Genomic DNA, 57060 nt, shown 5'->3' with positions numbered 1-57060 from the left:
GGCCATGCGCTCGAGCTCGTTCGCGCCACGCGGCTGGGCAATCGTCGCTTCCCAACGTTGCAGCCCGCCCGCCAGACTCAACGCCACCAGCTTGCCCCCCGAGAAACCAGCCAGCACGACATCCCCGCTACGCACAAAACCGTTATGGCTGCGCAAGGCCAAGGGTGACTGCGTACGCTGATACACCCAACGGCGCTTGCCATCGGTCAAGCCATATGCGGCGATTTGATAGTCACCGACACGCACCAGTGCAAGATCGTCCGCAATCAATGGCAAGGAAAGAATTTCGCCACCAACAGCAGTCCGCCAACGCAGCTTGCCGGAATCGGCATCCAGTGCGACCAGCTCGCCTTCACTGCCACCGACCAATACCACGCCACCATCGCTGGCAACGCCACCACTCAGGCGGATATCCGTATCGGCACGCCACACGCGTCGCCCGGCGGCATCGATGCGGATCACCTCCCCCTGTTCGCCTGCGGCATAGACACTGCCACCCGCCAACCCGGGCCGCAGCAGGGCATCGCGCAATTTCCCCGGTCCATGAGACCACTGCTCGCGCAATTCGGCGGCAGAGGAAAACACCGGCAGCGGTGAAGGCTGTGGCCGCGTGGAGGAAGAAGAACAAGCGGCAAGAACAAGCGCCGACAACAGGCACAGCAACAGCGGTGAGCGCAGTTTCATCATGCCCCTCCAAGGGCGTCAAGTTTGGTCTGAACCACGAAACGGATGCCTTGCGATTGCGCCGAGGCAGGCGTCTTGTTGATCGCTGCAAGCGCACGCTGATAGGCCGCACGCGCCTCATCCGCCGATCCTTTGGCGAAAAGAATGTCGCCCCGCAAATCCTCGAAACGCGCATTCAGGGCGGGTACAGGCGTGGCCTGCAAGGTACGGGCGGCCGCATCCAGATCGCCGGCGTCGGATTGCAGGCTGGCCAGACGCAGTCGTGCCAGATCACGCAACAGGGCATCACTGCCCTTGTCGACCAGCCGCTCGAGGTAGGCACGTGCCGCATCCGGCTTGCCGGCTTCAACCTCGAGTTGTGCCATCTGCAGTGCTGCCAGCTCCGCGGACAGCGTACTGCCATGCTTGTCGATCAGTTCGTCGGTCAGGGCGCGGGTCTTGTCAGCATCCTTGGCCAAGGCTGCCTGGGATACCGCAGCGTACAGTGCACCAGCCTTGCCGGCCTGGCCGGCGGAATACCAGCGCCAGCCCTGCACACCACTGACGGCCAGCGCCACCACCAGTGCGACGCCAGTCAGCAGGTTGCCGTACTTTTCCCACCATGCCTTGATGGCTGCCAGTTGTTCCTGTTCTTCCAGATCATATGCGGGCATGTCTCGTTTCCGTTTCTAGTTTCAATGGATCATCAATCTTGCGTCGCGCCCTCAGGCCTCATCGTCACCATAAAGCCGCTCTGCCAGCCATTCGGCTGCGGCTTCGGGCGCCAGGGAGACCTGCTCTCCTGCCTCGCGCAGTGGTTTGAGGGCAAGCATGCCAGCCGCCGCCTCATCATCGCCCACGATCACGGCAAACGCGGCACCGGAGGCATCAGCCTTCTTCATCTGCGACTTGAACCCGCCACCGCCACAGTGAAACACCACCGCGAAGCCCGCACTACGCAACAGTTCCGCCGCGCGGAAGGCGAAGGGTTGCGCCCTTTCGCCCTGGTGCACAACATACAGATCCGGACTCACCAGCGATCCCGCCTCCAGCCCGTCCTGCCACAGCAGCATCACGCGCTCCATGCCCATGGCGAAGCCGCAGGCCGGTGAGGCACGCCCGCCCAGTTGCTCGATCAGACTGTCGTAGCGCCCGCCTGCGCAGAAAGTTGCCTGCGCGCCCAGGCGCGTGGTCGTCCATTCGAACACGGTGCGGTTGTAGTAGTCCAGCCCGCGCACCAGACGCGGATTGATGCGATAGGGTACGGCGGCCTCGCGCAGCATGGCCTGCACGGCCTCGAAGTGTTTGAGTGATTCCGCGCCCAGATAATCGAGCAGCTTCGGCGCGGCATCCACAATGTCCTGCAACGCAGGGTTCTTGGTATCCAGCACACGCAGCGGATTGGCGTGCAGGCGACGCTTGCCGTCTTCATCCAGCTGATCCTGATGGCGCTCCAGATAGGCGATCAACTCGGCTCGGTGCGTAGCCCGCTCGGCCGCATCTCCCAAGGAGTTGAGCTGCAGCTCGACATCTTCAAGCCCGAGATCATCCCACAACCGACGGCACATCACGATGTGCTCTGCATCGATATCCGGCCCGGCAAACCCCAGCGCTTCGACCCCGACCTGATGAAACTGGCGGTACCGTCCCTTCTGGGGGCGTTCGTGGCGGAACATCGGTCCACTGTAGTAGAGACGCTGCGAGTTCTGGAACAGCAGGTTGTGTTCGATCACGGAGCGCACGCAGGAGGCCGTTCCCTCGGGACGCAGCGTAAGCTGCTCGCCATTGAGACGGTCCTCGAAGCTGTACATCTCCTTCTCGACGATGTCGGTATGCTCGCCCACGCCACGATGGAACAGGGCAGTCGGCTCGACGATGGGGGAGCGGATCGGGCGATAACCATAGCTCTTGAGCCAGTCGCGCACGATCTCCTCAAAGGCTTCCCAGCGCTCGGCCTCATCAGGAAGCAGGTCGTTCATGCCGCGCACGCCTTGCAGTTTGGTACTCATCGGTTCAGATCTTCTTGGTGTATTTCGTTGCAACGTAATTATCGAGAATGGTTCGGAACTCCGCTGCGATATTGTCTCCACGCAGGGTCACGGCTTTCTGCCCGTCGATGAAGACCGGCGCGGCCGGACTTTCCCCGGTTCCCGGCAGCGAGATGCCGATGTTGGCATGCTTGCTCTCGCCCGGGCCATTGACCACGCACCCCATCACGGCCAGGGTCAGGTTTTCGACGCCGTCATATTGCGTACGCCAGACGGGCATCTGCTCGCGCACATAACTTTGCACATTTTGCGCCAGCTCCTGGAAGAAGGTGCTGGTAGTCCGACCGCAGCCCGGACAAGCCGTAACCATCGGCGTGAAGGCCCGCAGCCCCATGGTCTGCAGGATCTCCTGCGCCACGATGACTTCCTGCGTACGCGACTCACCCGGCTCCGGCGTCAGCGAGACGCGGATGGTGTCGCCGATGCCTTCCTGCAGCAATACGGCCAGTGCTGCCGTCGATGCCACGATGCCCTTGCTGCCCATGCCTGCCTCGGTGAGACCAAGATGCAGCGGATAGTCACAGCGACGCGCCAGTTCGCGATAGGTGGCGATCAGATCCTGCACGCTGGAAACCTTGCATGACAGGATGATGCGGTCTGCCGCCAGGCCGACGCCTTCGGCCGCCTGCGCGGATTCCAGCGCGGAGACGATCAGCGCCTCGCGCATCACCGCACCGATATCCCAAGGGGTCGCCCGTTGGGCATTCGCATCCATCATGCGCGCCAGCACGGATTGATCGAAGCTGCCCCAGTTCACGCCGATACGCACGGGCTTGTCATGCCTGCAGGCGAGTTCGACGATCTGCGCGAACTGCGTGTCACGCTTTGTCCCCTGGCCGACGTTGCCCGGATTGATGCGGTATTTGGCTAGCAACTGCGCACAGTCTGGATTCTCGATCAGCAGCTTGTGCCCGTTGTAATGGAAGTCCCCAATGATGGGCACGTCGACATCCATCTTTGCCAGTTGCTCGAAGATACGCGGCACGGCACGCGCGGACTCATCGTTATTGACCGTGATGCGTACCAGCTCGGAACCGGCTCGCGCCAGCTGCGCGATCTGGATCGCGGTGGCTATGTGATCCGCAGTGTCGGTGTTGGTCATCGACTGGACCACGATGGGTGCGTCGGAGCCGACCAGCACCCGCCCGATGCGCACCTGGCGGGTGGCGTGGCGCGCGGCAGCGGCGGCTCCTGGGATATCTGCTGTCATGCTTTGACTCATTACTGAAGTTTCAGGCGGGCAACCTCGCCACGTGTGGCGGATACAAGATCCACGGGCTTGTCGCGCCAGACGAGCTTGACCCGCGGTGCATTGCCGATCACCAGATCGAAAGGCGGCGTGCCTTGCACCTCCTGCACGGACCCTGGCTGATTCAGGCGCGAATACAACAAACGCCCCTCCGCGTCGCGAACCTCTACCCAAGACTCACCGGAAAACGTAAACACCAGTCGCGGCGCGGCGGCGCTGAGGGTTGGGACAGAAGCGGAGACCAGCGCAGGCGCAGGCGCGGAAACCACGGGCGCGGCAGCCGGCGCCGGATGACTACTGGACACACTGGAAACAGCCACGGCAGAGGCTTCGGGCGCAGAGGCAGCCGGGGCCTGCAGCAAAGGCTCGGAGATGCTCCCAGGCGTGGGGTCTTCGGCCTTCGGCAGTACCAATGCAGCTTCGCTCATCACCACGGCACTCTCGCTACCCAGTGCTTCGAATGTGTCACGCGCTTCGAACCAGCGGAAATACCAGCCCGCGCCAAGTACGACCAGAATCGCCAGAACCACCAGCGCCGCCGGCAACGCGGAATAGCGTGAGTCTCCAGGCGTGGGCATACGCCCCAGACTGGGAGTGGTCATCTGCGAAGCGACCTCGGCCGGCGCAGGCTTTTCGGCACCATCCATGATCTTCAGACAGGCCGCGGCGTCAACACCGAGAAAACGGGCGTAATTGCGCACGAAGCCCCGCGCGAAGGCCAAGCCAGGCAGGCGTTCGTACTCTCCTCGCTCAATGGCTTCCAGCTGGCGCGGAGCCAGCTTCAGATGGGCACTCACATCCTGCAGGCTCAATCCGCGCGCCTCGCGCGCCTCACGCAGAGTCTGCCAGGGAGACGTCCTGGCTTCCGTTTCTTGCTCACTCACTCGAATTTCCCCTCACGGTACAACATCGCCTCGTTGGAGTTCGGATAATCCTGCTGCAACCGGCTCGCAAAGACCTGCATCAGGCTCTGATTGCCCAGCTTGCGCTCGATGCGGATCGCCAGCCAGAGCACGCCGGGCGGTTGGCGCGCAACACGCTTCATGGCCTGATCCAGCCAGTGCTTCGCACGCGGCAGCTTGTCCTGCATGTAGAGAGTTTCGGCCAGGGCAATCAACGCCTCGGTGTTTTTGGCATCCGACTGTGCCGCGCGCTGGAATCGGTCTTCCGCAGCCGGGTAGTCACGCATGCGCAGCAAACACATGCCGGCACTCATCCAGGCATTGCCCGGCGTCGTGAAATACGGGTTGCGCGCGGCAGCCTCGATCCTGCGCAGGCCATCGGCTTCCTTGCCCTGGGAGCACAGGAACCAGCCATAAGCAGTATTGATCTCCGGGTCTCCCGGCGCCAGACGCACGGCCTCTTCGAAGTAGGGGCGCCCCAGCTCCGGTTGTTCCTGCAAGGCGTACACCATGCCCATCAACAAATGAGCTGGTGCATACCCAGCATCCGCCTTGATGGCAATCCTGGCCTCGTCCATCGCCACGCCGTTGCGCGCACTACGCATATAGGCCATGCCCAGCTCGGTATGCGCCTTTGCCGATCGTGTCGTGGGATTCGACGGGATCTGCTCGGATATCGGACGCGAAACCGGGATCGCCGAACCGCTGACGGCAGGAGCTGCCACAGCCATGCTGTCGGAACGCACGGGCTCCGTAGTGCAGGCCGCCAGCAGGCATCCAGCCAGAATTGCGGACATGGTCGGGGCGACGGAACGGCTCATTGATTCACCTCGTGAACTGGGATGATCGGTTTGCGGGTGCGGCGCGTTTTGTCCATCACCTGTCCGGCCAGCTGGCCGCAGGCAGCGTCCACATCGTCACCGCGCGTTTTGCGTGTGGTGGTGACGATACCGGCCTCATTGAGCAGTTGCGAGAAACGGCGGACCACCGGAGCTGCGGAACGACGCAGCCCGGATTGTGGGAAAGGATTGAAAGGTATCAGGTTGAACTTGCACGGAACCTGGCGAGCGATCTCGATGAGCTGGCGCAGGTGTTCGTCCTGATCGTTGATGCCCGCGAGCATGATGTATTCGAAGGTGATGAAATCGCGGGGAGCACGGTCAAGATAACGCAGGCAGGCCGCCAGCAGTTCCTTGAGCGGATATTTGCGATTGATGGGCACCAGTCTGTCGCGCAACACATCATTGGGCGCATGCAACGAAACCGCCAGCGCTACCGGGCACTCCTCGCGCAAGCGGTCGATGCCGGGCACCACACCCGCGGTGGACACGGTCACCCGGCGCCGCGACAGGCCATAGGCGTGGTCGTCAAGCATCAGTTTGAGTGCCGAGACAACGCTGTCGAAGTTCGTCAGCGGCTCTCCCATGCCCATCATCACCACATTGCTGATGATGCGCTCACCGTTCGGTTCAGCGCCGAGCAAACGATTGGCCAACCACAACTGGCCAATGATCTCGGCCGCGCTCAAGTTGCGGTTGAAGCCTTGCTTGCCGGTGGAGCAGAAGGCGCAGTCGAGCGCACAACCTGCCTGCGAGGAAATGCACAGGGTACCGCGCGTGGCTTCCGGGATGAATACCGTTTCCACGGCATTGTCGTTGCCGACATCCATCAACCACTTGCGTGTGCCATCTGCCGAAAGCTTGTCACTGACCGGCACCGGCGGGCGCACGCAAGCCGTGTCCCTGAGCAGTGCACGCAGGCTTTTGGCCACGTCGGTCATGGCATCGAAATCGGTCTCCCCGAAGCGATGGATCCAGCGCAGCACCTGGCGCGCCCGGAACGGCTTCTCGCCTCGCTCGGCGAACCAAGCCACCAGCGCGTCGGCATCAAGATCGAGAAGATTGGTGGTACTCATCGGGAATACAACTCCGGTCGTCAGGCGTGTTTCTCAGCGCGAGTGGATGCTCAGGCCAGGAAAGAAGAAGGCGATTTCCTGCGCGGCAGTATCCTCTCCATCCGAGCCATGGACGGCATTGATCTGCACGGACTCGGCAAAATCAGCGCGAATGGTGCCTGGCGCCGCCTTCTTCGGATCCGTGGCCCCCATCAGCTCGCGGTGACGCAGGATGGCACTCTCGCCTTCGAGCACCTGCACCATGACCGGGCCGGAACTCATGAACTCGACCAACTCGCCATAGAACGGACGCTCACGGTGTACCGCATAGAACTGACCCGCCTCCTGCGACGAAAGTTGCAGCATGCGGGCGGCCACGATTTTCAGTCCGGCGTCCTCGAAACGCTGGTAGATACGGCCGATGCAGTTACGCGCAACCGCATCGGGCTTGATGATGGACAGGGTGCGTTGCAGGCTCATGGGGTCTCCTCGGGGCGGAAATGGGCGGCAAACTGCCTTCGTTTTTTACGTAACCGCTCATTTTAACAGCACATTCACCCCAGGTTGCCGATTCCAGCACAAGCTGGCCCTGTCGCGATAACATTGAGTGCATGTCGTCTCCCCCCGGGCAGCTGCCCATCCGCCCTCCCCGCACCGGCCCCTGGTTCTGGCGTCTGCCGTTGCTGACCATTCTCGCGCTGGTGAGCTTCGTCGGCCTCGTCACCTGGTTCGGTCTTGCCCAGGAGCGTGACGAACGCCGCGCCATGCTGATCAGCGACACGCTGTGGATGGAGCAGAACCTGCGCTTCCAGTTCGAAAGCACGGGGAACGAACTCCTGCGCGTCGGCAACCAGTTCGGCATCGGCGGCGAGATTCATTCGGACGCGGCACAGGAAAAAATCCGTGAACTGCTACAGGGAGACTCCGGCCTTATCGCCATTCTCTGGCTGGACTCCAACGGACTGCTGCTGAGCACGCTGCCAGCCAGTGCCGCACCGATCCGCCTGAGCGACGAACACGCCATCACCGTGATGCGCGCCCGCACGCTGAACCGGCCGGTGTATTCCCCTCCTTATGCCCAGCCGGATGGCATGGGCGTCATCGAGCTCGCGCTCCCCGTTTTTGGCACCAACGACTTTCACGGCTATGCGATCGGGATCTTCTCGCTACCCAAGGTGATCAGCCGACATGTGCCTTGGTGGTTTGCCGAGCGCTACCGGCTTTCTTTCATTGATGGTGACGGCAAGGCGCTGGCAGCAACCACCGACGCGGGATCAATCAGCCCCGAGGCAGGCTTCAGTGTGCGCTTTGATCACATGAACAGCCTGGGCATCCGTGTAGACAGCTATCGCGCCACCACGCGCGTAACGCCATTACTCGTCATCCTGGTGCTGGGCGGGCTTTCATTGGTGATCGCCTGGAGCCTGTGGATGCTGCGCAATCGCGTACTGCGTCTGCAGGAAACGGAATCGGCGCTACGCGCCGAACATGCATTCCGCATCGCCATGGAAAACTCCACGCAGGTCGGCCTGCGGGCTCGCAACCTGCAAGGCCGCATCACTTACGTCAATGCCGCCTTCTGCCGCATGGTCGGTTGGCCGGAGGATCAACTGCGCGGTCACCAACCGCCAATGCCGTACTGGCCGGAGCAGGATGCCGCGATGCAAACCATCGAACCCTTGCATCTGGCAGACGCACCAACCAAGACCGCAGAAACCCGCTATCGGCGCCAGGACGGCCAGCTGTTCGACGCCCTGGTCTTCGAAGCCCCCATGATCGATGCAGATGGCGTGCATACCGGCTGGGTCGGTTCGGTGCTGGACATCACCGAGCGCAAGCGCACCGAGGTGCTGGCGCGCGAGCAACAGCAACATCTGGAAGCCACTGCACGCCTGGTCACCATGGGCGAAATGGCCTCCACGCTGGCACACGAACTCAACCAGCCCCTCTCGGCCATCGCCAGTTACAGTGCGGGCTGCCTGAATGCGCTGAAGGCCGGTCGCTTCGATGAAAAACAATTCACCGACATCCTCGGCAAGATCAACTATCAGGCACAGCGCGCAGGACGCATCATCCATCGCATCTACGGCTTCGTACGCCGCAGCGAGTCACGCCGGGAACAGATGCAGGTCAATGCAGCGATCAGGGAAGCCGCAGGGCTGCTGGAGCCAGACCTGCAACGCCGCCACATCAAGCTGCAACTGGTGTTGAACGAAGACCTGCCCCTGATCCACGGCGACCGCGTGATGATCGAACAGCTGGTGCTCAACCTGATGCGCAACGGCATGGATGCCATGCACGACCAACCCGACACACGACGCATGCTGCGGGTAGGCAGCGAATCCTGCAGTGGCGGTGTGCGTCTGTGGGTCGCCGACCAGGGGGGCGGCGTACCGGCCGAGATTGCCGATCAGCTGTTCGACTCCTTTTTCACCACCAAACCCGAAGGCATGGGCATGGGGCTCAAGATCTGCCGCTCCATCGCAGAGCAGCACAACGGACGCCTGTGGTTCGAACCCGCAGAAGGCGGCGGCACGAGCTTCTTCCTGCAATTGCCGCTGGGCGAGGCGGACGACGCCTGAGGCGTTTCGGCATGTCCTGAAGTACAGGACATCACCGCATCAGTCCAACCAACGCCCATCCGGCGCCAACCAGGACGGCCGCCAACTCAACTCCTTCGCCAACGCTTCCGCCGAGAATCCCAGCCCGCCAACCCACAGCAGGGTCTCGCCGCAGTACAGCAAAGGCAATTGCGCCCGCCACCAGGCCGGCAAGCCGGCGTCCTGGCACAAGGATTTAAGCGGACGCCGCGGCCGGCCCGCGCCGAGGCTCATCACCTCCCCGCCCTGTCTGGGCCGGATCTGCAGATGATCCCCGGGGGCGCCCGACTCAAACCGCAAACGCCCCACGCCCCACGGCAATTCATGCTCGCCGGACCAAGCGCAAGCCATCGGTTCAGGCAGGATGGCCGGCTCCAGCCAAAGGCGCCGGTGATAAGCACAGACGGCGTATTCCCCGAAACACTGGCGGACCGGGCCATCCCCTGACAATGCATCGCACAACAGCGCCAAACGGCTGGCGGACGGGATTGGTGCGCCACATCCGGCCAGCCAGTGGCGCAGCACGTTGCGCATCCGTGGCCCCCCCAACGCCTGCAATACAGCGCGCGAATCGGGGCTCCCCGGATCGATGGTCGCCAGATCCTGGCGCGCCAGAACCTGCAGCAGATCCTCCGACTCCGCGAAATGGGCCGCGGCCCTTCCCAGCGCCTGGACCACGGCCGGCTGACGCTCCCGCAGCAGGGGCATCACGGCATGACGCAGATAGTTCCGGGTATACCGCCGATTCTCGTTGCTATCGTCTTCGATCCAGCCCAAGCCCTGCGCACGGGCCCAGGTTTCCAGCTCCGCACGCGACACCTCCAACAAGGGGCGCCACAAGCGACGCGACGCGTCGCGCACACGCATGGCACCAGCACCGGCCACGCCCGTGCCACGCATCAGACGGTGCAGCAAAGTCTCGGCCTGATCGTCGGCATGGTGTGCAAGCAGAATCCAGTCGACATCCTGCCCGACAAATGCAGCATGCCTGGCCTCACGCGCAGCTGCCTCGACCCCTTTGCCGGCAGGCTCGACGACGACACGTTCGATATGCAGCGGAATGCCCAGACCGGCACAAGCCCGGGCGCAATGCACCGCCCAGGCATCGGCCCGGGCATTCAAACCATGATGAACATGGATGGCAGACAGAACGTATCCGCCTTCAGGTGCAAGCCGCGCCAGGAGGTGCAACAGGACGGAGGAGTCCAGGCCGCCGCTATAGGCCACGCACAGGCGCAACCCTGCGCAATCGCGCAAGGTGGGCCGCAGCCGGTTTTCCAGATCAACGTCGGGCATGTGCGGATTGTAGGGCGATGCCCCAACGCCGATGCCCGGAAAGAAACGCGGCCGCATCGGACCGACTGATTGGCCGTGCGACGCTTACGTCGCCGTTCAGGCTGCCAGTTCCTTGAACTTGCCGTAGGACAACAGGCGAGCGAAGCGCCGTTCGGTCAGCTCCTGCGGAGACAGATCGGTCAGCTGACGCAGGGATTCCTGCAGCGCCCGCTTGAGCGTGACCGCCATGGCGCGATGATCGCGATGGGCGCCACCCACAGGCTCGTTCACCACCTTGTCGATCAGACTCAGGGATTTCAGGCGCGCAGCCGTGATGCCCATGATCTCCGCAGCCTCGGGCGCCTTGTCTGCACTTTTCCAGAGGATGGAGGCGCAACCTTCGGGTGAAATCACGGAATAAGTGGAAAACTGAAGCATCAGAACCTGATCGGCCACGGCAATCGCCAACGCACCACCTGAGCCGCCCTCACCGATCACCGTGGTGACGATGGGCACGCACAGCTCGGACATCGCATAAAGATTATGGCCAATGGCTTCGGACTGACCGCGCTCTTCCGCATCGATACCGGGATAGGCCCCAGGAGTATCCACGAAGGTGAAAACCGGAATACCGAACTTCTCTGCCAGTCTCATCAGGCGAAGGGCTTTACGATAGCCCTCGGGGCGCGGCATGCCGAAATTGCGCAGGATCTTTTCCTTGGTGTCACGCCCCTTCTGATGGCCGATCACCATGCAACTCTGCCCGTTGAAACGAGCCAGTCCGCCCACGATCGCCTTATCGTCGGCAAAGGCCCGGTCACCGTGCAATTCCTGGAAGTCGGTGAAAATGTGCCCGACGTAGTCGAACGTATAGGGGCGCTGCGGATGACGTGCCACCTGCGCGATCTGCCAGGGCGTGAGCTTGGCGTAGATATCCTTGGTCAGCGCCTGCCGCTTGACTTCCAGCCGGGCGATTTCCTCTGAGATATCGACGGCGGAATCATCCTGGACGAAGCGCAGCTCCTCGATCCGGCTTTCCAGATCGGCAATAGGCTGTTCGAAGTCAAGAAAGGTTGTCTTCACGAGGCGGCGGGTCAAAACGAAAGGTCAGCATTGTACCCGATCACCGCGAACGCACCCAATCAAAATAGTTCAATCTAATCAAACAGATGAAACGAACGCTTGCGTATTGCACAATCAATGCAGGCATCGATGCGCCACAGGCTCAATACAGGAAAGGCACGTGGCGCCTACCGTTCCCCACACCAAGGCAGCTGCGGGCAAGAGCGCGGTCACGCCCACAGAAACTGACGGGAAGGCAAACGGCAAGCATCGCACTCCGTAAGGCATAGTCACCGCACCGCAGGCTTGCGCCCCTCACACGCAGCCGGCGATGCCGTGCCATGAGATACCGGTTGATATTCGGCAACCCAGCGCTGCAGCCCGGCGCGCACCTGTGCATCGCTCTGGCTGGGCGACCTCAGCCAGGATTCGACCTCCATGACCAGATCGGCCACGACCGGACGTGCCCGTGCCACACGCAGCTTGGGGTGATGCGTGGCCAAGGTCTGCTCGGCATCCACCAGCAATTCTTCGTACAGTTTTTCCCCCGGACGCAAGCCCGAGAACTCGATACGGATCTGGCCTTCGCTGTAGCCCGACAGGCGGATCATATTGCGCGCCAGATCGACGATCTTCACCGGGTCTCCCATGTCGAGCACGAAAACCTCGCCCCCCCGGCTCATGCTGCCGGCCTGCAGCACCAGCAAACTGGCCTCCGGGATCGACATGAAATAGCGCGTGATCTCCGGGTGGGTAACCGTGACCGGACCGCCACGGGCGATCTGCTCCTGGAACTTCGGGATCACGCTGCCGGCGCTGCCCAGCACATTGCCGAAACGCACGGTGGCAAACACCGTAGTCCCCTGCACGGCATACAGCGCCTGACACAACATTTCAGCCAGGCGCTTGGTCGCTCCCATGACGTTGGTGGGATTCACCGCCTTGTCGGTGGAGATCAGCACGAAACGCTCAGCCCCGTAGGCCTGCGCATGGCGCGCGACATTCAGCGTGCCGAGTACGTTGTTGCGCACGGCCTGCCAGGCATTGTCCACCTCCATCAGCGGCACGTGCTTGTAGGCTGCGGCATGGAACACCACCTGTGGCCGCCAAACGGAAAAAACTTCCTGAAGCCGGACGGCATCCTTCACATCGCCCGCAAGCGGCCTCACCTCGATTTCAGGATGATGATGCGCAAACCACTGTTCGATGGAATAGAGCGCGTATTCGTTGAGTTCATAGAGCAGCACACGCGCCGGTGCAAAATGCGCGATCTGCCGGCAGAGCTCCGCACCGATGGAACCGCCAGCGCCCGTCACCAGCACGATCTTGCCCGACAGCAGACTAATGACGTTCCCTGTTTCGATGCTCACGGTTTCCCGCCCGAGCAGATCCTCGATCTCAACCCTTCGGATACTGTTGACTGAAAGTTTGCCGGACAGGATGTCCTCCAATACCGGCACAGTCAGCAGTTGCAGCCCCGCCTCACCACACAGATCCGCGAGACGACGGCGCAATTCGGCACGTGCCGAAGGAATGGCCAGGATCACGTGGCGCGTTTTGAGCTCCCGCGCCAGATCCGGCAAGGCACCAATGGCACCATGCACACGTACACCACTGAGATCGCGTCCCCGTTTGCCGACGTTGTCATCCAGCAGGGCGACCACGCGCCAGTCCGGACTCTTTTCGATATCACGCAGCAACATCGCAGCAGCCCTCCCGGCCCCGACCACGATCACCGGTTTTCCCTGCGCGGCAAGTGCGCCGAACATCCGGTGCTCTTTCCACATGCGGTACGCCACACGCCCTCCCGCCATGGCGAGCAACAGCAGCATCGGATAGAGCACCAGCAGGGAGCGCGGCACAACAGGCTGCGGCTGATAGATAAGGCTGAAGGCCACCAGCACAATCAGCGCCCCAGCGACGGCCTTCAATACCCGCTTGAGATCAGGGAGACTGGCGAATATCCACAACCCGCGATACAGCCCGGCGACATAGCAGATGAACGCATGTGCAGGTAGCAGCAACGCCAGCCCCAGCCAGATGGTCGGTGCAAACCCTGCCGGCCATTCAAAGTTGAAGCGCAGCCAGAAACCGCCACACCAGGCGAGCGCAGCGGCCAGGAGGTCGAATACGAATACCAGCAGGGTTTTGTACAGATTCATCGATGACGCGGGCGATCCACGGAAGCAGGCGCGGCATTCTCGGCCAGAGCACACGAAAACCCAAGTCGAAAGTGCCCGATGGGTCACCCAAGATGCAGGAAATCTTCCTCTTCGAGGCGACGCCAGCTTCCTCCGATCAAGCCTTCGAGCGGCCGATACTGGCGCTTGTAGCTCATTTTCCCGCAGTCCCGGATCCAATACCCCAGGTAAACGTAGTCCCCACCGATCTGACGGCAGGCTTCAATCTGCCAGAGCACACCATAACCGCCGAAGCTGGCGTGCTCGATTTCAGGGTCGAAGAAGGTGTAAACGCTGGAAAGCCCGTCGGACAGCCGGTCGATAATGGACACCATGCGAAGCACGCCTGCCTCGCGAAACTCGATCAGGCGGGTATCGACCTGGCTCTCGAGCAGGAAGCTACCGTACTGCTCGCGGCTATCCTGATCCATGCCGCCGCCGTTGTGGCGCACCAGCTGATAGCGGCGATACAGCTCGTAATGGTCTTCCCTGTATCTCAGCGGAAGTTCTTCTGCCCTCAGGCCGGCATGCTTTTGCCAGGTCCGCCGTTGACTGCGGTTGGGCGTGAAATCCGCCACCGGTAGCCGCACCGGAATACAGGCCTGACACTGATCGCACCAGGGCCGATAGGTGTAAATGCCGCTGCGCCGGAACCCTTGGCGTACAAGTTCGCCATATACCAGGGCATCCACCAGATGCCCCGGCGTGGCCACCTGCGAACGCGCCAGACGCTGGGCCAGATAGGAGCACTCATAGGGGGCTGTGGTATAGAACTGCAGCAGGGAGTAGGGCAGATCCTGCAACTGCGACACTCAATCCCTCCACTCGCGACAGGCATGATCCACAGGCCAACGCGCAGGCACCGGCCCCTCTACGCACAGTGCGGCCAACTCGGCCACGAACTGGCTGCGCGACATCTCGGCAGCGCCCAACGACGCCAAGTGTGCGGTACTCATCTGACAATCCAGTATGGCGTAGTTCCTGTCTTGCAGCAGCGCAGCAAGATGGGCAAAGGCGATCTTCGAAGCATCGCGCACACGGTGGAACATCGATTCCCCGAAGAATGCACGCCCGATAGCCACGCCATACAGCCCTCCGACCAGCTCGCCATCCATCCAGGTTTCCACGCTATGCGCCCAGCCCAGTTCGTGCAGCCGGACATAGGCCGCACGCATCTCGGGCAGTATCCAGGTTCCCGCCTGCCCGTCCCGAGGAGCAGCGCAGGCAGCCATCACCTCGGCGAACGCCGTGTCGCAGCGTATTTCGTAATGGCTTGCACGCAGGGTTTTGCGCAGCGAATGGCTGATTCGCACCGCACCGGGTCGCAGCACCATACGCGGATCGGGGCTCCACCAGAGGATGGGATCCCCTTCGCTGAACCAGGGGAAAATGCCCTGACGATAGGCGTTCAGCAACCATTCCGGCGTCAGCCTGCCCCCAGCGGCGAGCAGGCCCGCAGGCTCGCGCAATGCACGACTGGGCGAAGGAAAGACCGGCTGCTCAGTCAGCCACGGGATCATCGCCGTCACGCTCCGGCAGATGTTGCTGGAACCACGTACATGCGGCCCGGGCTGCAGCCTCCATCGCTCCCGCTTCCGCCAGGCCATCGCTGACACCCTCCAGCGCCTGCCAGGCTTTCTCGCCCCCGACACAGTCATACGCCGTTCGGGCCGACTGTGGCGACACGCTCCCTTCCCCTGGCGCCAGGACAAGCAACGGCGTCATCAGACGACGCAGAGGCTCACCGCCGACCAGATCGATGCGCCCGCATCGACTCACCAGAGCCTCCAGATGCCCGGGTTCGCGCGCAGCAAGACGAACCGCAGCCGCAATCGCAGTATCGTCCCCCAGCAGCCCCACGGGCAGCCCGGCCAGATCCGGCTGCTGCTCTGCCCAGGTCAGCACGGCGAGCAAGCGATGAACCAGTTGGGCGACATCGAAACGCAGATCGGGGTCGCGCTGTTCCTCCTGTGGCGTCAGCAGGCTCAGCACCAGCGTGGCGAACCCAGCCTGGCGCAGGATGGCGGCAGCATGGTACTCACGAGACTCCCGCAGGTTGTTGATGTAAGGCTGCGCACAAACGACAAGCCCGCGCACATCCGGGGCATGACTGAGCAATGCGTCGAGCCAGGCACGCTCGGCCTGGATCCGGATATCGGTATGACGGAGATGGAAGCTCATGTGGCCGGAAACACGGGAAGGCGTTGGGCGGAGTGTTGGTCAGGGCCAGCGAAAAGTCCAGTCCGTGAAATCGCCCCGCACCGCCGCGCCTGTCGTTATTGCCTTCGTACTCGGAATCAATGCACCGCGTGCCTTGTCTGCATGGTGAAGTTCACGGCCGCGTAACCGACCACACTACCGCGCTCGCCCGCCGTGTCACCGGAGTTGCGCATATCCAGCAGGGTCGCCTGAAGACCATGATTGCGCGCAGCCATCAACAGCGCATTGACACCGCTGACGCCGCAGGCATCCGTCTGTTGCAAGGTCGGAGCAAGCGCCAGCATGCTGGCCACACTGGCCGTATCCTGCTCGCGGGCCTGCTCGTAGGGCTGGTAATGCGACAGATCGGAGCTGACCACGATCAGCGTTTCCGGCCCACCCCAGACTGCATCCAGCAACCCGGCAAGCGCCCCCGGCTCGACCATCCCTGTCAGCAGCGGCAGTACGCGGAAATGCCCCAGCACCGTCTGCAGGAACGGCAGCTGCACCTCCAGCGCGTGTTCGCGTGCATGCGGCCTGTCATCCACCAGTACGCCCGCGCGTTGAGCCATTGCGAACACGGCATCGTGGTCCACGGGCACCTCGCCCAAGGGGGTCGCGAAGGCGCCGGTGCCGGCCACGGCCACGCCCGGGAAATGCTCATGATGACTGGGGCCCAGCAGCACTACACGCCGGATGACATCGCGCCAGGGCTGCAGTTGCGCATAGGCGCTGGCCGCTATCGGACCGGAATACAGATACCCAGCATGCGGGACGATCAAGGCCTTGGGCGGCACCAGCGCATCGGACGGAACGGCATGGGCCAGCAAGCCCTGGATCTGCGCCGTCAACGCTTGAGGATCGACAGGATAGAAATGCCCGGCCACCATGGCGGGGCGAACAGCGTGGAAAGCCATGTCGTGCGTCCATACTGGCGCCATCGCTTCGCGTGGATCGGCATGGATAGCCTGCTCCTATCGCCACCACCCGTCCGGCAGGCGATACGGGGGTGCTAAACTCTGCGCCGGAATTTGACTGATACAACAACAGGATAGACCGCCGTGATCAAACAGAGAACCCTGAAAGCCATCGTCCGCGCCACCGGGGTCGGGCTACACGGCGGCAAACGCGTCGAAATGGCCCTGCGACCTGCCGCGCCCGATACCGGCATCATCTTCCGCCGTGTCGATCTCGACCCACCCGTGGATATGCCCGCCAACGACCCCTATTCCGTGGTCGACACCCGCATGTGCTCCGGCCTGCAGAAAGGCAATGCCAAGATCGGCACGGTGGAGCATCTGATGTCCGCCCTGGCCGGCCTCGGTGTGGACAACTGCTATGTCGATATCGACGCGCCCGAGATCCCGATCTTCGATGGCAGCGCAGCGCCCTTCGTATTTCTGATCCAGTCCGTCGGGCTGGAATTCCAGGACGCGCCCAAACGCTTCCTGCGCGTAAAGAAGGCTGTCGAATACGTGGAAGGCGACAAGACCGTGCGCCTGGAGCCCCACGATGGCTTCAAACTCACCTTCGCCATCCATTTCAACCATCCGGCCATCGACGGCACCGGCACCAAGGTCACGATAGACTTCGCCGCGCAGAACTATGTCCGTGACGTGGCACGCGCACGCACTTTCGGCTTCGTGCAGGATCTCGAGGCACTCATCGGCATGGGGCTTGCCAAGGGCGGCAGCCTGGACAACGCCATCGTGCTCGACGAATACCGCATCCTGAATCCGGACGGATTGCGATACAGCGACGAATTCGTCAAACACAAGGTGCTGGACGCCATCGGTGACCTCTATCTTTGCGGTCATCCGTTGCTCGCCCATTATGTCGCCAACAAATCCGGCCATGCGCTCAACAACCAGATCCTGCGCGTGCTGCTCGAGGACAAGGAAGCCTGGGAGATCGTCAGCTTTGAAGACGACGCCCAGGTTCCGGTGCCGCTGCGCGGCCAACTCGAACTGCAGGCAGCCTGACGTATAGCATGTTGATCCTGCGCATTGCCGCCCTGCTGATAGTCCTGGCCATCGCCGTATGCGTGGGCATGGGCCTGCTCAGCGACAGCGCGAATGGTTTGACCGCGCCTGGCGTCTGGCCCGCTATGCCCTGGCCATCGCACTGGTGTTCTTCGCCCTGCTGATCTTCGAGCGCCTGATCGCACCACTGGTATGAAGCACGGCAAGCCAGGGCCGACTCGCGGCAGGCTGTGATCCCTTGCACCGCAGTACCTTGGAGCACCCGACTCTGCTCCAAGGTCTGTCATGCCGCAACGGCCATTCCTCCCGCATCTTCCCCTGCTGCTCACCAGTCTGCTGCTGAGCCTCGCTGCCTGTGGCGGTGGCGGCGGCGACATCGCCGAAACGGCGGCGCCGGCAGGCGCTTCGAGTACCTCGAGCGCTACCGCCTCACACTCCAGCAGTGCGCGTTCATCCACGAGTGCAGGCAGTCAATCCTCGTCCAGCAGCAGCCAACGGGCATCCAGCGTCAGCAGTGCCAGCGTATACGCCACGTTGCCGAGCGTGGCCGGTTGCAGTGTCGGTGCGCTCAACGACAGCGAACGCACGGCGGTGCTCGCCCGCCTCAACGGAATCCGCGACCGGCATGGTCTGCCAAGCGTCAGTTACGACAGTAGTGATGATTCGGCAGCCGCCCAGGCCGCGATGTACATGGTGGCCAACCGGAGCCTGACCCACACGCCAAGCGGTAACGGCAACTGCTACACCAGTGAAGCCTCCCGGCTGGCCGGCACCAGCAACCTCTACTACAGCAGCGCCTGGGGCAGCAGCACGCTATCGCAGGCCAGCACGGAAGCCATCCGGGCCTACCTGATCGACGAGAACGTCTCTTCGCTGGGACATCGCCGATGGGTCCTGTTCCCGTTCATGGGGGCCACCGCCTTCGGCCGCGTAGACGATGTCAGCGGCAGCACCAGCTACATGGCCTCCACCTTGCGCACCATCGGCGGGGAACGTACGAGTGTCAGCAGCATGGCGCCGGATTTCGTCGCCTACCCTCATGGCGACTATCCCGTCAGCGATTTCGCCAAGAACTGGTATCTCTCCTTCTCCGCCATCGCAAGCAAGACGGATCGCTGGGCCAATGGCAGCGACCACGTCAGTTTTGCCAACGCCACGATCGCGGTCAGCGACGCTTCGGGCAACAGTCTGAGCGCATCGGACGTCTCACACGACTACAGCGGCTACGGCCTGGCCAACAGTCTCCAGTGGAAACTCGACAGCCTGCAGGACAACGTGACCTACACCGTGCGTATCGACAACGTGCTGGTCAATGGCGGCACGCGCAACTACGAATACAGTTTCCGGCTGCAGTAAGAACCTGTTCAAAGTCTGTAGCGAGAGGCCGTCAGCGGTGCGAAGAGCAGCGCAGGAACCGGAGTGTATGTGGATACATGAGGGCGCAGGCGGGGTTTCGCGCAGCATGCTGCGCGCCGCCGTAGCCGGCTGGCTGTGCAAAGCCAGCCGTGGGCAGCCGAGCAGCGCATGAGCCCCGATCACGGCCTCGCAGTAAGACTATGAACAGGTTCTAAGCAAAAGGCCCGCACCTGGCAACAGATGCGGGCCTTTCTTCATCGCAGACGGTTCAGAAGGACGCTCTGTTGTCCGACGGCGTCTGTGCCGATGCCGGCGATACACGCGTCTTGCCCTGGCTCTGCAGCACGCGCACGCGCTCGCCGACGACAAAGTTTTCCTTGCCGATCTCCTGTACCATCACGATCGACTCGCCACCACTCATGCGGACAGTGAGCTCCCAGGCCTCCTCGCGTGTCAGGCCTTCTTCGGAGACTGCTCCGGCCAGGCCGCCGACGACGGCACCGACCACAGCGCCGACCACCGCACCGCGTCCGGCACCCACACCGCTGCCGGCCACGCCGCCGATGACAGCCCCCGACGCGGTGCCGACACCGCTGTTGGTGCCCTGCAGGCGGACTTTGCGCACCTCCAGCAAGGTGCCTTCACGGAAGGAGATCGGGCGTTGCGCCTCCTCGCGTGAATAGGTGTCACCCGCCAGACTGCGCACGCAGCCAGTCAAGGAGAGGGCCCCGGCCACCAGGGCCAGCGCTACGAGCTTTTTCTTCATCATGGAACTCCGTTTCACCAGGGCCGCTCGCCATAGGCCGCAGCATGGATTGCCGCGATATCCTCGCGCGAGGCCGTATAGTCCTGGCCGCCTCGATGCGCGATCTTCAACGCCCCCATCGTGGAGGCCAACCGTGCAGCCCGCTCCAGTGACCAGCCTTGACTCAATCCGTAGAGCAGGCCGCCACGATACGCATCGCCACAGCCCGTGGGGTCTACAACGTTCTGCGCCGGCACTGCGCTGACATCCACGCAACGACCACCGGCATGGATCCGTGACCCCTCCGCGCCGAGTGTGACAATCAGACCGTCCACTCGTTCCGCCAGCGCCTCGATCGGCAGGCCTGTCTTGTCGCAGACCAGGCGGGCCTCATAGTCATTGAGCGTACACCAGGTTGCCAGATCCAGCAGACCCAGCAGATCCTCGCCCGAAAACAGAGGCAGCCCCTGCCCCGGGTCGAACACGAAGGGGATGCCGGCCTCGGCGAAGCCACGCGCATGCTGGAGCATGCCCTCGCGCCCGTCCGGCGAAACGATGCCCAGCTGCACGCCCTGGGCATCGCGCACATGATTCAGGTGCGACTGACTCATCGCGCCCGGGTGGAATGCCGTGATCTGGTTATCGTCCAGATCGGTGGTGATGAAGGCCTGCGCAGTAAACGTCTCGGGCACGCGCCGCACATGCCGCGCGCTGATCTGCAAGGATTCCAGGCGCCGCAGATAGGCATCGGCATCATCCCCGACTGTCGCCATGATCAGCGGCTCGCCTCCCAGCAGCTTCAGCGAATAGGCGATGTTGCCCGCGCAGCCGCCAAAATTCCGGCGCATCTCGGGCACCAGGAAGGAAACGTTCAGGATATGGATCTGCTCGGGCAGGATGAATTTCTTGAACTGGGAATTGAACACCATGATGGTGTCGTAGGCCATGGAGCCGCAGATTAGGACTGACATAGGGATTCCGGGAAGGAAGGAGCAAGGAGGCGATTGTATCCGCAGCCCGTGTGCCGCGGCACCCGGCCTTGCCATCGGTGGTCGAAGCGGCTAGGTTCGGTGACAGGAATCCTTGAAACGCCATCATGAACCTGCATCTGCTCCGCATTTTCGCCGCCGTCGTCGAACAGAAAAGCTTCTCGCGTGCCGCCGAGGTGCAGGGTGTGAGCCAGCCTGCGGTATCCAAGGCAGTGCGTGAGCTGGAGGATCAGCTCCAGGTGGTGCTGCTGGAACGCGGTGGCCGCAGCTTCCGCCCCTCGGAAGCCGGGCAGATGCTCTACAAGTACGCACGCGGCATCTTCGCCATGGAGCGTGCCGCGGTGGAAGCGGTACAAGCCTATTCCGAGCTTGAACGCGGCAACCTCACCATCGGCGCCAGCACCACTATCGCAGCCTACTGGTTGCCAGGTTTGATTGCCGATTTCGCCAAACGCTATCCCGGCATCCGCGTCCGCCTGCTCTCGGGCAACACGCGCCAGGTTGCCCAGTGGCTCATCGATTGCGACGTGGATGTTGCACTGGTCGAAGGCGGCATCGAGGATGAACGCGTGGAAGTGCGCCCCTGGCGACGCGAACGCATGCTGGTGATCGCCGCGCCTGATGCGTTGCCCGCAGGCCGGGCACTTGAGGCCGGTGAGCTCGCCGGCCAACTGTGGCTGCTGCGCGAACCCGGCTCGGGCAGCCGAGGCGTGGTCGAGCATGAACTCGCGCGCCTGGGTATTCAGCCGGCACGCACGCTGGAAGCTGGCGGCAACGAGATCCTGGTGCAGATGGCCGCCGCAGGCCTGGGCGTGGCCATGGTGCCGGAGGCTGCCGCCGCAGACGCCATCGCGCTGGGGCGTGTCACCAACATCCCGCTGCGCAGCGGCGAAATCAGCCGCGAACTGTTCCGCTTGCGGCTACCACGCCGCCCGGTCAGCCAGGGCGCACTGGCGTTCGAGGCGATGATCGGCTGACATTCAGGCCGCCAGAGCCTTCTGCACGGCAGGCAAGGCCCGCACACGTTCCCGATGGGCAATCACCTTCGGATAGGCCGTGGGATCCAGGCCATCCCCTTCCAGCCATTGCGCCACGGTGAACAAGTAAAAATCGCTCACGCCGGGCTGCGCGCCAAAGATCCAGCCATCCACCGGCAGCAATCCCTCGACCAGCGCGAAGCAGGCCCCCACGCTCTGCGGCACCTTCTGTTTCATGGCCTCGATGGCTGCGGGATCGTCCGCCCAGCGGCTGCCGCGGAAGCGATGGGCGTGCGCCAATGCAAACGAATTATCCAGTGGCGCCAGGCTGGCGGCCGGATGCGTCTGCGCAAGATAAAGCAGGATCGCCGGCGTTTCTGTGAGCACGCCGCGCGGGGTCTGCAAGGCAGGCACGCGGCCGTTGGGATTGAGCGCCAGATACTCGGGGCTGCGCTGTTCGTTGCGCGAGAAGTCGAGCTTGCGGAGCGTGAATGCCGCGCCGACGTGCTCCAGCGTGATCAAGGAAGCCAGTGAGCAAGTGCCTGGCGCATGGAACAAGGTCAGCATGAAGAAGCCTCGCATAGGGGAAAGGAAGACGGGCATCCTGCCACGCTTGTGCAATGCCGCACAAAATTTGTGTGGCCGCCACGCCTACAATGCGCCGATGAAAATCCTCCGCCCCATGCTGCTGGCGTTGCTCGCCGGCGTGTCTGGCGCCGGCCACGCCGCGCTGCCTGAATCTCTGGCTCGGCCTGCTCGGGAAGCTGGCCTGCCGCCTGGCAGCATCGCTCTGTGGGTCGCCCCCGCAGGCAGTAGCCAGGCCACCCTGCAGCACAACGCCAGCCTGCCCATGAACCCGGCCTCGGTGATGAAACTATTGACCACGCAGGCTGCACTGGAGCATCTGGGCTCCAGCTACAACTGGCAGACGACCGCCTATTTGCGTGGCGCCTTGCGCGAGGATGGCATCCTGCTCGGGGACCTTGGCATCCGCGCCGGTGGCGACCCATTCCTCACCTGGGACCGGCTCGGTCAGTGGCTGCGCGACTGGCGCACACGCGGGCTGCGTGAAATCCGTGGCGACATCGTGCTCGATGAACGCCTGTTCGCGCCGCAGCCAGCCACACCATTGCCCTTCGACGACAGCCCGCATCGAGCCTACAACGCGGATCCTGCCCCTTTCCTGGTGAATTTCGGCGCCCTGAGCCTGCGGCTGGAACCCGGGATCCCGGGCCAGGGCGTACGTGCGACCGCGCTGCAGCCCGCGACCCCGCTACGCCTCATCAACCGACTCCAGAGCATGGCAGGGGCTTGCCCCGACTGGCGCAACGCCTTGCGGGCCGACATCGCGCCAGAAGGCACCGGCCTGCGTGTGACGCTGGACGGTCGCATGCCGGGCAGTTGTGGCGAGCGGATCTTCAACCTGCGCGCGGGTGACAACCTTGCCTGGGCCGAAACCGCGATTCGCACACAGTGGTCCGAGCTGGGCGGACGATGGCGCGGCAGGCTGGTTCGTGGAGAGCAGTCGCCCGATGCCGCCGCATTCTCGACCTGGGCGTCCCCGCCGCTGAGCGACGTGCTGCGCGACATGGACAAATGGTCCAACAATGTCGTCGCCCGCCAGGTTTTCCTAAGTCTGGGGGCGCCCGACGGCGTCGCCTGGAGCGTCGAACACAGCAGAGCCTGGTTGCGGGCGTGGATGCCCAGCCAGGGGCTGGATCCTGCGCAATGGGTGGTGGACAACGGCTCTGGCCTGTCGCGCGACGAACGCACTACCGCACAACAGCTTGGCGCGCTGTTGCGTGCGGCGTGGCTGGGCCCGCGCATGCCGGAATTCCTTGCCGCCCAGCCCGTACTGGGGCGCGACGGCACCTTGCGCCGCCGCCTCGTCGACTCCCCACTGGCGGGCCGCGCCTACATCAAAACCGGCACGCTCGACGGCGTACGCAGCGCCGCGGGCTTTCTGCTCGACATCCAGGGGCGCTGGCAGACTTTTGTTTTCCTTGTGAACCACCCTCGCGCAGCACAGGCCGAGGCACTGCTCGACACACTGTTGCGCGAGCTCTATCTCGCCAGTGCGGTGCCGACACGCGATTGACGTCGCGAGACTGTCAGCGGGCCGCACCACCCAAAGCCAGATTCAGCGTGAGCTGCGCATCGAGCAGGTTGAAACGATTTTCGGCCAGCGACACCTCGGCGCTACGCCGCTTCTCCTGTGCATCCAGCCAGTCCTGCATCTCGATCGCACCGGCACGATAGCGCAGCTCGCTGATGCGCTCGACTTCGCGCGCCAGCACCAGCGAACGGGCCAGCAGCCGATGACTCAGCACGTACTGGCTGCGCGCGGAAAGCGCATTCTCCACGTCGCCCAGCGCGGCATACAGGCTCTTGCGGAATGCCAGCTCGGCCAGCTCGTAGTCCGCCCGGGCCACATCGGTCTTCAACTGCATCTCGCGCACGCGCAGGAAAGGCAGCGTGAGTTCGCCGGCCAGCGCGCCCACCGGATTGGAAAGCACATCGCGCAGGCGGTCGCTGCTGCTGCCCAGGCTGCCGGTGAGGCTGAACCCCGGATAATAGGACAGGCGCGTCTCGTCGCCACTCGCCAGCGTGCCGCGCAGGCGCAGCTCTGCCGCGCGCAGATCCGGACGGCGTTGCAACAAGGAGGCCGGCAGTTCGGCCGGCAACGTCGGCAAATCGGATTCGGGCAAGACTTGCGGTTCCTCCAGCGCCGCAGGCAGGGCGCCGGAAAACAACAGACGGAAACTGGTACGCGCCTCTTCGCGCTGCTGCAGCAACTGGGCGTGGCTGGCGAGCTGGGTAGCCAGGCTTTGCTCGGCCTGTAGCAGATCCAGGCGGCTGACCGCGCCGGCGGCATGGCGGCGCTGCGCCAGATCCCGCGTGGTTTCCAGGTAGCCAACGCTTTGCGCGCTGAGCACCACGCGCTGGTTGAGATAGCCCAGTTGCCAGTAGGCGCGTGCGGTATCGCCGATCAGGGTCAGGCGGGTGTTCTCCAGATCCTCGGCACTGGCGCGGGCCTCCCACTCGGCGGCATCGCGGGCGCTCGCCAGCTTGCCCCAGAAGTCGGCCTCCCAACTCAGCGTAACGGTGGCCGAGTAGCTGCGGCTGATGCCGCCGCCGTCCAGATTCCGGCTCACGGACTGCCCGGCGCTGGCGCCTGGCTGCGGGCGCAGCGCGTCGTCAGCCAGTCCGGCGTTCAGACGTGCGCGGCGCAAGCTGACCGCTGCAGAGGCCAGATCGGTATTGCGCGCCAGCGCCAGCGCCACGTAATCGTCCAGCCGTGGATCCTGGAAGGCCTGCCACCAGGCATCCTCCACATGCCCCGCGATGGCCACGTCGGCATTCTGCCAATTGGCGGGCAGATCCATGACCGGTGGCGTGTATTCGGTGCGCACGAGACTGGCACAGGCGGATAACAACAAGCAGCCGGCGAAAACGGAAAGGTGATGGTTGCGCATGAGTCACTCCCGAGCCAGGGCGTCGACCGGATCCAGGCGTGCCGCATTGCGTGCGGGCATGAAGCCGAAGACCAACCCGATCAGGGTGGAGCAGGCGAAGGCGGCCAGGATGGCACTGGTGGAATAAATCATCTGAAAATCCGGGTAGAGCTCGGTCACGATGAAGCCGATGGCGCGTGCGGTGAGCACACCCAACACGCCGCCAGCCAGGCAGACCAGCACGGCTTCGATCAGGAACTGCTGCATGATGTCACCCTGCCGCGCACCGACGGCCATGCGCACACCGATCTCCCGGGTACGCTCGGTGACGGACACCAGCATGATGTTCATCACGCCGATGCCCCCCACCACCAACGAGATCACGGCAATGGCAGAGATCAGCATGGCCATCGCGGCAGTGGTCTTCTCGATGGTCTGGCGGATGGTATCGGAGTTGAACAGGAAGAAATCCTGCCGCCCCGCATGGCGCAGCTGCATCAGCTTGTTGATCCCCTGCTCAGCGGCGGCACTGGAAACATCGTCACGCACGCGCACGGTGATGCTGCCCAGGTAGTACTGCCCGAGGATGCGGCTTTGTACCGTGGTGTAGGGCAGCCAGACGTTGAGACTGTCGTTGTTGCCGAAGCCGCTGTCGCGCTTCTTGGTGACACCGATCACGCGCGCCGGCAGGGTACCCAGCAGGATCACCTCGCCGATCACCCCCGCCTGCTTGCCGAACAGTTTTTCGCGGGTGTTCTGATCGATCACCACTTCCTGCGCCAGGCGCTGTTCGCTGTCGGCGTCGAAGCTGTGGCCCTCCGCGAACTCCAGCCCGCGTACCCGGAAATACTGCGCCCCGACGCCATTGACGTTGCCGGTGACCGACACGTTGCGATAGCGCAACGTCTTGGAGCTGGATACGCTGGGCGTGACGCTGTCGACCCAGCTCTGCCCCGCCAGCGCCTCGGCGTCGGCCGAGACCAGCGTACGCACGCCGCCCGAACGCATGTCACCGAAGCCTGCGCCCGGATAGATGTCGATGGTATTGGTGCCCATCGCGCTGATGTCCTTGAGGATGCGCGCCCGTGTGCCCTGCCCCAGCGCAACCACGGAAACCACCGAGGCGATGCCGATGATGATGCCGAGCATGGTCAGGAAGGTCCGCATGCGGTGCGCAACCATCGCCACCAATGCCATGCGCAGCGCCTCGCCCAGACGATCGCGCAGTGCCAGCCACGAGCGTGTCGGCGCCTGTGCCACGGACTTCCCCGCAATTTCCCGCGCCGGCACCTGCCCGCGGTCGGCAATGATGAGCCCGTCACGGATCTCGATGATGCGTTGGGCGTGGCGGGCCACTTCCATGTCATGGGTGACGAGGATGATGGTGTGGCCTTCGGCATGCAGGGCCTTGAGAACGGCCATCACTTCCTGCCCGCTATGGCTGTCGAGCGCACCGGTGGGTTCATCGGCAAGAATCACTTGCCCGCCATTCATCAAGGCACGCGCGATCGACACGCGCTGCTGCTGCCCCCCGGAAAGCTGGCCGGGTTTGTGATGCAGCCGGTCGCTCAAACCCAGGCGCTCCAGCAACTGGCGCGCACGCGCATGACGCTCGCGGTGATCCCGCCCGGCGTAGATCGCGGGGATTTCCACGTTGCCCTGGGCATCAAGATCCGCCAGCAGATGGTAGCGCTGGAAGATGAAACCGAAATGCTCGCGGCGCAATTGCGCCAGCTCGTCCGGCTCGAGTGCGCCGGTTTCACGACCACCGACGCGATAGCTGCCTTCGCTGGGCCGATCCAGGCAACCGAGGATGTTCATCAGCGTGGATTTGCCAGACCCGGAAGCGCCGACGATGGCGACCATCTCGCCCGCATGGATGTCCAGATTCACGTGATCCAGCACACGCAGACGGTCTTCACCAGCCGGATAGTCGCGACACAGGTCGCGCAATTGAAGAAGCGGAATGCTCATGGTCTGCCCCGCTTTACATCGGCGGCGGGCCCATCGGCCGGCGCGAGGAACTGCCGCTGCTGCCTTGTGCCGCCTCACCCAACACCACGCGCTCGCCTTCGGCCAACCCTTCGAGTACCTGCGCCGTCACGGCATTGTTCAGCCCGATACGGACGCGGCGCGGCTCGGGGCGCCCCTCGGAGCCCAGCACTTGCACCAGATAGTTGCCTTGCGGGCCCCGTTCGCCCAGCGCCGTTGCCGGAATGCTCAGCGCATTCTTGGCGTCTGCCAGCACGATGCGTACCTGGGTGGTCATGGAGATACGCAGCTTGCCATCGGGGTTCGGCACGTCGAGCAGACCGTTGTAATAGATCGCCGTACTGGTGGTACTGGTGGTCGTGGTGGTGGTCGTGCTGCTGTCGGTGGAGATGGATTCGGGTGCGGGCTCGATGGCACGCAGCGTGGTTTCGTAGCGATGGTCCGGCTCACCAAGGATGGTGAAATAGACACGTTGCCCCGGCGCCGCCCGGGTGACGTCGGCCTCGGAGATTTCCGCCTTGATGGTCACCATGTCCATACGCGCGAGCTTGATGATGGTCGGCGTACTCTGGTTCGCATTGACCGTTTGCCCTTCTTCCGTCACCACGGCGACGACAGTGCCGTCCATGGGCGCGACGATGCGCGTATAACCCAGATTCAGGCGGGCAGTGTCCACACTGATACGCCCCTGGTCGATCTGCGCCTCCAGCGCAACGATTTCGGCACGGGTGGCATCGAGCGTGGCTTCAGCAGTCTCGAAACTCTCGCGCGAGCCTGCATCCTGGGCCAGCAGATCCCCCGCCCGCTCATAGGCCAGTTCAGCCTGTTTCAAGGTCGCCTTCTTGACCAGCAATTGGGCCTGCGTGCTCTTGAGCGCCGCCTCGGCGTCGCGCAGGGAATTCTGCTGGCTCAACGAATCGATCTCGGCAATCAATTGGCCTGCCTTCACCTGATCGCCCAGCTGGACCTTGAGGGATTTGACCTGGCCGGAGACCTGCGCACCGACACTGACCAGCTTGTAGGCCTCTACGCTACCCGTGGCGAGCACTGCATCTTCGAGATCGGCCCGGGTGACCGGCGTCGTCAGCATCTGTGGCGGTGGTGGTGGCGTCAGACGCCAGACGGCAATCGCCGCCAGCACAAGCACGCCCACAACGGTCAGTACCAGATTGCGCGGCCGCAACCAGCCTGTCTTTCGCATCATCGAGTCTCTCTGTGTTCGTTACCCAAGGATTGTCGCGCACCAAGGCGTTAAGCGTCCTCGCCGCCAGGTAAGGATTGGTAACGACATGGAATCCTCCTGGCGGGCCGCGACAAGGAACCCGGGGCTCCCCATCCATTGACGCAAGCCGCCCCGAAGGATGTCATGCATATCACACCGTAGGCCATACCTGGTTTCGCCCAGCCCCCTTTGCCTTGTACAAAGCGGCATCGGCGCCACGCACCGCATCATCTTCGCTCTCGTCTTCAGGGCTGACCGCATGCACTCCAATGCTCAACGACACCTACCCGACAGGCGCCACCGGTGACGCATTGACCTTGAACCGGATTTTTTCCGCGACATGCAGTGCGGCCTCCATGTCCGGGGAAAGCAGGATGATCAGAAATTCTTCGCCCCCCACGCGCGCCACGAAATCTGTCTGTCGCAGGGATTGATGAAGCAGCGTGGCCACGTGTTTCAGAACCTGGTCGCCAACCGCATGGCCATGGCTGTCGTTGATTCTCTTGAAGAAATCGATATCCAGCATCAACAGCACATAGGCAGCGCCGGTCCTCTTGAAGCGCTGGAACTCCTGACGCAGGCGTTCATTGGCCTGCAACCGGTTGGGCAATCCCGTCAGGGCATCGGTATGCGCCAGCCTCTCCAGCGTCTGATTGAGTTGCTGCAGTTTTTCGGTGCGTTCAGCCACCTTGAGTTCCAGATCCCGGTTGCTAGCCTCCAGCGCCTTTCTTCTCGCCAGCAGGGTAGCCGCCATGCTGCTCAAGGCCCTGGCCAATTGTCGCAATTCCGTGATGCCGCCCTTGGTGGCAAAGCTCGCGTTCTCGTCCCCTCTTTCGATGCGGCGAGCAAACACAATCAGTTGGCGTACCGGACGGCTGATGCTCTCGGCTCCGATCCAACCAAGCAAGAGCAACAGCACGGCGGCGATGCTCGTCGCGGAGAGGATCGTGTGCTGCAACCGCTTGACGTCTGCAAGAACAACCTCTCTTGGCTGACGAATATAGACCTTCCAGCCCAAGCCGCCATGGCTGACAGGCTCCGCGACCGGAGCCGCCGCGGTCAGGTACTCCACGCCATCATTCCATTCATGCCGGACGACCGGTGTCGCACGCGCCCGCCCGGCAGGCATCGAAGAGACGGAGCGCGCCACACCTCCCTCCGGGTAGATGACGCGACCATCCTGGTTGACGATGAAAACCTCCAGGGCGGACTTGGCCGCATCAGGAGGGATGACCACGCTCAACACGCTACCCGCCCAGCGCCAATAAGCATGCGCACCCAGAACCCCCCGAAGATTCCCTTCGTCATCCAGAACGGGCGAAGCGAAATCGATGAAGCGTACCGGCTGATCCCTGTTCTCGGGAGGCAACAGTTTCGCCAGCAGTACCGCCTCATGCACATCGCCGACGAAAACCCGCTCCTTCCCATGCACGAACCAGGGGCGGCTCTGCACCGCAACGCCAACCAGATGATTGGAGGTCGCAACCTTGACCTCGCCCTCAACATCGGTCAGACCGATCCAGGAATAGTGGGGATATGAAAGCCTGAGACGCTCCAGGCTACGTCGGAATTCTGACGAAGAAAACGGCGCCTGACGGAACAATGGTGTCTGCGTCAGCAGTTCGACCTCCCGGCGTCGTTCGACCAGATTTTCCGCCAGAACGGTCGCCGCTGCGCTGGCCAACGCATCCAGCGAGGCCTGCCGATCAGAAATCAGCTGAGAACGATGTACACCGCTGATGTACAGGTACGTCGGCAAGCCGATAGCCAGGGAGATGAGCCCGAAAAGCAGCGCCAGTCTTGCACGCAACGATATCGAAAACCTTGGCAGTCTCATGCGCTGTCCGGGGAGCCTCACTCGGGAGCTGTTGAAAGTGGTCTAGGTCATGCCCCTCTTGAACAAGGCAGCCCCTGACCCAAAGGTCAGGTCCTGATTAGACATGATCACGCCAGCGTTCGCACCAACGCGCATGGCGAACCATGCACGGATGTAAGGCACGCAACGCCCGAGTGAAGAAAAGCAAAAAGCCCAGTCGGAAGACTGGGCTTTTCACTATCTGGTGGGGGCAGTAGGATTCGAACCTACGACCAATTGATTAAGAGTCAACTGCTCTACCAACTGAGCTATACCCCCGAAACTGGTCAATTCTTCAATTCATCCGCTTGGTAGGCCGTGCAGGATTCGAACCTGCGACCAACGGATTAAAAGTCCGCTGCTCTACCAACTGAGCTAACGACCCGTCGGAACTGAAGAGCCGCATTCTAGAAGAAGAATTCCATATTGTCAACGATCTCCGTTGATCGATCAGCCATGGATCATGTCCAGAACGCCGGTCTCCGCAAACTACACATCAGGTTGATACCGGCTAGAATGCGCTTCTTCCGTCGCTCCACCGGTGGTCAGTCATGCCCAGCCAGCCCACCTCCCAGTCCGACCCGACCCGTGCCATCCTGGAATGGTTGGCCAACGCGCCCGCATCGGACCTGAGCGATGAGACCGGTACGCTGCTGACACAACTGGATGCACTGCACAGCCCGACGGTCAGCGCCGGGCAATTCCATAGCTGCATGGAGCTCTTCTACGGCCGGGCTCTCGCGCTGGGCATCGCGCACCGACACGCGGCCCGCGAACTCACCCACCCGCTGCCGGATGCAGTTCTGGCCCGCGCCCGCCTCCTGGGGGACGGTTTGCGGCGCGTGGCGTCAGGGTTCGAGCGGGTACTCACCGACGCGGATTCCCGTGCAGGGACGCCACAAAAACGTTTCAACGAAGCGACTTCAGCGCGCGCACTGCGCATGCTTGGCGAACATTTTCTGACCATGAGCCAGGCTGGCATGGAGCCGGACCCCGACATATGGCGCACCGCCTATCGGCTGTACGCATTGTCGCGCGTGGACAACGGCTCGCTGGAGCCGGCCGCGAGCCCCTCCGAGACTGCCTTGCTCGCCTACAAGCGCCTGCTCGGCATGGTCGCGCTGGAGCCGCTGAGCTTGACACCGGCAGAGCTGGAATGGTCTGCCGACTATCTGACCCGCATCTGTGCGCAGCTACATGTGCAGGAAATCCGTCCGACGGTGATGGACAGCAGCTGGTACTGGCTGGACCCCCAGGGTAATGCAGAGCCGCAGGCCTGCGTGCGACGCGAAGCGCCGGAAGGTCGCAGCCTGCTGTTCTTTTCCACCACGGGCCTGGCCCGGCACGCTGGAGAGCTGCTCGCGCGCCACGAGGATGGTCACGAGAGTGGTGAGCTTGCCCGCACGCCGGAATTCCCCGGTGTGCGCCCTGTCGCACTACTGGACCGTCTGCGCCAGCACTGGTCCTTGCCGCCACGGCGCGAATTGCCACGTCGTCGTCAGGACTACAAGGTTGAAGCCTGCGTCGGACTGAGCACGATCTGGAACGTGCTGCGCAACGGCGTAGCACATGATCCGACACTGGTCTCGCACTGGACCGTGCTCAACGAAAGCCCCGGCGGCTTCGCGATCATGCATCTTCAAGGGCATACCGATGGGCTGGCGGCAGGCATGGCAGTCGCCCTGCGACGCAACCCGGCGGATGCCTGGAATCTTTGCGTGGTGCGCTGGCTGCGCAGTGAGCTGGCGAACCAGATGGAAGTCGGGCTGCAGGTCGTATCCCGCTCGCCGATCCCCGTACTGGTCGGATTCCGTGGTGGCAGCCGAGAGTCACGCATGTCCATGGCACTGGTGCTGCCGGTATTACCTGCACTGCGCCAGCATCAAGCCGTCATGGCCCCGGCAGGCACCTACGTGTCGCGCCGGTTCACGCTGGTTTCAGATGTCGACCGCGTGTACATCGCCCAGTGCCGCCTGCTCAGCCTGGATCTGCAGACCTCGAACGTGGAAATATTCCAGTTCGAGGTCGATCCTTATCCCTTGTAGAACAGACCGGACACTGCCTGTGGCGCCCCCGCCTGCATCTGTTCGCGGGCCTGTTGCAGCAGCAACTGATCCGCGGCGTTCAGCCCGGCTGCGTGTTCGCCGCCAGCCTGAAGCTGCAGCACCAGACAATCATGCAGCGCCCCCAGTTGCAACCGGTCTCCGGGGATGCTCAGGGCCCAGGCTTCGTTCTCGCTGCGCAGCACCCAGCCGGCCTGCTGCATGGCCAGCAGCATGGCCTCGGTTTGCTCCGGACTTCGACGGCAGGCCTGCGCCAGACGGGAACGGCTGACCGCCCGCCCGGCCTGCTGCGCGGCAATCAAGGCCTGCGCGAGATAGAGCGCCGCCAGCAATTGCCCGGCGGGCGTGTCCGGGAGACGCTCATGCCGCGCGCGGAATTCGGGCAATACTGCGGCGACGGTTGCTCCCAGCAGAATCGTCAGCCAGGTCAAATATACCCAGATGAGAAAGATGGGCAGCACAGAGAAGGTGCCGTAGATCAGCGTGAAATTAGGCAGGCGACTGATGTAGAAGCCGAACATGCGTTGCACCAGCATCACGCCAAAGCCGGCCACCAGCCCCCCGATCACACCATGCCAGAGCACCAGACGCCGATTCGGGATGACGTGGAACATGTAGGCGCACAGCGCAGAGAGCAATGCCGCAGTGGCCAGACGATCGATCATGCTGCGCAACCAGCCATCCTGCTGGACCACCCCCATGGAAACGCTCACCACCTCGCTGGTGGCTGCCACGCCGGCGGCGAAAAGTACCGGCCCCAGCGTCAGCGCAACCCAATACACGGGGAACCGCACGTACCAGGCGCGGGGCTTGCGCACGGCCCAGATGCTGTTGATGGTGCGGTCGATGGTGGAGAGAAGCATTACAGCGGTCAGCAACAGGAAGCCTGCTCCGACGACAGTTAGACTGGAGGCTTTCTCGGAGAACTGCAGGGCATAGGTTGCCACTACCTTGCCGGCACGCTCGGGCAGCAGATTCGCGAGCAGGAATCCCCGCAGCCCCTCGCCAAGTTTCATGAAGGGAGAGAACTGCCGCATCACCGCCAGCACCACGGTGATCATCGGCACCAGTGACAGCAGTGTGGTGTAGGTCAAGGCCCCGGCGGTCTGCATCACGCGCACGCTACGGAACTTGTACAGCACCAGCAGCGACAGCTGGTACAGGGGAGAGTCGGCCGGAGGTCTCAGCTGGGTCAGGCGACGGATCAATTGCATGACGGAAAGTGCCACAGACGGGGCTCGTATAATGCGCGAACTCTGCCCCGCCGGGGCATCCACTACGCCCTCGCTACTTCGCACATGTCTCCTGCTGCCCGTTCGGCCCAAAAGGCCACACTCGTCTGCCTGCTGTTACTGATCGGCCTGGTGGTGGCCATGGAACTCTGGCTGGCCCCGCTGCGGCCGGGCGGCTCCTGGCTGGTGCTGCGCGTACTGCCGTTGCTGGCAGCATTGCGCGGCGTATTGCATGGACGGCGCTACACCAGCCAATGGTTGAGTCTGGCGGTCTGGCTGTACTTCACGTTCGGAGTGATCCGTGCAAGTACGGACACCGGCCTGTCGGCACTCGCCGGTGGCGTGGAAACCCTGGTGGCACTGGCATTGTTCGTGGCCTGTGCAGCCCACGCGCGCCTCAGTGCGGGCACGCCAAAGCCCTGATCAGACCGTGCTGCCCTGCGGATCGACGCGTTTGGCCCGGGTGTCGAGGCGGTTCAGCGCATTGATGTAGGCCTTGGCCGAAGCGACGATGATGTCGGTATCGGAGCCTTGGCCATTCACCACGCGATCGCCACGCGCCAGACGCACGGTCACCTCGCCCTGCGCATCCGTACCGCCGGTGATGGCATTCACCGAGTAGAGCAGCAGGGAGGCGCCGCTCTGCATGACGGATTCGATCGCCTTGAACGTACTGTCCACGGGGCCCGAACCATGCGCCTCGACCTTGCTCTCACGTCCGTCGATGGAGAGCGCGATCGCGGCCTGCGGTGTTTCGCCGGTCTCCGAACACACGCGCAGCGAGATGAGCTTGATGCGCTCTTGCTCGGGGGTGACGACCTCGTCAGACATCAGCGCCTGCAAATCCTCGTCGAAAATTTCTTGCTTCTTGTCCGCCAGCTCCTTGAAGCGGGCAAAGGCGGCATTGAGCTGCTCTTCGGACTCGATCACGAAGCCCAGCTCCTGCAGACGCGAGCGCAGCGCATTGCGGCCGGAAAGCTTGCCCAGAGTGAGACGGTTGGTGGTCCAGCCCACATCCTCGGCACGCATGATCTCGTAGGTTTCACGGTGCTTAAGCACGCCATCCTGATGGATACCAGACTCGTGCGCGAAAGCGTTCGCACCGACGATGGCCTTGTTCGGCTGCACCGGATAACCGGTGATCTGCGACACCAGCTTAGATGCCGGCACGATCTGCGTGGTATCGATGCGCGTAGTCACGGGGAAGACATCGCCGCGTGTACGCACCGCCATCACAACCTCTTCCATGGAGGCATTGCCGGCACGCTCACCGAGCCCGTTGACCGTGCATTCGACCTGCCGCGCGCCCGCGCGCACGGCGGCCAGCGAGTTGGCCACAGCCAGGCCGAGATCGTTATGGCAGTGCACCGACCACACCACCTTGTCGGCATTCGGTACGCGCTCGAGCAGACTGCGGACCAGGCCAGCGAACTGTTCAGGCAGGTTGTAGCCCACGGTGTCCGGCACGTTGATGGTTTTCGCGCCCGCCTTGATGACCTGCTCGAACACACAGCAGAGAAAATCCAGTTCGCTGCGCCCGGCATCCTCGGCCGAGAACTCGACATCATCGGTGTATTGGCGCGCCCAGCCAATGGCTTTCACCGCCTGCTCGACGACCTGATCGGGCGTCATGCGCAGCTTCTTCTCCATGTGGATCGGGCTGGTGGCGATGAACGTATGGATACGCCCCGCAGCGGCAGGCTGGATGGCCTCCCCCGCACGGGCAATGTCTTTCTCGTTGGCGCGGGCCAATGAACAGACCGTGGATTCCCTGACGGCTTCGGCTACTGCACGCACGGATTCGAAATCACCGTTCGATGCTGCGGCAAAACCGGCCTCGATCACATCGACGCGCATCTTTTCCAGCTGACGCGCGATGCGGATCTTCTCATCGCGGGTCATCGCTGCGCCCGGACTCTGCTCCCCGTCGCGCAGGGTGGTGTCGAAAATGACAAGATGGTCGGACATGGCAAGGACTCCGCGGGAATCAGGAAGGACGCGCGCCTCGCTGGGCGCGATAACGGCGCAGCACACGCCACAGGCTCATGACGTAGCCGGACATGGCATAGGTCACGAACAGCAAGAACAGCATGACGGGCGGATCGTAGTGCACCGCCAGCAACACGGCGATGAAGGCCAAGGCAACGGAAAACGGCACGGCACGCCGCAAGTTGATGCTCTTGCCGCTCCAGAACAATACGTTGCTGACCATCGACAGGCCCGCAAACACCGCAAAGAACCAGGCGAGATAAGGCACCGGAATACCCAGCAGATGATCGAGCCCGGTTTCGCCGTTGTCGATCATGATCCAGATGAAGCCCGTGACCAGCGCAGCGGCAGCCGGGCTCGGCAGGCCCTGGAAGTAACGCTTGTCGACCACCGCGATATTGGTGTTGAAACGCGCCAGGCGCAGGGCGGCACAGACGCAATACAGGAAAGCGGCCATCCAGCCCAGCTTGCCCAGATCCTTCATCGACCACTCGTAGATCACCAGCGCAGGCGCCACGCCAAAGGCAACCATGTCGGACAAGGAATCATATTCGGCACCGAACGCGCTCTGCGTGTTGGTGAGCCGCGCCACACGGCCATCCAGGCCATCCAGCACCATGGCAATGAAAATGGCCACGGCCGCCAGATCGAAACGGTCGTTCATGGCCTGCACGATGGCATAGAAGCCGCAGAACAGCGCTGCGCTGGTAAACAGGTTAGGCAGGATGTAGATCGCCCGCGAACGGTGGACCGATTCGTCCTCGCCGGACACTGCTTCGGGAAGCTGCTCACTCATGTTTCAACTCTCCACGGGCCGACGGCCCAGACCGCAGACATCATAGCTGCGAAAAGACAAGAGGGTTGGCCGGAACAGACACGTCCCGGCCAACCCCCTCACCATTCGGATAGCTTAGTTCTTGCTTTGATCGACCAGCTTGTTCTTGGCGATCCAAGGCATCATCGCACGCAGCTGGGAGCCGACCTGCTCGATCGGATGGGCTGCGGTCAGGCGACGGCGGGCCGTCATCGAAGGATAGTTGGTGCGGCCTTCGAGGATGAACATCTTGGCGTATTCGCCGGTCTGGATGCGCTTGAGCGCGGCACGCATGGCGTCCTTGGACTGCGCGTTGATGACTTCGGGGCCGGTCACGTACTCGCCGTATTCGGCGTTGTTGGAGATCGAGTAGTTCATGTTGGCGATGCCGCCTTCGTACATGAGGTCAACGATCAGCTTCAGTTCGTGCAGACATTCGAAGTAGGCCATCTCGGGTGCATAGCCAGCTTCCACCAGAGTTTCGAAACCAGCCTTCACCAGTTCCACGGCGCCACCACAGAGCACAGCCTGCTCGCCGAAGAGGTCGGTTTCGGTTTCTTCACGGAAATCGGTCTCGATCACGCCACCCTTGGTGCCGCCATTGGCTGCTGCGTAGGAAAGCGCGATGTCCTTGGCGCGACCGCTGTTGTCCTGATACACGGCGATCAGCGACGGCACGCCACCGCCCTTGAGGAATTCGGAGCGCACGGTGTGGCCCGGGCCCTTCGGGGCAATCATGATCACGTCCACATCGGCACGCGGCACGACCTGGTTGTAGTGCACGTTGAAGCCGTGGGCAAAGGCCAGCGCAGAGCCCGGCTTCAGGTTCGGCTCGACATCGTGCTTATAGACGACGGGGATGTTTTCATCCGGCAGCAGGATCATGACCACATCCGCGCCCTTCACGGCATCGGCGATCTCGGCGACCTTCAGACCAGCGGCTTCAGCCTTGGCCCAGGATGCACCGCCCTTGCGCAGACCGACAGTCACATTGACGCCGGAGTCACGCAGGTTCTGCGCATGGGCATGGCCCTGCGAACCGTAACCAACGATGGTGACCTGCTTGCCCTTGATGAGGGAGAGGTCGGCGTCCTTGTCGTAATAAACCTTCATTGTTTTCTCCATGTGATAGGTGATACGTGATACGTGATACGTGATAAATGGCAGGGCCACGTATCACATCTCACTTGTCACTAAACCTTGAGTACCCGCTCACCGCGGCCGATGCCGCATACGCCTGAACGGACCGTTTCCAGCACCAGATCGGCATCCAGCGCGGCAAGGAAGGAATCCAGCTTGTCCTGATTGCCGGTGAGCTCGATGACGTAGCTCGTCTCGGAAACATCGACGATATGCCCCCGGAAGATGTCGGACATGCGCTTCATCTCCTCACGCGCAGCCCCCACCGCACGAACCTTAACCAGCAGCAGTTCGCGCTCGATGTGCGGCGCCTCGGAGACATCGACGACCTTGACCACGTCGATGAGCTTGTTGAGCTGCTTGGTGATCTGCTCGATGACGTCATCCGATCCGGAGGTCACGATGGTCATGCGTGACATCGAGGCATCCTCGGTCGGAGCCACCGTCAGGGATTCGATGTTGTAGCCACGGGAAGAGAACAGCCCGGAAACGCGCGAGAGCGCGCCGGCTTCGTTTTCGAGCAAAAGGGAGAGGACGTGTCGCATCGGATTCTCGGTCGCGGATCAGAGGTCTTCGGAAGCCAGGATCATTTCATTCAGACCCTTGCCACCCTGGATCATGGGATAGACGTTCTCGGTCGGATCGACCTGAAAGTCCAGGAACACCAGATCGTTCTTGCGCGCAAAGGCTTCACGGATGGCCCCCTCGACATCCCCCGGACGGGTGACACGCAGGCCGACGTGACCATAAGCCTCGGCCAGCTTGGGAAAGTCCGGCAGCGAATCCATGTAGGACTCGGAATAACGGTTGCCGTGGAACAGTTCCTGCCACTGACGCACCATGCCCAGATAACGATTGTTGAGCGCCAGGATCTTGATCGGCAGGCGGTATTGCTTACAGGTGGAAAGCTCCTGGATACACATCTGGATCGAGCCTTCACCGGTGATACAGGCCACCGGCGCGCCCGGATTGGCCAATTGCACCCCCATCGCGGCAGGAAGCCCGAACCCCATGGTCCCCAGGCCGCCTGAGGTGACCCAGCGGCGAGCCTTGTCGAACTTGTAATACTGCGCGGCCCACATCTGGTGCTGACCGACGTCAGTCGCCACGAAAGCATCGCCGGCAGTCACTTCCCAAAGCTTCTGGACCACGAACTGTGGCTTGATGATCTCGTCGGAATTCCGATAGCCCAGGCTATCCCGGCTGCGCCACTCGCCGATCTGGCGCCACCAGGCATCCAGATGCCCGGCGTCGGGACGTGCCTGCATCTGCTCCAGGCAGGCGATCATCTCGTCGATCACTTCGCCCACATCCCCCACCACCGGCACGTCGACCTTGACGCGCTTGGAGATGGATGACGGATCGATGTCTACATGGATGATCTTGCGCTGTTCCTGAGCGAAGTGCGCAGTATTGCCAATCACCCGGTCATCGAAACGCGCCCCGATGGCCAGCAGCACATCGCAATAGTGCATGCCCATGTTGGCTTCATAGGTGCCATGCATGCCCAGCATGCCGACAAACTGCGGATCGGAGGACGGCGTGGCGCCCAGGCCCATCAGGGTCTGGGTCACCGGATAGTTCAGCAGACGCGCCAGGCGGGTCAACTTTTCCGAAGCGTTGGAGAGGATTACGCCACCACCCGCGTAAATCATCGGGCGACGTGCTTCGAGCAGCTGCTGCACGGCCTTGCGGATCTGCCCGCTGTGCCCCTTCACCACTGGATTGTAGGAGCGCATGCTCACCGAGGCCGGATACTCGAACTCGCAGCGCTGCGCGGTCACGTCCTTGGGGATGTCGACCAACACGGGCCCCGGACGGCCAGTGCTCGCGATATGGAAGGCCTTCTTGAGCGTGCTGGCGATATCACGCACGTCCTTGACGAGGAAGTTGTGCTTCACACACGGACGCGTGATTCCCACTGTATCGACTTCCTGGAACGCATCGAGGCCGATGGCCGCCGTGGGCACCTGTCCGCTGATCACCACCAGCGGGATCGAATCCATGTAGGCCGTTGCGATGCCGGTCACGGCATTGGTCGCCCCCGGACCGGAGGTCACGAGCGCCACGCCAACCTTCTCGGTCGAACGCGCATAGCCATCCGCCGCATGCACGGCAGCCTGCTCATGACGCACCAGGACGTGACGGACCTTGTCCTGCTTGAACAGCTCGTCATACAGGAAGAGTACGGCACCGCCAGGATAGCCGAACACATAGTCGACCTTTTCTTCCTGCAGGCACCTCACTACAATTTCCGCACCGGTCAAGACCATTCCAAGCACCCAGCCACCCAAAAAAGAACCTGTAAACTTACCTGCCCACCCTTTTCAGGTCAAGGTGGCGCGTTTACAGATCACCGGCAGACAAGGCAAACTCTGGCTTCCCGCATCGAACTCTCCGACTTTCTCGCCGGCGTGGAGCGGCGTGTCTTCCGCCAGGCCCTGTTCGCGCTGCGCAACGAGGAAACGGCGCTGGACGTCGTGCAGGACTCCATGCTGCGCCTGGCAGAGAAATACAGCCATCGGCCTGCAGAGGAGCTGCCGATGCTGTTCCAGCGCATCCTGCAGAACGCCATCCGTGACCAGATGCGCAGGGCCAAGGTACGGAGTCTATGGACCACGGTGCTGTCGGCCTTCGGTCATAATGAGGACGGCGAAGACGCCGATCCGCTCGATAGTCTGGCAGTGGAGGACACGGGGCTTCTCCCCGGCAGCCCGCATGAACGGCTCGAGCAGGCACAGATCATGCGGGTAATTGAGGAGGAAATCGCACGTCTGCCCGCGCGTCAACGGGAAGCCTTCCTGATGCGTTACTGGGAGGAACTCGATATTGCCGAAACGGCAGCCGCCATGGGCTGCTCGGAAGGCAGCGTGAAGACACATTGCTCACGCGCAACCCACGCTCTTGCAGCAGCGTTGCGCGCCAAGGGGATACAGCTATGAACATGCCCGAAACGAACGAACAAGCGCTCGGCCAGCTCGTGCGTCATCACCTGAACACAGGCAACGCCACGCTGTCGGGCGACACCACTGAACGCCTTTTTGCCGCCCGCCAAACCGCCCTGGCGCGGCACGCCGCGCTCGGCGCCGAATTGGCGACCGTCAGCGCTGGGCGGCACGTGCTGGTCTGGTGTGCAGACCAGGCGCGTCCCGTCCTGTTTGCGCTGGGGCTGGTCGCTGCATTGGCTGTCAGCAATCTGTGGCTCGCACCGCAACAACCGGCCTCCGACCTGGAAGCCATCGACACGGCCCTGCTCACCGACGAGCTGCCGCTTGACGCCTACCTGGACAGCGGCTTCCGCGCATGGCTGGCAGAGTCCTCACAGTACTGATCCTCTGTTTCCTGGCAGCCCACGCCGCCGCGCAGGCGCGCACGGGCGCATCCGGCCATCAGCCGGACTGGAGCGAGCTGAACGCGCAACAGCGTACGGCCCTCGCCCCTTTGTCCAAGGAGTGGAACAATCTTTCCGCCGATCGCCGCCAGCGCTGGCTGGGCATTGCACGCCGCTATCCGAAGATGAACGACGTAGCCCAGGCACGCATCCAGGATCGCATGCGCGAATGGGTAATGCTCTCCCCGCTGCAACGTGACATGGCGCGCGAGCAATTCCTGCAACTGCAGCAACGCCTGGAGTTGCCGGCAGACCTGGATCTGAATGCCAAATGGCAGGAGTACTCTGCACTCCCGGCCGAAGAACGCAGCCGCCTGCGCGGCAAGCTGCCACGGATTGCGGCATTGCGCGCAATCAATCCCGCAGCCGGCCAACGCCCGCGCCTGCCCGGGCAGACCGTTCCGGTCGACTCGCAATCCCGCTTCGGCCTGCCGGTATTGCCGCTGCCATGAGCACTCGTTCCGTGGTCGAACTCGCCAGCCTGCGCCGGCGTCTGGCCTGCCTTCTTTACGAAAGCCTGCTGCTGCTCGGCATCTTTGCTGCCGGCTTCCTGCTGCCACAGGTCATATTCGGCATGCTCGCAAACCTGGCGCTCCCCGGCTGGGTGCTGTGGCTACATCTGTTCGTACTGTTCGGGATCTATTTCGTGTGGCTCTGGCGACGCAATGGTCAGACCCTGGCAATGCAGACCTGGCAACTGCAGCTAGTCACCCAGGAAGGCAAACCACCCACACTGGCGCAATGCTTGCTCCGCTACGCCCTCGCCTGGCCTGCCATGCTGCTGCTGGGTAGCGGCCTGGGCCTGATATGGACGGCATTCATCGACCGCGACCGCCAATTCCCGCACGACCGCCTGGCCGGCACACGCATCGTCTTCAACCCGCGCGCGCCAGGAAGCCGACTGAGCGTCCGTTCAAAGTCTGTCGCTGGCGGAGTAAAACCAGCGGCGGGCAGACGAAAGCAAGCGCGCGAACCCCGATCAAGGCTTCGCGGCAAGACCATCAACAGCTGCCAAACATGATCGTGAGCGCCGCTAGCGCCGATCCACCATCCACATCAGCGCGACAGCCAGCAACAGGAAGAAAACGCTTGGCGTGATCGCACTCATCAGGGCCGGCCAGTTGTTAATCACGCCAAGATTCGAGAACAGTGCATTGAGCAGATAGAAGCCGATGCCCAGCATCACGCCGGTCAGCACCCGTGCGCCAACGTTCACCGAGCGCTGGTTGCCCAGCGCAAACGGCAGGGCCAAGCCCATCATCACCAACGACACGAACGGGTAGGCCAGCTTCTTCCACAACGCCACTTCGTAACGGCCGCTGCGCTGCGCGTTTGCCGCCAGGAACCGGGTGTACTCATAGAGCCGGGCAATCGACATGCGCTCCGGATTGACCATCACCACGCTGATCATCTCCGGCGTGAGCTCGGAGGCCCAGCGCAACTCCGGCATCTGCAGCAGTTCAGTGCGATCACCGAGAAAGCGCGTCTGCGTGACTCCGCTCAACAGCCAGCCCTGCTGCGGCGAGTACTCGCCCCGCTCTGCCACATTGATGCTGGTGAGCTTGTAGTCGGTATCGAAGTCGAAGATCTTCACACCTTCCAGGCCGCTGTCCGCACTCACCCGCTGCACATTCACGAACAGACGTCCGTCACGCAGCCACACCCCGCTGCTCAGATCGTTGCGTACGGTGGAATTCAGGCTGCGCAGGCGCCATTTCTGCGCCACACGCTCGAGTGGCGGCGCCACATACTCGCCAAGCACGTAAGTGCTCGCCACAAAGATCACACCGATCTGCATCAGCGTCAGCATCAGCCCCATGGTCGACACCCCGGCGGCGCGCAGCACGGTTAGCTCGGAGTTGCGTGCAAACTGCGTCAGCGCATACAGCGAGCCGATCAGCACGGCGATGGGCATGACTTCGTAAGCCCGACTGGGAATGGACAACAGCACGAAGATCAGGGAGTGCTTCAGGCGGTAGTCACCGCGCCCGAGATCCTCAAGCTCGGCCAGGAAATCAAAGAAGGCGAACAGGCACAGGAAGGCCAGCAACACCATCGCCACGGCCGCCAGGATCTCGCGGCGCAGATACGCGCGGGCAATCTTCATCGGTTGAATCGCAGGTGAGGGCGCATGCGCCAGAGGAAAAGCACCAGAAGCAGCAACAGCATCACCAGATGGATACCGAGCCCGCCGCTCCAGACGCCCAGGCGTCCCTTGGAAACCCAGCTCTGCGAGATGCCAAGGAAGTTGAAATAGATCGAGAAGGCCAGGATCGCGAATACCAGATTGTTGGTACGCCCGCCGCGCGGATTCACGAACGCCAGGGGAATGGCCAGCAAGGCCAGGATCAGGGTCGCCAGCGGCAACCCGAGACGCCACACCAACTCGCCGCTACTGGCCGCACCAGGCATGAGCAGCAAGCTGGCCGTACTCTGCGTCTTCGGCGTGGATTCGGCTGCGCCGACCTCCCTGGGCTCGATCCGTACGGAATAACGCTCGAACTCCATCACCCGATAGCTGGCCGTGCCTGGAGTTCCCTCATAACGGCGACCATCCGCAAGGGTGACGAAACGGTCTCCGTTCGGCTTCGTTTCCATGAAGCCTTCACTGGCCACGGTCACATCCTGCTTGTCAGGCGCGACGGAATGGATGAACACCTTGTGCACTCGCCCTTGGGCAGGATCGACAGATTCGACAAAGAAAACCCGCCGGCCTCCCGAAGACTCACGGAAAGAGCCCGGTGCCACCCGTGAAACCTCGTCGCGCCCCTCCAGACGCTTGCGGTACTCCTGCGCCTTGCCCTGCGCCCAGGGCGACAGGAACAGAGACAGGGCGGCCACCAGCGCAACCAGCGGCAACATGAATTGCAGCACCGGCCGGATCCAGGCCAGCAAGGAGAGCCCCGAGGAGAACCACACCACCATCTCGGAGTCACGATAGCTGCGCGACAGCGTCAGCAGCACCGCAATGAATGAAGACAGCGCCAGGACCACCGGCAGATGATTGAGGGTAGAGAACCCGATCAGCGCCAGTACGGCATCGGGCGGCAGGCGCCCGCCGGCGGCCTGCGAGAGCAGACGCACCAGGATCACGGTAACCAGAATGAAAAAGAGCGCCACGAACACTGCCACCGCTGTAGCCGTGAATTCGCGCAGCGCTGCGCGTTTGAAGATCATGGAGCGGGAGCCTGCTTTGACGACAACGCAACGCAACGAGGATAATCACCGCTCCGTCGGCGCATGCCGCCACCTGTGTTTTCGACCTGGAAGAAGCCATGGAATTTAGCATAAAAGCCTCCGCCCCCGAGAAGCTGCGTACCCCCTGCCTCGTCTTGCTGCATCTGGTCGGACAACCGGCTAGCGCACAATTCACTGCCGTCGACACGGCCAGCGGCGGTCTGCTCGAAAAACTCGTCAAGCGCGATCTGGATGACAAGACTGGCAGCCTGCTCTCCATCCCTGCCCTGCCCGGCGTTCCGGCAGAGCGCGTACTCGTGGTGAGCCTCGGTGCTGCCGAGGCGCTGCAGCCGCAGCTCCTGCGCAGCAGTTTGGCCGCCATCGGCAAATGGATCGCCGGCAACAAGGTGACATCTGCCTCGATCTGCTGCGGTGCGCTGCCCGCAGCCCTCACGGACGCGGCCACAGGCCTGCGTCTGGCCGCGCAGAGTCTGGTCGATGCGACCTACCGCTTTGATGCAATCCGGGGAAAGGTCGAGAACAAGCCCCGCTCCCCCGTCGAACTGAACTTCCTGTTCGACGCAAAGCCGGCGGCCGAGCTACGCACAGCGCTGGAACAGGGCGTAGCGATTGCGGCCGGCCAGGCGCTCACGCGCGATCTGGGCAACCTGCCCGCCAATTACTGCACGCCCGCCACACTGGCAGATACCGCCAAGAGCCTGGCGCACGAGTACAAGCTCAAGCTCAAGGTGTATGACCGCCAGGGGATCGAGGAACTGGGCATGGGCAGCTTCCTCGCCGTGGCACAAGGCACGCAGGAAGAGCCGCGCTTCATCACGCTCGAGTACAAGGGCGGCAAGGCCAAGGCCGCGCCCATCGTGCTAGTCGGCAAGGGCGTGACCTTCGACTCCGGCGGCATCTCGCTCAAACCCGGCGAAGCCATGGACGAGATGAAGTTCGACATGTGCGGCGCAGCCTCCGTGCTGGGGATCTTCCGCACCGTCGCCAAGTTGGGGCTGCCCATCAACCTCGTCGGCCTCATCCCTGCCACCGAGAATCTACCCAGCGGCACCGCGGTGAAGCCTGGCGACGTGGTCACCTCGCTCTCCGGCCAGACCATCGAAATCCTCAACACGGACGCCGAAGGCCGTCTGATCCTGTGCGATGCCCTGACCTACGCCGAACGCTACAAACCCGCCTGCGTGATCGACATCGCCACGCTGACCGGCGCATGCATCATTGCACTGGGCCACCACACCAGTGGTCTGCTCGCCAACGACGACGCGCTGGCCGCCGAACTGCTCACGGCAGGGCGCGCTGCCGGCGACCGCGCCTGGCAACTGCCGCTGTTCGACGAATACCAGGAACAGCTCAAAAGCAACTTCGCCGACCTCGCCAACATCGGTGGCCGTCCGGCAGGCAGCATAACCGCCGCCTGCTTCCTGTCGCGCTTCGCCAAGGCCTACAGATGGGCTCACCTGGATATCGCCGGTACGGCCTGGAAGAGTGGTGCGGACAAGGGAGCGACCGGCCGGCCGGTGCCGCTGCTGGCCGAGTTCCTGATCCGGCAGGCGGGGCAGTGACCGAGGTCAAGTTCTATCACAACGCGCCGGACCGCCTGCGTGCGGCCTGCGTGATCACGAGCAAGGCGGTGGCGCAGGGCCACCGCCTGGTGGTCTTCGCGCCGGATGACACCACCGCGCGCGCCTACGACGAGCAGCTCTGGACCTTCCAGCCCGGCAGTTTCGTACCGCACGTCCGTGCCAACTCGCCACTGGCCGCCCGAACGCCGGTACTGATCACCCGGTCGCTGACGGACCTCGCCTGCAGTGATGCCCTGTTGAATCTGGCCCCCGACCTGCCGCCGGAATTCTCAAGCTTCGGCATGCTCATCGAGATCGTCGGCCAGGCAGAAGCCGACCGTGCCATGGCGCGACAACGCTGGCGGCAGTACAAGGCGCTCGATCTCCCCGTCACGGCCCATGATCTGGGTAGGAGTGCTTCATGAAACCGCCCCGCGAAGATCCACATATCGACCGGCAATTGCTGAGCAAGGCCGATGCCCTGATCAGACGCAACCGCCCTGACGGCGTCGGTCTGGACGCGGAGGAGCTCCCCCTGCTGACAGACGTTCTCGACGAAGATCTGCCGGAGCTGACCGACGCCATCGAGATCGATCTCGACGATGCTGTCGATGCATCTTCATTCCAACCGGTCCCGCAGCGCCTGCAGGAAGCCTTCAGCCTGTCGCTGGATCTGGAGGAAGCCCCCCAACCGGCCAGTCACGAGGCTTCCGCACCGAAGGAAGATGCGGCAGACGTGGTACAGGCGGTGAACGAGGCCATGGCGCGCGTACGCGATGAAATGGCGGCCGAGCGCGAGCACGCGATCCAGGAGGTCAGCGCGCGCGTCCGTGCGGACGTGCTGCAGGAGGCCCGCCTGCAGCAGCAGCGGGCCGTGCAGGCCGCACTCGCGCAAGGGCGCGAGGAAGCGGAGATCAATCACTGGCCGGCACTTCAGGAAGCCCGCAAAGAGGCCATGCAAACCGCGGCGATGCACATCAGCGAACGCCTGATCGAGCTGGATGCGCAGATCGCGCAGAGCGTCAATGCCTGGTTGTCGCGCGAAATGCCGCAATTGATCGCGGGAGAGCTGGCCGGCCTGGCTGAACGCCTGCGCGTGCAGACTGCGGCCCATATGCGCGCAACCCTGTTGCCGGAAATCTCGGAGCAGGTTTCGATGGTGCTGGAAAGCGCGCTCAAGGACGACGAGGCCACCGGCTAGCGCTAGCACGGGATGGGCAGCGGACGAGCCCCTGCGCTAAGCTCAGGCGACAAGCCTGCGTGACGCGTTACAGCCCAAGCTCGACCCCCAGCCAGACCATCGGCGACACCCGGTTGGCCGGACAGCACGTGCCGCGGGATTCCTGGGCACGATCCGCGATTTCCTGGTGTCGCTCGCCCAGATTGATCGCGTTCAGCGAGATCTGCACCGATCTCTGCTCCACCCTCCCACCCCAGGCCAGACGCAAATCCACGGTGGTATACGGTTTGGCAACATAGGCCGCCAGTGGCGAGAAGCCGTCCCCGCCAGCCAGCGGACCCATGCGCAACACGCTCATCGTGCTGGACCAGCCCCGCGGGTAGGCTTGCATCCAGGTAAAACTCGCGGTGTAGGGCGCCACACGATCATCAATGGCGTCACTGCCAGAGCGCGCCCGGATCAGGGTGTGGCTCAACAACCACTGCCCGCTCGACCAGGGCTGCAACCGCAGCTGGTATTCCACGCCGGTCAGCGTCACAGGCCGGTCATGGTTCACGTAATGTGAAGGCGGCAATTCGGTCGCCAGCAGCGGAGACCGATCGGATGCGGTCGCCTGACGATAGATGTAGTCACGGATCCGCTCATGAAACAGCCGCACGTCCAGGCGACTGTCCAGCACTTGCGAACGCCCGAGGTATCCTACTTCCATGCTGTCAATGCGTGCCTGGCGGACATCTCCGTTCGCAACGTAAGGATGGGAAATGAGCACACCGCTATCCGGCTCGTAGGCTCGCACGTCCCCCTGCTGCTCGAACACGGGCTTCTGTAGCCAGGCACGCGCATAACCGATGCGCCAGGCATGCGCATCGGCGGGCAACCAATTCAGAAATGCACGTGGCGCTAGGCGCAGGGGTTCGCCCCGGTACTGCTCCAGAGCAGCACCCGTGGTGGTCTGCCAGCCCGGTGCGAACTTCCATTCATGGTTGGCAAACAGCCGGTAGAGATCCTGATCACCCGGCGCCCCCTGCGCATAAAGGAAGGGCGCGTCCACACGGTCACGACGTAACTCCGCCCCCCAGACTGCCTGGCTCACACCGCCAGGCTGCCAGCGCTGCTCGAACTCCAGATGATCGCGCACTGCGCTCCGGTTGCGATTCAGTGGCACCGAAGCCCCGGCGGGAAACAGCGGCGAATAAGGAGGCAGGGTTGCGTCCCAGGCCTCATCCACCTCATCCTGATTGCGGTAATAGCGCAGCGCCCACTCTCCCCCTTCGGCGCGGGCATGGCGCCACTCCCCGTGCAAGATGTAATTGCGATAACGCGCCTCGCGTGCATCGTTCGCACCAAATGGTGAGTCGGTATAGCCCAGCTGCTTGCGACCGCCACTGGCCGCCACGCGCAGACTCAGTTCGTCATGGACGTCGAGCTGATAGTCGCTGCGCATGGATAGCGTTGCATTGCGATGGTCGTCGTGCAGTCCGGCGAACCCTTCATCGCGACGAATATCTGCATTGAGCCGCCAGCCAAGCCCCTCTTCCGCCCGCGACAGTCCAGCGCTCACACCACCGATACCGCGCGAACCGGCCGTCACCGCGCCCTGCTCCCCCGGGGCCTCGGCGCTGTGCCGGGTGATGATGTTGATCACACCGAGAAAAGCATTGGCACCATAGGTCACGGCATTGCTGCCGCGAACCACTTCGATACGATCGATCTCGTCAATACTCAACGGCAGGGCACTCCAGTCCACCCCGCCAAAGGTCGACGGGGAATACACCGAACGCCCATCTATAAGCACCTGCATCTCTGACGGATAGGTACTGCTCAACCCGTGATAACTGACCCATTGGCTGTTGCCGCGCTCCTGCCCGACCTGCATGCCGGGCACCAGACGCAATACGCGCGCCAGATCCTGATACCCCAAGGCACGGATCAGGGCCCGATCAATGACAGTGACAGCCCCCGGCGCTTCGTTCTGCGCCTGTGGCAGGCGGGACACAGTCAGCACCGTGGGCAGCTCGGCGAAGTAGCTGTTTTCCCCCGAGCCACCAGCCTGGGCCGCACAGGCCGCCCCCAGGGCAACGGCGGAAATCATGTGACGAAGCAGTGTCGGCATCGCGTGAGATCGCCCGCGCGGCCGGCGCGCAAGCAGGGCTGTCCAGAAGCGCGGATTATAAGCGCTGGTCATTTCCCGCAATGCCAACTAACGCGCACGGGCGGTGTGAGTGGCATTCTGTGCTAGCCTTGCGCGCCAGGAATCGTGCCGTTCACCGCCATCCAACATGCCCACCCCAGCAGTTTCATCCGCCATGCATCTTCGCGGCCTCCCGACCGTCCGCAAGGTCTTGCCTCTGCGCAGCCTCTTCTGGCTGCAATCCGGCTGGAGACTCTTTACCGGGCATCCCGTGGAATGGCTGCTGACTGCACTGCTGGCCTTCTCGCTGCTGGCGTTGAGCACTTTGCTGGTCCCCATTCCCCTGCTCGGCCCGGTGTTCCCGCCCCTGCTGCTGGCACTGCTGCTGGGCGGCATGCTGCATGCTGCGATGCGCCAGCAGGCTGGCGAGGCGCCGCGCGTGGAAGACATGTTCGCCGGCATCCGTCGCCACCCCGGCAAGCTCGCGCTGGCAGGTCTGTTTTACGCCGTGCCGCTGGTCTTGATCCATCTGCTGACCTATCTCGCCATCAGTGGCAGTCTGCTGGTCAGCCTGTTCGGCATGGCGGTGGGCGGCGGTCTGCAGCAACTGCTGGAGCGCATGCTCACCCATCTGGCTGATTTCGGCATCCTGCTGCTGGCCTTGCTGTTCCTGTGGGGTCTGATGATGCAGGCCTTGCTGCTCGCACCCGCGCTGATCATGCGCCATGACCTTAGCACCTTCGACGCCATGCGCCTGGCACTGACCGCAGGCTTACGCAATCTGCCCGCCATCGTGATCCTCGGGCTGCTGCTTTACGTTTTGCTGATCCTGGCACTGGCTCCACTGGGCCTGGGCTTCCTGGTCTACATTCCACTGGTGGCCGGCACAGTGCATGCCGCCACAGAAGATCTTTTCGTCGTGCCGGCACTGCCCGCACTGGAGAATCCGTGATGCAGGCGCAAAAGCTGCCCGCGCTGCGTGGCTGGACCTGGCTGGTCGCCGGCGTGCGCCTGTGGCGCCAATCACCGTTGGCCCTGACGGGCGCGGCGACCTTCATGACGCTCGGACTGCTCCTGCTGCTGACCTTCCCCCTGTTTGGCCAGATCGCGTTCCCGCTGCTGCTGCCCGCGCTGGGGGTTGGCATGTTCCTGCTCTGCATGGCGGTTCGCGCCGGCAGGCCCGCACCGCCAGCCCTGTTGTTCGGCGCGTTTGGCCCTCGTCTGCCTGCCTTGCTCGCACTGGGTGCCCTGCGAATGGCCTACGGCATGATCGCGGCGATGCTCGCCATGCAACTGGCGGGGCTCGATCTTTCGATGGCACAGGTGGACACCGGCAGTCTGGGAGATGAACCCGGCGTCGTGGTCCGCATGCCGGAAGGCACCAGCCAATTCATGGTCTGGCTGCTGGTGATCAGCCTGCCCATGGAGATGGCCAGCTGGTTTGCGGCCCCCTTGATTGCACTGCGCCGGCAAGCATTGTTCAAGTCCATGTTCTTCAGCTTTGTTGCCTGTCTGCGCAATCTGGGCGCATTCGTCGTGTATATGCTGAGCTTCAGCCTGTGCATGATGATCCTGCCGATCACCGTTGCACTGCAGCTTGGCCAGCTGTTTCCCACGCTGGGTTCGCTGCTGCTCGCTCCGGTGGTCATGCTGGCTGTGCCGATCTTCTTCACAGGCTTCTATTGCTGCGCCGAAGACATCTTCGGCAACTGGGAATGAACCCGTGACACACGAGGTTTTTGCGCCCCGCGAAGCTTGTGGTCTATAGTCAGACCCTCCCGTTTCATCCCCCTATACGTACCGAATGGATATCCACACGCTGCAGCAAACCGTCGTCGACGCACTGGAAGACATCAAGGCCAGCGACATCGAGATCATCGATGTGCGCAAGCTCACATCCCTGTTCGACCTCGTGATCATCGCCAGCGCAAACTCGAACCGCCAGACCCGGGCGCTTGCCGGCAACGTGCAGGAAAAGGTCAAGGCTGCCGGTGGCGAAGTCCTCAGCATCGAAGGCGAGGAAACCGGCGAATGGGTGCTGGTCGACCTCGGTGATGCCGTGGTGCACATCATGCAACCTGCCGTTCGTGCCTACTACAACCTGGAAGAGCTCTGGTCTGCCACCCCGGCCGCACATCGCCGCGTCTCGGGTGAAGCGGCCGTCCGGGGACGATGAGACTGCTAGTCCTGGCCGTCGGCACCCGCATGCCTGACTGGGTGACGATCGGCTGGCAGGAATTTGCCCGACGCCTGCCGCGCGAATGTCCGCTGGAATTGCACGAAGTGAAAGCCGAGCCGCGAACCTCCGGCAAGCCGCCTGCCGCGCTGATGACGGCCGAGGCTGAACGTCTGCGTGCCGCTCTGTCTGCACGCCGCCGGCTGGTGGTGCTGGATGAGCGTGGCGACGATCTGAGTACCCGCCAGCTCGCCCAGCGTCTGGAAAAATGGCAGGGCGAAGGCGACGATGTGGTGTTCCTGATCGGCGGCCCGGATGGTCTTGATCCGACCCTGAAGGCCGAAGCACACGAGCGTATCCGCCTCTCCAGCCTGACGCTGCCACACGCAATGGTGCGTCCGCTGCTGGCTGAAGCGCTGTATCGTGCCTGGTCGCTCAGCCACAACCATCCTTATCACCGAGAGTGAGCCATGGCATCCACTGTCCTGCCTCCGCGCGTCTATCTTGCTTCGCGCAGCCCGCGAAGGCGGGAGCTCCTGACCCAGATCGGCATCGAATTCGAAACCCTGATATTCCGGGCGCCCCCCCGGGACGACCTCGATGTGAGCGAAGAAGTACTTCCCGGCGAAGATGCCGCAACCTATGTCCAGCGGGTGGCCCTGGCCAAGGCCGAGGGTGGCCTGGCGCGCCTGCGCTGGCGGAGTCTGCATTACCAGCCGGTACTCTCCGCCGACACAACGCTGGATCTTGATGGCGAGATCATCGGCAAGCCCGAGGATGCCGATCACGCCCGCGCGATCCTGCGTCGGCTGAGCGGACGCAGTCACCGCGTCTTGACCGCGGTGGCGGTGGCGGACCGGGAGCGCATGGCGCATCGTCTGTCGATCAGCACCGTGACTTTCCGCACGCTCAGCGACATGGACATCGACCATTACATCGCCAGCGGCGAACCTTTCGACAAGGCAGGCGCGTATGCCATCCAGGGCCGTGCAGGCGCCTTCGTCCGCGAAATCCATGGCTCCTACTCGGGTATCGTAGGCCTTCCCCTGTTCGAAACGGCCGAACTGCTGGCCGAATTCGGCCTGGGACACTGACACACATATGAACCGACCACGCAATCCACGCCCACTGCCTGACCTGCCCGAAGACTCACTCGCCCTGGCCTTTCTCGTGGCCAGCGACGCACTCGCCGCCGTTTCCCGTGGTCACGCGCTGAACGACGGCCTGCAAGGGCTCTGGCGCGCCTGGCCGGCGTTGCCTGCGGGCACGCGCGGCGCAGTACAGGATCTGCTCTACGGCTGCCTGCGCGATTTCGGCCGGGGCCGCCATCTGCTTGCCGGCCTGATCGATCGCCCGCTCGATGAAGCCCGTATCGAAGCCTTGCTGCTGCTGGCACTGCATCGCCTAGAGGCTCGCCTGGAGCAGGCGCACACCATCGTCGATCAGGCCGTCGAAGCGGCAGCCCGGATTGCCCGCGGCCGCCTGAAGGGACTCGTCAATGGCGTGCTGCGCAATGCGCTACGCCAGTGGCCCGAACTGCTCGCGCGGGCAGACGGAGATCCACAGGCGCGCTACCGCCACCCCCTGTGGTGGCAGCTTCTGGTCAAACGCGCCCATCCCAACGATTGGGAAACCGTGCTGACCGCCAACAACACCCATCCGCCCATGGCGCTGCGCCTCAACCGGCGCCGGACCACGCTCGCGGCCTATAGTGCCCAGCTCGAAGCAGCCGGCCTGCGCTGGCGTGCGCTGGGAGAACACGCCCTGCTGCTGGAGCAGCCCTGTCCGGTCGGTCGCCTGCCCGGGTTCAGCGAAGGCCTGGTCTCGGTGCAGGACTGGGGCGCGCAGCAGGCCCCGCAGTTGCTCGACCTCTCCCGCGGCCAGCGGGTACTCGACGCCTGCGCAGCGCCTGGTGGCAAGACAGCCCATCTCCTGGAAACCACCGACATCTCGCTGGTGGCACTGGAGCTGGTGGAGGCCCGCGCTCGGCGCGTGGAAGAGAATCTTGCCCGTCTGGGGCTCACCGCCGAACTGCGCACCGCCGACTGTCGCGATCTGGAAGCCTGGTGGGATGGACGCCCTTTCGACCGCATCCTGGCCGACGTACCCTGTTCGGCGTCGGGTGTCGCGCGTCGCCATCCCGACATCAAGTGGCTGCGTCGGGAAGAGGATGTTGCCGGTTTTGCAACGCAGCAAGCCGAAATTCTGGCTGCGCTCTGGCAAGTGCTGGCGCCCGGCGGAAAAATGCTTTATCTGACATGTTCGCTCTTCCCTGAAGAAAATGCCCGTCAGATGGCGCGCTTCGCTGCAGGGCTCCGCGATTGCCGGCGAGTCCGCCTGGCTGATGGCAGTTTCGAACAACAATGGCTACCCACCGCAGAACATGACGGCTTCTACTTCGCCCTGCTGGAGAAAGTCGCCTGAGCCGATCCGCGCGATCTGGCACAGTCTGCTCGCCATTCTAGTCCTGTCGGCCACACTGATGCTGGCTTCGCGCCCTGCGCAAGCCAATGACACACGCTTCCGTTCGCACGAACTGGTGCAGGTGGATGATTCCGTCGTCCTCAACGCCGCCGTCACCATGACACCTGGCGCCCGCCTGCAGGAATTGGTCGACAGTGGTCTGTCGGTACCCTTCCGGCTGGAATTCGTGCTCACCCGCCCGCGCTGGTACTGGCTAGATGAAACGGTCATCTCGCGCAATCTGGATCTGCGGCTTTCCTATCACGCCCTGACACGCCAATACCGTCTCGCCGTCGGCAGCATCCATCGCAGTTTCGCGGAATTCGACGATGCGCTGCGCGCCATGCTTACCGTCCGCAACTGGGAAGTGGCGGACGGGCGAAATCTGCGCGAACGGCGCGATTACAAGGCTTCGCTGCGCTTCCGGCTGGACATCACCCAGCTTCCCAAACCGTTCCAGGTCGCCGCTTTCGGTGACAGCGAACTGGACCTTTCCACAGGCTGGGTCAGCTGGCAGGTCCGCATCGACGACACTGGCCACGAATGAAGCGCCTGCTCGTCATTGTCCTCGCGCTGGGCGCAATCCTGCTCTTCCTGCTCGCATCGGCCGGCGCGAACACTTCCCTGTTCGCCCGTCATTATCCGCTGCTGCTGGGGTTGAACTTTGCGCTGGCACTCGCGCTGGCCGTGCTCGTAGGCATCCAGCTGCGGGGGCTGTGGCGGGAATACAAGCTGCGCCAGTTCGGCTCCCGCCTCAAGCTCAAGCTGATGGGCATGTTCCTGCTGCTGGCCATCCTGCCCGGGTCGCTGATCTACCTGATCTCGGTGCAGTTCGCCGTACATTCGATCGAGTCCTGGTACAACGTACGCGTGGACTCCGCGCTGGAATCCGGCCTGAATCTGGGCCGCAGCGCACTCGATGCACTGGTCGACCAGCTGGGAGAACGCAGCCGTGGCATCGCGCTGGAGTTGGGCGACCATGGCACGCCAAGCCTGCCGGCGCTGATCCGCGTACGTGAACAGCTGGATGCCGACGAGGTCAGCGTCATTTCCACCAGCGGCCGCGTGATCGTATCCACCGGAAGCACGGACAGAACCCTGGCGCCGGATGTCCTGCCCTCCCAGCAACTCCGTCAGGCGCGCCAGGGACGCGGCTATCGTGCCGTGGAAGCACAGGAAGACCGCCTGATCATGCGCGTGGTGGTGCCCATCAGCAGCCGTCTGCTGCAGGCCGACCCCCTACTGTTGCAAGTACGCTCAGCCGTACCGGATCTGCTGGCGCAAAGCGCAGAACGCGTACAGGATCTGCACCAGGACTACCAGGAGCTGCTGCAATCCCGTCAAGGGCTCAAACGTATCTATCTGATCACCCTCACGCTGGCGCTGCTTCTGGCCATGTCCGCGGCGATGGCCGTGGCCTTCATGTTCGCCCGTTCGTTGTCCGCACCGCTCTCCATCCTCGCCGAAGGCACTCAGGCCGTGGCGGCTGGCGACTACTCGCCACGCCAGGCGCTGCCGGCGCGCGATGAACTGGGCATCCTGACCCAATCCTTCAACCGGATGACGCGCCAGCTCCAGGATGCTCGCGCACAGGCAGACAAAAGCAGGGCCGCCGTCGACGCCTCCCGCGCCTATCTTGAGAGTGTGCTGGCGAACCTCTCTGCCGGAGTTCTCGCATTCTCCCCCGAAGGAGAGCTACGGGCAGCCAACCGGGGAGCGGTCACCATCCTGCAGGATGAGCTCGTCGGCTTCGAAAATCTGCCGCTGGCAGCCTGGGAAGTACACCACCTGTTTCGCGACACCGTAATCAAAGGCTTCGTCGAGCACGAAGATGACTGGCATCAGCAGATCGACATCGAGCATGCGGACGGACGCATGCAGACCCTGCTGCTGCATGGCTCGCAACTGCCCGAAACCTCGGGCGGCGGCTTCGTGGTGGTGTTCGACGACATCTCGGAACTCATCAGTGCCCAGCGCAACGCAGCCTGGGCAGAGGTCGCACGGCGACTCGCGCACGAAATCAAGAATCCGCTGACACCGATCCAGCTGTCTGCCGAACGCCTGCAGCTCAAGCTCGGGGATCGTCTGGACGAGGCTGGCCGCACAATGCTCGAACGCGCCACGGCCACCATCGTCAACCAGGTGGAAGCCATGAAGCAGCTGGTCAATGGCTTCCGTGACTACGCTCGCCTGCCTGCGCCGACACTGGCCCCCCTGGATCTCGATGCATTGTTGCGCGAAGTGCTGGTGCTCTACGACGGCGCGGCCGTGCCGATCAGCCTGAACCTTGCCGCAGATCTCCCACTCGTTCAGGCCGACGCCAGCCAGATCCGGCAAGTCATCCATAACCTGCTGCAGAATGCGCAGGACGCCGTGGCGGATAAAGCCGCCGCCGAAATCCAGTTGGTTACGCGCGTGGATGGCCGACGCGTGGAAATGCTGGTACGCGACAACGGCGCGGGCTTTCCACCGGCGATCCTTGCCCGCGCGCTGGAGCCCTATGTCACCACGAAACCCAGAGGCTCCGGGCTCGGCTTGGCCATCGTGCGCAAGATCGTGGAAGAACATCGAGGCGAGATCCTGCTGGCCAACCGGCCCAGCGGTGGAGCCGAGATTCGTGTGCGGCTGCGCCTGGCCAAGGTATGAGCCTTGGCTGTTGCGTAGTCACAACACTCTGGTAGGCTTGTAGTCATGGCAAAGATCCTGGTTGTAGATGACGAAGTCGGCATCCGCGAATTGCTGCAGGAGATCCTGCGCGACGAGGGTTACGATGTCGCGCAGGCCGAAAATGCCGCCAGCGCACGCGAGGCACGGCAAAATTTCCAGCCCGACCTCATCCTGCTCGATATCTGGATGCCCGACACCGACGGCATCAGTCTGCTCAAGGAATGGGCGGCAGGTGGACCTCTGGATGCGCCGGTGATCATGATGTCGGGGCATGGCTCCATCGACACGGCCATCGAAGCGGTCCGCTTCGGCGCGCTGGATTTCCTGGAAAAGCCCATCGCCCTGCAAAAGCTGTTGGCGACGGTCAAGCGCGGCCTGCAACGCCAGACCAACAAACCTCGCCAGCACC

General features: G+C 63.1%; 54 protein-coding genes, 2 tRNA genes and 1 pseudogene (2 of these 57 cut by a window edge). 24 read left to right on the top strand and 33 right to left on the bottom strand.

What is annotated here, in order from left to right; translation table 11 throughout:
• The 8 genes in view from bamB to ndk are tightly spaced (at most 51 nt apart) and all read right to left on the bottom strand, a layout consistent with a single transcriptional unit that may run on beyond the window.
• Positions 1–687, bottom strand: partial view of an outer membrane protein assembly factor BamB gene (bamB, locus tag BGI27_RS00570; protein WP_095522984.1) — the 5' portion only. It extends 453 nt beyond the left edge of the window; the window shows 687 of its 1140 coding nt (coding positions 1–687); it begins with the start codon at positions 685–687; its stop codon lies beyond the left edge, outside the window.
• Positions 684–1337 carry a YfgM family protein gene (locus tag BGI27_RS00565; protein ID WP_095522983.1) on the bottom strand — a complete coding sequence of 218 codons (654 nt, stop codon included), beginning with the start codon at positions 1335–1337 and terminating at the stop codon, positions 684–686. Before BGI27_RS00565 ends, bamB begins: the two co-directional genes overlap by 4 nt.
• Positions 1338–1388: 51 nt before the next feature.
• On the bottom strand, positions 1389–2672 hold the full coding sequence (gene hisS, locus BGI27_RS00560) for a histidine--tRNA ligase (protein ID WP_095522982.1): 1284 nt from the start codon (positions 2670–2672) through the stop codon (positions 1389–1391).
• A gap of 4 nt (positions 2673–2676) precedes the next feature.
• Positions 2677–3921, bottom strand: a complete 1245-nt coding sequence (gene ispG / locus BGI27_RS00555; RefSeq protein WP_095523015.1) for a flavodoxin-dependent (E)-4-hydroxy-3-methylbut-2-enyl-diphosphate synthase — start codon at positions 3919–3921, stop codon at positions 2677–2679.
• Between the two features lie 11 nt (positions 3922–3932).
• Positions 3933–4844, bottom strand: a complete 912-nt coding sequence (locus BGI27_RS00550) for a helix-turn-helix domain-containing protein (protein WP_095522981.1) — start codon at positions 4842–4844, stop codon at positions 3933–3935.
• Positions 4841–5683 (bottom strand): type IV pilus biogenesis/stability protein PilW, encoded by an 843-nt coding sequence (gene pilW / locus BGI27_RS00545; protein WP_095522980.1) that lies wholly within the window; start codon positions 5681–5683, stop codon positions 4841–4843. Before pilW ends, BGI27_RS00550 begins: the two co-directional genes overlap by 4 nt.
• Entirely contained in the window at positions 5680–6777 is a 1098-nt protein-coding gene (rlmN, locus tag BGI27_RS00540; protein WP_095522979.1) for a dual-specificity RNA methyltransferase RlmN, read from the bottom strand. The genes pilW and rlmN overlap by 4 nt, the downstream gene beginning before the upstream one ends.
• Before the next feature lie 33 nt (positions 6778–6810).
• The gene (gene ndk / locus BGI27_RS00535) at positions 6811–7236 is read right to left on the bottom strand and encodes a nucleoside-diphosphate kinase (protein WP_095522978.1); all 426 of its coding nucleotides are present in this window, start codon (positions 7234–7236) and stop codon (positions 6811–6813) included.
• A 131-nt stretch (positions 7237–7367) separates the two neighbouring features.
• On the opposite strand from ndk, the gene BGI27_RS00530 reads away from it, so the two are divergent.
• Positions 7368–9338 carry an ATP-binding protein gene (locus tag BGI27_RS00530; RefSeq protein ID WP_095522977.1) on the top strand — a complete coding sequence of 657 codons (1971 nt, stop codon included), beginning with the start codon at positions 7368–7370 and terminating at the stop codon, positions 9336–9338.
• A 39-nt stretch (positions 9339–9377) separates the two neighbouring features.
• Here BGI27_RS00530 and tilS read toward each other — a convergent pair whose 3' ends face one another.
• The 7 genes from tilS to amrB form a co-directional block, all read right to left on the bottom strand.
• Positions 9378–10652 (bottom strand): tRNA lysidine(34) synthetase TilS, encoded by a 1275-nt coding sequence (tilS, locus tag BGI27_RS00525; RefSeq protein ID WP_170942870.1) that lies wholly within the window; start codon positions 10650–10652, stop codon positions 9378–9380.
• A 96-nt stretch (positions 10653–10748) separates the two neighbouring features.
• A complete protein-coding gene (locus BGI27_RS00520; protein WP_095523014.1) occupies positions 10749–11714 on the bottom strand; it encodes an acetyl-CoA carboxylase carboxyltransferase subunit alpha in 966 nt (321 codons plus the stop codon).
• A 269-nt stretch (positions 11715–11983) separates the two neighbouring features.
• Entirely contained in the window at positions 11984–13855 is a 1872-nt protein-coding gene (locus tag BGI27_RS00515; RefSeq protein ID WP_095522975.1) for a polysaccharide biosynthesis protein, read from the bottom strand.
• Positions 13856–13938: 83 nt separating this feature from the next.
• A complete protein-coding gene (locus tag BGI27_RS00510; protein ID WP_095522974.1) occupies positions 13939–14685 on the bottom strand; it encodes an arginyltransferase in 747 nt (248 codons plus the stop codon).
• Positions 14686–15393, bottom strand: a complete 708-nt coding sequence (gene aat / locus BGI27_RS00505) for a leucyl/phenylalanyl-tRNA--protein transferase (protein WP_095522973.1) — start codon at positions 15391–15393, stop codon at positions 14686–14688.
• Positions 15374–16054, bottom strand: a complete 681-nt coding sequence (locus BGI27_RS00500) for a dienelactone hydrolase family protein (protein ID WP_095522972.1) — start codon at positions 16052–16054, stop codon at positions 15374–15376. Before BGI27_RS00500 ends, aat begins: the two co-directional genes overlap by 20 nt.
• Positions 16055–16170: 116 nt before the next feature.
• Positions 16171–16989, bottom strand: coding sequence for an AmmeMemoRadiSam system protein B (gene amrB, locus BGI27_RS00495; protein ID WP_095522971.1), 819 nt, complete (start codon positions 16987–16989; stop codon positions 16171–16173).
• A 144-nt stretch (positions 16990–17133) separates the two neighbouring features.
• On the opposite strand from amrB, the gene lpxC reads away from it, so the two are divergent.
• The 3 genes from lpxC to BGI27_RS00480 all read left to right on the top strand — a co-directional run bounded on the left by lpxC (position 17134) and on the right by BGI27_RS00480 (position 19410).
• Positions 17134–18054 carry a UDP-3-O-acyl-N-acetylglucosamine deacetylase gene (gene lpxC, locus BGI27_RS00490; protein WP_095522970.1) on the top strand — a complete coding sequence of 307 codons (921 nt, stop codon included), beginning with the start codon at positions 17134–17136 and terminating at the stop codon, positions 18052–18054.
• A 58-nt stretch (positions 18055–18112) separates the two neighbouring features.
• On the top strand, positions 18113–18250 hold the full coding sequence (locus BGI27_RS00485; RefSeq protein ID WP_170942869.1) for a hypothetical protein: 138 nt from the start codon (positions 18113–18115) through the stop codon (positions 18248–18250).
• An 89-nt stretch (positions 18251–18339) separates the two neighbouring features.
• Complete coding sequence (locus BGI27_RS00480; protein ID WP_095522969.1) at positions 18340–19410, top strand: CAP domain-containing protein; 1071 nt, start codon at positions 18340–18342, stop codon at positions 19408–19410.
• 268 nt (positions 19411–19678) lie between these two features.
• On the opposite strand, the gene BGI27_RS00475 is transcribed toward BGI27_RS00480, so the two are convergent.
• Entirely contained in the window at positions 19679–20176 is a 498-nt protein-coding gene (locus tag BGI27_RS00475) for an outer membrane lipoprotein (protein ID WP_223871500.1), read from the bottom strand.
• A 14-nt stretch (positions 20177–20190) separates the two neighbouring features.
• On the bottom strand, positions 20191–21126 hold the full coding sequence (locus tag BGI27_RS00470; protein WP_095522967.1) for a carbohydrate kinase family protein: 936 nt from the start codon (positions 21124–21126) through the stop codon (positions 20191–20193).
• A 125-nt stretch (positions 21127–21251) separates the two neighbouring features.
• Here BGI27_RS00470 and BGI27_RS00465 point away from each other — a divergent pair, with 125 nt between their 5' ends.
• Positions 21252–22121 carry a LysR family transcriptional regulator gene (locus BGI27_RS00465; RefSeq protein ID WP_095522966.1) on the top strand — a complete coding sequence of 290 codons (870 nt, stop codon included), beginning with the start codon at positions 21252–21254 and terminating at the stop codon, positions 22119–22121.
• Positions 22122–22124: 3 nt separating this feature from the next.
• Here the strand turns inward: BGI27_RS00465 and BGI27_RS00460 are convergent, their stop codons facing one another.
• Entirely contained in the window at positions 22125–22688 is a 564-nt protein-coding gene (locus BGI27_RS00460) for a glutathione S-transferase family protein (protein ID WP_095522965.1), read from the bottom strand.
• Positions 22689–22785: 97 nt separating this feature from the next.
• Between BGI27_RS00460 and dacB the strand changes: the two genes are divergently transcribed.
• A complete protein-coding gene (dacB, locus tag BGI27_RS00455) occupies positions 22786–24219 on the top strand; it encodes a D-alanyl-D-alanine carboxypeptidase/D-alanyl-D-alanine endopeptidase (RefSeq protein ID WP_170942868.1) in 1434 nt (477 codons plus the stop codon).
• A gap of 13 nt (positions 24220–24232) precedes the next feature.
• On the opposite strand, the gene BGI27_RS00450 is transcribed toward dacB, so the two are convergent.
• The 6 genes and pseudogenes from BGI27_RS00450 to BGI27_RS00425 all read right to left on the bottom strand — a co-directional run bounded on the left by BGI27_RS00450 (position 24233) and on the right by BGI27_RS00425 (position 31030).
• Complete coding sequence (locus BGI27_RS00450) at positions 24233–25597, bottom strand: efflux transporter outer membrane subunit (protein WP_095522963.1); 1365 nt, start codon at positions 25595–25597, stop codon at positions 24233–24235.
• A 3-nt stretch (positions 25598–25600) separates the two neighbouring features.
• Positions 25601–27550, bottom strand: a complete 1950-nt coding sequence (locus BGI27_RS00445; RefSeq protein WP_095522962.1) for a MacB family efflux pump subunit — start codon at positions 27548–27550, stop codon at positions 25601–25603.
• Positions 27551–27563: 13 nt separating this feature from the next.
• Positions 27564–28772, bottom strand: a complete 1209-nt coding sequence (locus BGI27_RS00440) for an efflux RND transporter periplasmic adaptor subunit (protein WP_223871499.1) — start codon at positions 28770–28772, stop codon at positions 27564–27566.
• A gap of 169 nt (positions 28773–28941) precedes the next feature.
• Positions 28942–30627 (bottom strand): annotated as a pseudogene (locus BGI27_RS18755) (sensor domain-containing diguanylate cyclase).
• A 221-nt stretch (positions 30628–30848) separates the two neighbouring features.
• Positions 30849–30924, bottom strand: a tRNA-Lys gene (locus BGI27_RS00430).
• Between the two features lie 30 nt (positions 30925–30954).
• A tRNA-Lys gene (locus BGI27_RS00425) sits at positions 30955–31030 on the bottom strand.
• Between the two features lie 166 nt (positions 31031–31196).
• Between BGI27_RS00425 and BGI27_RS00420 the strand changes: the two genes are divergently transcribed.
• Positions 31197–32690: a hypothetical protein gene (locus tag BGI27_RS00420; RefSeq protein ID WP_095522961.1), complete on the top strand. Its 1494-nt coding sequence runs from the start codon at positions 31197–31199 to the stop codon at positions 32688–32690.
• Here the strand turns inward: BGI27_RS00420 and BGI27_RS00415 are convergent.
• Positions 32678–33922, bottom strand: a complete 1245-nt coding sequence (locus tag BGI27_RS00415; RefSeq protein WP_095522960.1) for a YihY family inner membrane protein — start codon at positions 33920–33922, stop codon at positions 32678–32680. The genes BGI27_RS00420 and BGI27_RS00415 overlap by 13 nt on opposite strands.
• An 84-nt stretch (positions 33923–34006) precedes the next feature.
• On the opposite strand from BGI27_RS00415, the gene BGI27_RS00410 reads away from it, so the two are divergent.
• A complete protein-coding gene (locus BGI27_RS00410) occupies positions 34007–34363 on the top strand; it encodes a DUF2069 domain-containing protein (protein WP_095522959.1) in 357 nt (118 codons plus the stop codon).
• On the opposite strand, the gene BGI27_RS00405 is transcribed toward BGI27_RS00410, so the two are convergent.
• The 5 genes from BGI27_RS00405 to BGI27_RS00385 form a co-directional block, all read right to left on the bottom strand.
• Positions 34364–35908, bottom strand: a complete 1545-nt coding sequence (locus tag BGI27_RS00405) for a 2-isopropylmalate synthase (protein WP_095522958.1) — start codon at positions 35906–35908, stop codon at positions 34364–34366.
• A gap of 19 nt (positions 35909–35927) precedes the next feature.
• Positions 35928–36725, bottom strand: a complete 798-nt coding sequence (pssA, locus tag BGI27_RS00400) for a CDP-diacylglycerol--serine O-phosphatidyltransferase (protein WP_095522957.1) — start codon at positions 36723–36725, stop codon at positions 35928–35930.
• 114 nt (positions 36726–36839) lie between these two features.
• Positions 36840–37856 carry a ketol-acid reductoisomerase gene (gene ilvC, locus BGI27_RS00395; protein WP_095522956.1) on the bottom strand — a complete coding sequence of 339 codons (1017 nt, stop codon included), beginning with the start codon at positions 37854–37856 and terminating at the stop codon, positions 36840–36842.
• Positions 37857–37936: 80 nt separating this feature from the next.
• The gene (gene ilvN / locus BGI27_RS00390; RefSeq protein WP_095522955.1) at positions 37937–38428 is read right to left on the bottom strand and encodes an acetolactate synthase small subunit; all 492 of its coding nucleotides are present in this window, start codon (positions 38426–38428) and stop codon (positions 37937–37939) included.
• Between the two features lie 18 nt (positions 38429–38446).
• On the bottom strand, positions 38447–40156 hold the full coding sequence (locus BGI27_RS00385) for an acetolactate synthase 3 catalytic subunit (RefSeq protein ID WP_095522954.1): 1710 nt from the start codon (positions 40154–40156) through the stop codon (positions 38447–38449).
• On the opposite strand from BGI27_RS00385, the gene BGI27_RS00380 reads away from it, so the two are divergent.
• From BGI27_RS00380 to BGI27_RS17755, 4 genes are read left to right on the top strand one after another with little or no spacing between them, the layout of a single operon-like run.
• Positions 40040–40825: an RNA polymerase sigma factor gene (locus BGI27_RS00380; RefSeq protein ID WP_223871504.1), complete on the top strand. Its 786-nt coding sequence runs from the start codon at positions 40040–40042 to the stop codon at positions 40823–40825. The genes BGI27_RS00385 and BGI27_RS00380 overlap by 117 nt on opposite strands.
• The gene (locus BGI27_RS00375; RefSeq protein ID WP_095522953.1) at positions 40822–41214 is read left to right on the top strand and encodes a DUF3619 family protein; all 393 of its coding nucleotides are present in this window, start codon (positions 40822–40824) and stop codon (positions 41212–41214) included. Before BGI27_RS00380 ends, BGI27_RS00375 begins: the two co-directional genes overlap by 4 nt.
• A complete protein-coding gene (locus tag BGI27_RS17760; protein WP_095522952.1) occupies positions 41187–41726 on the top strand; it encodes a DUF3106 domain-containing protein in 540 nt (179 codons plus the stop codon). The genes BGI27_RS00375 and BGI27_RS17760 overlap by 28 nt, the downstream gene beginning before the upstream one ends.
• Positions 41723–42295: an RDD family protein gene (locus tag BGI27_RS17755; RefSeq protein ID WP_317984267.1), complete on the top strand. Its 573-nt coding sequence runs from the start codon at positions 41723–41725 to the stop codon at positions 42293–42295. Before BGI27_RS17760 ends, BGI27_RS17755 begins: the two co-directional genes overlap by 4 nt.
• Positions 42296–42307: 12 nt before the next feature.
• On the opposite strand, the gene lptG is transcribed toward BGI27_RS17755, so the two are convergent.
• Together lptG and lptF are read right to left on the bottom strand one after the other, a co-directional pair.
• Positions 42308–43381 carry an LPS export ABC transporter permease LptG gene (lptG, locus tag BGI27_RS00365; protein WP_095522951.1) on the bottom strand — a complete coding sequence of 358 codons (1074 nt, stop codon included), beginning with the start codon at positions 43379–43381 and terminating at the stop codon, positions 42308–42310.
• Positions 43378–44451, bottom strand: coding sequence for an LPS export ABC transporter permease LptF (gene lptF, locus BGI27_RS00360; protein ID WP_095522950.1), 1074 nt, complete (start codon positions 44449–44451; stop codon positions 43378–43380). The genes lptG and lptF overlap by 4 nt, the downstream gene beginning before the upstream one ends.
• Before the next feature lie 98 nt (positions 44452–44549).
• Here lptF and BGI27_RS00355 point away from each other — a divergent pair, with 98 nt between their 5' ends.
• From BGI27_RS00355 to BGI27_RS00345, 3 genes are read left to right on the top strand one after another with little or no spacing between them, the layout of a single operon-like run.
• The gene (locus BGI27_RS00355) at positions 44550–46034 is read left to right on the top strand and encodes a leucyl aminopeptidase (protein WP_095522949.1); all 1485 of its coding nucleotides are present in this window, start codon (positions 44550–44552) and stop codon (positions 46032–46034) included.
• Positions 46031–46459, top strand: coding sequence for a DNA polymerase III subunit chi (locus tag BGI27_RS00350; protein WP_223871498.1), 429 nt, complete (start codon positions 46031–46033; stop codon positions 46457–46459). Before BGI27_RS00355 ends, BGI27_RS00350 begins: the two co-directional genes overlap by 4 nt.
• Positions 46456–47235, top strand: coding sequence for a hypothetical protein (locus tag BGI27_RS00345; RefSeq protein ID WP_095522947.1), 780 nt, complete (start codon positions 46456–46458; stop codon positions 47233–47235). Before BGI27_RS00350 ends, BGI27_RS00345 begins: the two co-directional genes overlap by 4 nt.
• Positions 47236–47302: 67 nt before the next feature.
• Here the strand turns inward: BGI27_RS00345 and BGI27_RS00340 are convergent, their stop codons facing one another.
• Entirely contained in the window at positions 47303–49327 is a 2025-nt protein-coding gene (locus BGI27_RS00340; protein ID WP_170942865.1) for a TonB-dependent receptor plug domain-containing protein, read from the bottom strand.
• A gap of 193 nt (positions 49328–49520) precedes the next feature.
• Here BGI27_RS00340 and BGI27_RS00335 point away from each other — a divergent pair, with 193 nt between their 5' ends.
• The 9 genes from BGI27_RS00335 to BGI27_RS00295 all read left to right on the top strand — a co-directional run.
• Positions 49521–50297: a BPSS1780 family membrane protein gene (locus BGI27_RS00335; protein WP_095522945.1), complete on the top strand. Its 777-nt coding sequence runs from the start codon at positions 49521–49523 to the stop codon at positions 50295–50297.
• Positions 50297–51064, top strand: coding sequence for a BPSS1780 family membrane protein (locus tag BGI27_RS00330; RefSeq protein WP_095522944.1), 768 nt, complete (start codon positions 50297–50299; stop codon positions 51062–51064). The genes BGI27_RS00335 and BGI27_RS00330 overlap by 1 nt, the downstream gene beginning before the upstream one ends.
• An 85-nt stretch (positions 51065–51149) precedes the next feature.
• Positions 51150–51521, top strand: a complete 372-nt coding sequence (rsfS, locus tag BGI27_RS00325; protein ID WP_095522943.1) for a ribosome silencing factor — start codon at positions 51150–51152, stop codon at positions 51519–51521.
• A complete protein-coding gene (gene rlmH / locus BGI27_RS00320; RefSeq protein WP_095522942.1) occupies positions 51518–51988 on the top strand; it encodes a 23S rRNA (pseudouridine(1915)-N(3))-methyltransferase RlmH in 471 nt (156 codons plus the stop codon). Before rsfS ends, rlmH begins: the two co-directional genes overlap by 4 nt.
• Before the next feature lie 3 nt (positions 51989–51991).
• Positions 51992–52615 carry a Maf family protein gene (locus BGI27_RS00315; RefSeq protein WP_095522941.1) on the top strand — a complete coding sequence of 208 codons (624 nt, stop codon included), beginning with the start codon at positions 51992–51994 and terminating at the stop codon, positions 52613–52615.
• 7 nt (positions 52616–52622) lie between these two features.
• Positions 52623–53945, top strand: a complete 1323-nt coding sequence (gene rsmB / locus BGI27_RS00310) for a 16S rRNA (cytosine(967)-C(5))-methyltransferase RsmB (RefSeq protein WP_095522940.1) — start codon at positions 52623–52625, stop codon at positions 53943–53945.
• The gene (locus BGI27_RS00305; RefSeq protein ID WP_170942864.1) at positions 53905–54531 is read left to right on the top strand and encodes a DUF4390 domain-containing protein; all 627 of its coding nucleotides are present in this window, start codon (positions 53905–53907) and stop codon (positions 54529–54531) included. The genes rsmB and BGI27_RS00305 overlap by 41 nt, the downstream gene beginning before the upstream one ends.
• The gene (locus tag BGI27_RS00300) at positions 54528–56630 is read left to right on the top strand and encodes a sensor histidine kinase (protein WP_095522938.1); all 2103 of its coding nucleotides are present in this window, start codon (positions 54528–54530) and stop codon (positions 56628–56630) included. Before BGI27_RS00305 ends, BGI27_RS00300 begins: the two co-directional genes overlap by 4 nt.
• A 45-nt stretch (positions 56631–56675) precedes the next feature.
• Positions 56676–57060, top strand: partial view of a sigma-54-dependent transcriptional regulator gene (locus BGI27_RS00295; protein WP_095522937.1) — the 5' end (the start) only. It continues 857 nt past the right edge of the window; only the first 385 of its 1242 coding nucleotides appear in the window; its start codon is at positions 56676–56678; the stop codon falls past the right edge of the window.

This window comes from Candidatus Dactylopiibacterium carminicum, from assembly GCF_014736495.1.
Lineage (GTDB): Bacteria > Pseudomonadota > Gammaproteobacteria > Burkholderiales > Rhodocyclaceae > Uliginosibacterium > Uliginosibacterium carminicum.
Note: the sequence above shows the minus strand (reverse complement) of the source record. Positions and strands in the feature narration are given on the sequence as shown.

Coding starts and splice junctions, on each gene's coding strand:
- BGI27_RS00565 (WP_095522983.1), bottom strand. CDS start 1,337: ATGCCCGCATATGATCTGGAAGAACAGGAACAACTGGCAGCCATCAAG.
- hisS (WP_095522982.1), bottom strand. CDS start 2,672: ATGAGTACCAAACTGCAAGGCGTGCGCGGCATGAACGACCTGCTTCCT.
- ispG (WP_095523015.1), bottom strand. CDS start 3,921: ATGACAGCAGATATCCCAGGAGCCGCCGCTGCCGCGCGCCACGCCACC.
- pilW (WP_095522980.1), bottom strand. CDS start 5,683: ATGAGCCGTTCCGTCGCCCCGACCATGTCCGCAATTCTGGCTGGATGC.
- rlmN (WP_095522979.1), bottom strand. CDS start 6,777: ATGAGTACCACCAATCTTCTCGATCTTGATGCCGACGCGCTGGTGGCT.
- ndk (WP_095522978.1), bottom strand. CDS start 7,236: ATGAGCCTGCAACGCACCCTGTCCATCATCAAGCCCGATGCGGTTGCG.
- BGI27_RS00530 (WP_095522977.1), top strand. CDS start 7,368: ATGTCGTCTCCCCCCGGGCAGCTGCCCATCCGCCCTCCCCGCACCGGC.
- tilS (WP_170942870.1), bottom strand. CDS start 10,652: ATGCCCGACGTTGATCTGGAAAACCGGCTGCGGCCCACCTTGCGCGAT.
- BGI27_RS00515 (WP_095522975.1), bottom strand. CDS start 13,855: ATGAATCTGTACAAAACCCTGCTGGTATTCGTATTCGACCTCCTGGCC.
- aat (WP_095522973.1), bottom strand. CDS start 15,393: ATGATCCCGTGGCTGACTGAGCAGCCGGTCTTTCCTTCGCCCAGTCGT.
- BGI27_RS00500 (WP_095522972.1), bottom strand. CDS start 16,054: ATGAGCTTCCATCTCCGTCATACCGATATCCGGATCCAGGCCGAGCGT.
- amrB (WP_095522971.1), bottom strand. CDS start 16,989: ATGGCTTTCCACGCTGTTCGCCCCGCCATGGTGGCCGGGCATTTCTAT.
- BGI27_RS00485 (WP_170942869.1), top strand. CDS start 18,113: ATGCGTGGGCATGGGCCTGCTCAGCGACAGCGCGAATGGTTTGACCGC.
- BGI27_RS00480 (WP_095522969.1), top strand. CDS start 18,340: ATGCCGCAACGGCCATTCCTCCCGCATCTTCCCCTGCTGCTCACCAGT.
- BGI27_RS00475 (WP_223871500.1), bottom strand. CDS start 20,176: ATGAAGAAAAAGCTCGTAGCGCTGGCCCTGGTGGCCGGGGCCCTCTCC.
- BGI27_RS00470 (WP_095522967.1), bottom strand. CDS start 21,126: ATGTCAGTCCTAATCTGCGGCTCCATGGCCTACGACACCATCATGGTG.
- BGI27_RS00465 (WP_095522966.1), top strand. CDS start 21,252: ATGAACCTGCATCTGCTCCGCATTTTCGCCGCCGTCGTCGAACAGAAA.
- BGI27_RS00460 (WP_095522965.1), bottom strand. CDS start 22,688: ATGCTGACCTTGTTCCATGCGCCAGGCACTTGCTCACTGGCTTCCTTG.
- dacB (WP_170942868.1), top strand. CDS start 22,786: ATGAAAATCCTCCGCCCCATGCTGCTGGCGTTGCTCGCCGGCGTGTCT.
- BGI27_RS00450 (WP_095522963.1), bottom strand. CDS start 25,597: ATGCGCAACCATCACCTTTCCGTTTTCGCCGGCTGCTTGTTGTTATCC.
- BGI27_RS00445 (WP_095522962.1), bottom strand. CDS start 27,550: ATGAGCATTCCGCTTCTTCAATTGCGCGACCTGTGTCGCGACTATCCG.
- BGI27_RS00440 (WP_223871499.1), bottom strand. CDS start 28,772: ATGATGCGAAAGACAGGCTGGTTGCGGCCGCGCAATCTGGTACTGACC.
- BGI27_RS00420 (WP_095522961.1), top strand. CDS start 31,197: ATGCCCAGCCAGCCCACCTCCCAGTCCGACCCGACCCGTGCCATCCTG.
- BGI27_RS00415 (WP_095522960.1), bottom strand. CDS start 33,922: ATGCAATTGATCCGTCGCCTGACCCAGCTGAGACCTCCGGCCGACTCT.
- BGI27_RS00410 (WP_095522959.1), top strand. CDS start 34,007: ATGTCTCCTGCTGCCCGTTCGGCCCAAAAGGCCACACTCGTCTGCCTG.
- BGI27_RS00405 (WP_095522958.1), bottom strand. CDS start 35,908: ATGTCCGACCATCTTGTCATTTTCGACACCACCCTGCGCGACGGGGAG.
- pssA (WP_095522957.1), bottom strand. CDS start 36,725: ATGAGTGAGCAGCTTCCCGAAGCAGTGTCCGGCGAGGACGAATCGGTC.
- ilvC (WP_095522956.1), bottom strand. CDS start 37,856: ATGAAGGTTTATTACGACAAGGACGCCGACCTCTCCCTCATCAAGGGC.
- ilvN (WP_095522955.1), bottom strand. CDS start 38,428: ATGCGACACGTCCTCTCCCTTTTGCTCGAAAACGAAGCCGGCGCGCTC.
- BGI27_RS00385 (WP_095522954.1), bottom strand. CDS start 40,156: ATGGTCTTGACCGGTGCGGAAATTGTAGTGAGGTGCCTGCAGGAAGAA.
- BGI27_RS00375 (WP_095522953.1), top strand. CDS start 40,822: ATGAACATGCCCGAAACGAACGAACAAGCGCTCGGCCAGCTCGTGCGT.
- BGI27_RS17760 (WP_095522952.1), top strand. CDS start 41,187: ATGGCTGGCAGAGTCCTCACAGTACTGATCCTCTGTTTCCTGGCAGCC.
- BGI27_RS17755 (WP_317984267.1), top strand. CDS start 41,723: ATGAGCACTCGTTCCGTGGTCGAACTCGCCAGCCTGCGCCGGCGTCTG.
- lptG (WP_095522951.1), bottom strand. CDS start 43,381: ATGAAGATTGCCCGCGCGTATCTGCGCCGCGAGATCCTGGCGGCCGTG.
- lptF (WP_095522950.1), bottom strand. CDS start 44,451: ATGATCTTCAAACGCGCAGCGCTGCGCGAATTCACGGCTACAGCGGTG.
- BGI27_RS00355 (WP_095522949.1), top strand. CDS start 44,550: ATGGAATTTAGCATAAAAGCCTCCGCCCCCGAGAAGCTGCGTACCCCC.
- BGI27_RS00345 (WP_095522947.1), top strand. CDS start 46,456: ATGAAACCGCCCCGCGAAGATCCACATATCGACCGGCAATTGCTGAGC.
- BGI27_RS00340 (WP_170942865.1), bottom strand. CDS start 49,327: ATGCCGACACTGCTTCGTCACATGATTTCCGCCGTTGCCCTGGGGGCG.
- BGI27_RS00335 (WP_095522945.1), top strand. CDS start 49,521: ATGCATCTTCGCGGCCTCCCGACCGTCCGCAAGGTCTTGCCTCTGCGC.
- BGI27_RS00330 (WP_095522944.1), top strand. CDS start 50,297: ATGCAGGCGCAAAAGCTGCCCGCGCTGCGTGGCTGGACCTGGCTGGTC.
- rsfS (WP_095522943.1), top strand. CDS start 51,150: ATGGATATCCACACGCTGCAGCAAACCGTCGTCGACGCACTGGAAGAC.
- rlmH (WP_095522942.1), top strand. CDS start 51,518: ATGAGACTGCTAGTCCTGGCCGTCGGCACCCGCATGCCTGACTGGGTG.
- BGI27_RS00315 (WP_095522941.1), top strand. CDS start 51,992: ATGGCATCCACTGTCCTGCCTCCGCGCGTCTATCTTGCTTCGCGCAGC.
- rsmB (WP_095522940.1), top strand. CDS start 52,623: ATGAACCGACCACGCAATCCACGCCCACTGCCTGACCTGCCCGAAGAC.
- BGI27_RS00305 (WP_170942864.1), top strand. CDS start 53,905: ATGACGGCTTCTACTTCGCCCTGCTGGAGAAAGTCGCCTGAGCCGATC.
- BGI27_RS00300 (WP_095522938.1), top strand. CDS start 54,528: ATGAAGCGCCTGCTCGTCATTGTCCTCGCGCTGGGCGCAATCCTGCTC.